General features: G+C 67.5%; 56 protein-coding genes, 3 tRNA genes and 1 pseudogene (1 of these 60 cut by a window edge). 35 read left to right on the top strand and 25 right to left on the bottom strand.

Translation table 11 applies throughout. The annotated features are described in order from the left end of the window. From F3H32_RS10445 to metG, 6 genes are all read right to left on the bottom strand, one after another. Nucleotides 1-222: the 5' end (the start) of a glycosyltransferase N-terminal domain-containing protein gene (locus tag F3H32_RS10445; protein ID WP_149765802.1), read on the bottom strand. Its footprint begins 1,011 nt before the window's first position; 222 of the gene's 1,233 nt are visible here — the first part of the coding sequence; it begins with the start codon at nucleotides 220-222; its stop codon lies beyond the left edge, outside the window. Nucleotides 223-235: 13 nt separating this feature from the next. Beyond that, nucleotides 236-481, bottom strand: coding sequence for a DUF4170 domain-containing protein (locus F3H32_RS10440; protein WP_115757011.1), 246 nt, complete (start codon nucleotides 479-481; stop codon nucleotides 236-238). Between the two features lie 373 nt (nucleotides 482-854). Continuing rightward, a tRNA-Leu gene (locus F3H32_RS10435) sits at nucleotides 855-940 on the bottom strand. 41 nt (nucleotides 941-981) lie between these two features. After that, complete coding sequence (gene rocF, locus F3H32_RS10430; RefSeq protein WP_149765801.1) at nucleotides 982-1,902, bottom strand: arginase; 921 nt, start codon at nucleotides 1,900-1,902, stop codon at nucleotides 982-984. A 123-nt stretch (nucleotides 1,903-2,025) separates the two neighbouring features. Further along, a complete protein-coding gene (locus F3H32_RS10425) occupies nucleotides 2,026-3,975 on the bottom strand; it encodes a TonB-dependent receptor plug domain-containing protein (protein ID WP_223191414.1) in 1,950 nt (649 codons plus the stop codon). A gap of 306 nt (nucleotides 3,976-4,281) precedes the next feature. Continuing rightward, on the bottom strand, nucleotides 4,282-6,000 hold the full coding sequence (metG, locus tag F3H32_RS10420) for a methionine--tRNA ligase (RefSeq protein WP_149765799.1): 1,719 nt from the start codon (nucleotides 5,998-6,000) through the stop codon (nucleotides 4,282-4,284). Nucleotides 6,001-6,162: 162 nt separating this feature from the next. On the opposite strand from metG, the gene F3H32_RS10415 reads away from it, so the two are divergent. Continuing rightward, nucleotides 6,163-6,876 (top strand): hypothetical protein, encoded by a 714-nt coding sequence (locus F3H32_RS10415; RefSeq protein ID WP_149765798.1) that lies wholly within the window; start codon nucleotides 6,163-6,165, stop codon nucleotides 6,874-6,876. On the opposite strand, the gene F3H32_RS10410 is transcribed toward F3H32_RS10415, so the two are convergent. Both F3H32_RS10410 and F3H32_RS10405 read right to left on the bottom strand, forming a co-directional pair. After that, nucleotides 6,815-7,258, bottom strand: coding sequence for an NUDIX hydrolase (locus F3H32_RS10410; protein ID WP_149765797.1), 444 nt, complete (start codon nucleotides 7,256-7,258; stop codon nucleotides 6,815-6,817). The genes F3H32_RS10415 and F3H32_RS10410 overlap by 62 nt on opposite strands. A 1-nt stretch (nucleotide 7,259) precedes the next feature. Further along, a complete protein-coding gene (locus F3H32_RS10405) occupies nucleotides 7,260-7,895 on the bottom strand; it encodes a GcrA family cell cycle regulator (RefSeq protein WP_149765796.1) in 636 nt (211 codons plus the stop codon). Between the two features lie 130 nt (nucleotides 7,896-8,025). Between F3H32_RS10405 and F3H32_RS10400 the strand changes: the two genes are divergently transcribed. The 7 genes from F3H32_RS10400 (at nucleotide 8,026) to cydB (ending at nucleotide 14,597) form a co-directional block, all read left to right on the top strand. Next, entirely contained in the window at nucleotides 8,026-8,847 is an 822-nt protein-coding gene (locus F3H32_RS10400; protein ID WP_149765795.1) for an ABC transporter permease, read from the top strand. Between the two features lie 172 nt (nucleotides 8,848-9,019). After that, nucleotides 9,020-10,192 carry an aspartate aminotransferase family protein gene (locus F3H32_RS10395; RefSeq protein WP_149765794.1) on the top strand — a complete coding sequence of 391 codons (1,173 nt, stop codon included), beginning with the start codon at nucleotides 9,020-9,022 and terminating at the stop codon, nucleotides 10,190-10,192. After that, nucleotides 10,185-10,370: a hypothetical protein gene (locus F3H32_RS10390; protein ID WP_149765793.1), complete on the top strand. Its 186-nt coding sequence runs from the start codon at nucleotides 10,185-10,187 to the stop codon at nucleotides 10,368-10,370. The genes F3H32_RS10395 and F3H32_RS10390 overlap by 8 nt, the downstream gene beginning before the upstream one ends. A gap of 98 nt (nucleotides 10,371-10,468) precedes the next feature. Continuing rightward, nucleotides 10,469-11,395 (top strand): ornithine carbamoyltransferase, encoded by a 927-nt coding sequence (gene argF, locus F3H32_RS10385; RefSeq protein WP_149765792.1) that lies wholly within the window; start codon nucleotides 10,469-10,471, stop codon nucleotides 11,393-11,395. Between the two features lie 133 nt (nucleotides 11,396-11,528). Beyond that, a complete protein-coding gene (locus F3H32_RS10380) occupies nucleotides 11,529-12,002 on the top strand; it encodes a pyridoxamine 5'-phosphate oxidase family protein (RefSeq protein WP_149765791.1) in 474 nt (157 codons plus the stop codon). Between the two features lie 187 nt (nucleotides 12,003-12,189). Continuing rightward, nucleotides 12,190-13,587 carry a cytochrome ubiquinol oxidase subunit I gene (locus tag F3H32_RS10375; RefSeq protein ID WP_149765790.1) on the top strand — a complete coding sequence of 466 codons (1,398 nt, stop codon included), beginning with the start codon at nucleotides 12,190-12,192 and terminating at the stop codon, nucleotides 13,585-13,587. 2 nt (nucleotides 13,588-13,589) lie between these two features. Then, nucleotides 13,590-14,597: a cytochrome d ubiquinol oxidase subunit II gene (gene cydB, locus F3H32_RS10370; RefSeq protein ID WP_149765789.1), complete on the top strand. Its 1,008-nt coding sequence runs from the start codon at nucleotides 13,590-13,592 to the stop codon at nucleotides 14,595-14,597. A 171-nt stretch (nucleotides 14,598-14,768) separates the two neighbouring features. Here the strand turns inward: cydB and F3H32_RS10365 are convergent. From F3H32_RS10365 to F3H32_RS10310, 12 genes are all read right to left on the bottom strand, one after another. Next, a tRNA-Phe gene (locus F3H32_RS10365) sits at nucleotides 14,769-14,844 on the bottom strand. Nucleotides 14,845-14,919: 75 nt separating this feature from the next. Continuing rightward, complete coding sequence (locus F3H32_RS10360) at nucleotides 14,920-15,069, bottom strand: DNA gyrase inhibitor YacG (protein WP_149765788.1); 150 nt, start codon at nucleotides 15,067-15,069, stop codon at nucleotides 14,920-14,922. Beyond that, complete coding sequence (locus F3H32_RS10355; protein WP_149765787.1) at nucleotides 15,066-16,127, bottom strand: ribonuclease E/G; 1,062 nt, start codon at nucleotides 16,125-16,127, stop codon at nucleotides 15,066-15,068. Before F3H32_RS10355 ends, F3H32_RS10360 begins: the two co-directional genes overlap by 4 nt. Next, entirely contained in the window at nucleotides 16,124-16,768 is a 645-nt protein-coding gene (locus F3H32_RS10350; protein ID WP_394349619.1) for a Maf family protein, read from the bottom strand. The genes F3H32_RS10355 and F3H32_RS10350 overlap by 4 nt, the downstream gene beginning before the upstream one ends. Before the next feature lie 25 nt (nucleotides 16,769-16,793). Then, nucleotides 16,794-17,012, bottom strand: a complete 219-nt coding sequence (infA, locus tag F3H32_RS10345) for a translation initiation factor IF-1 (protein ID WP_010397442.1) — start codon at nucleotides 17,010-17,012, stop codon at nucleotides 16,794-16,796. A 186-nt stretch (nucleotides 17,013-17,198) separates the two neighbouring features. After that, a complete protein-coding gene (locus tag F3H32_RS10340; RefSeq protein WP_149765786.1) occupies nucleotides 17,199-18,362 on the bottom strand; it encodes a FliM/FliN family flagellar motor C-terminal domain-containing protein in 1,164 nt (387 codons plus the stop codon). 151 nt (nucleotides 18,363-18,513) lie between these two features. Next, nucleotides 18,514-18,894 carry a response regulator transcription factor gene (locus tag F3H32_RS10335; protein WP_115756620.1) on the bottom strand — a complete coding sequence of 127 codons (381 nt, stop codon included), beginning with the start codon at nucleotides 18,892-18,894 and terminating at the stop codon, nucleotides 18,514-18,516. A 73-nt stretch (nucleotides 18,895-18,967) separates the two neighbouring features. Then, nucleotides 18,968-20,266 carry an XRE family transcriptional regulator gene (locus tag F3H32_RS10330; protein ID WP_149765785.1) on the bottom strand — a complete coding sequence of 433 codons (1,299 nt, stop codon included), beginning with the start codon at nucleotides 20,264-20,266 and terminating at the stop codon, nucleotides 18,968-18,970. A gap of 4 nt (nucleotides 20,267-20,270) precedes the next feature. After that, a complete protein-coding gene (locus tag F3H32_RS10325) occupies nucleotides 20,271-20,966 on the bottom strand; it encodes a response regulator transcription factor (RefSeq protein WP_149765784.1) in 696 nt (231 codons plus the stop codon). Then, nucleotides 20,963-22,360 carry a LapD/MoxY N-terminal periplasmic domain-containing protein gene (locus tag F3H32_RS10320; RefSeq protein WP_149765783.1) on the bottom strand — a complete coding sequence of 466 codons (1,398 nt, stop codon included), beginning with the start codon at nucleotides 22,358-22,360 and terminating at the stop codon, nucleotides 20,963-20,965. The genes F3H32_RS10325 and F3H32_RS10320 overlap by 4 nt, the downstream gene beginning before the upstream one ends. A gap of 142 nt (nucleotides 22,361-22,502) precedes the next feature. Continuing rightward, nucleotides 22,503-25,625, bottom strand: coding sequence for an efflux RND transporter permease subunit (locus F3H32_RS10315; RefSeq protein ID WP_149765782.1), 3,123 nt, complete (start codon nucleotides 25,623-25,625; stop codon nucleotides 22,503-22,505). 40 nt (nucleotides 25,626-25,665) lie between these two features. Continuing rightward, a complete protein-coding gene (locus tag F3H32_RS10310) occupies nucleotides 25,666-26,949 on the bottom strand; it encodes an efflux RND transporter periplasmic adaptor subunit (protein ID WP_149765781.1) in 1,284 nt (427 codons plus the stop codon). A gap of 244 nt (nucleotides 26,950-27,193) precedes the next feature. Here F3H32_RS10310 and F3H32_RS10305 point away from each other — a divergent pair. The 5 genes from F3H32_RS10305 (at nucleotide 27,194) to F3H32_RS10280 (ending at nucleotide 29,257) form a co-directional block, all read left to right on the top strand. Further along, nucleotides 27,194-27,267, top strand: a tRNA-Gly gene (locus F3H32_RS10305). 92 nt (nucleotides 27,268-27,359) lie between these two features. Then, nucleotides 27,360-27,821 carry a DUF6538 domain-containing protein gene (locus F3H32_RS10300; protein ID WP_149765780.1) on the top strand — a complete coding sequence of 154 codons (462 nt, stop codon included), beginning with the start codon at nucleotides 27,360-27,362 and terminating at the stop codon, nucleotides 27,819-27,821. Further along, entirely contained in the window at nucleotides 27,814-28,356 is a 543-nt protein-coding gene (locus tag F3H32_RS10290; protein WP_223191413.1) for an HK97 gp10 family phage protein, read from the top strand. Before F3H32_RS10300 ends, F3H32_RS10290 begins: the two co-directional genes overlap by 8 nt. A gap of 8 nt (nucleotides 28,357-28,364) precedes the next feature. After that, nucleotides 28,365-28,772: a tail completion protein gp17 gene (gene gp17, locus F3H32_RS10285; protein ID WP_188128642.1), complete on the top strand. Its 408-nt coding sequence runs from the start codon at nucleotides 28,365-28,367 to the stop codon at nucleotides 28,770-28,772. Further along, nucleotides 28,772-29,257 (top strand): head-tail adaptor protein, encoded by a 486-nt coding sequence (locus F3H32_RS10280; RefSeq protein WP_188128641.1) that lies wholly within the window; start codon nucleotides 28,772-28,774, stop codon nucleotides 29,255-29,257. Before gp17 ends, F3H32_RS10280 begins: the two co-directional genes overlap by 1 nt. A 191-nt stretch (nucleotides 29,258-29,448) precedes the next feature. On the opposite strand, the gene F3H32_RS10275 is transcribed toward F3H32_RS10280, so the two are convergent. Continuing rightward, complete coding sequence (locus F3H32_RS10275) at nucleotides 29,449-29,871, bottom strand: DUF1489 family protein (protein WP_149765837.1); 423 nt, start codon at nucleotides 29,869-29,871, stop codon at nucleotides 29,449-29,451. A gap of 22 nt (nucleotides 29,872-29,893) precedes the next feature. Here F3H32_RS10275 and F3H32_RS10270 point away from each other — a divergent pair, with 22 nt between their 5' ends. The 3 genes from F3H32_RS10270 to F3H32_RS10260 all read left to right on the top strand — a co-directional run bounded on the left by F3H32_RS10270 (nucleotide 29,894) and on the right by F3H32_RS10260 (nucleotide 32,463). After that, nucleotides 29,894-30,589 carry a carbonic anhydrase family protein gene (locus F3H32_RS10270; protein WP_316702063.1) on the top strand — a complete coding sequence of 232 codons (696 nt, stop codon included), beginning with the start codon at nucleotides 29,894-29,896 and terminating at the stop codon, nucleotides 30,587-30,589. A gap of 414 nt (nucleotides 30,590-31,003) precedes the next feature. Then, nucleotides 31,004-31,789 carry a hypothetical protein gene (locus tag F3H32_RS10265; RefSeq protein ID WP_223191412.1) on the top strand — a complete coding sequence of 262 codons (786 nt, stop codon included), beginning with the start codon at nucleotides 31,004-31,006 and terminating at the stop codon, nucleotides 31,787-31,789. Beyond that, nucleotides 31,789-32,463 (top strand): RES family NAD+ phosphorylase, encoded by a 675-nt coding sequence (locus tag F3H32_RS10260; RefSeq protein ID WP_149765776.1) that lies wholly within the window; start codon nucleotides 31,789-31,791, stop codon nucleotides 32,461-32,463. The genes F3H32_RS10265 and F3H32_RS10260 overlap by 1 nt, the downstream gene beginning before the upstream one ends. A gap of 87 nt (nucleotides 32,464-32,550) precedes the next feature. On the opposite strand, the gene F3H32_RS10255 is transcribed toward F3H32_RS10260, so the two are convergent. Further along, complete coding sequence (locus F3H32_RS10255; protein ID WP_149765775.1) at nucleotides 32,551-33,306, bottom strand: IclR family transcriptional regulator; 756 nt, start codon at nucleotides 33,304-33,306, stop codon at nucleotides 32,551-32,553. A gap of 107 nt (nucleotides 33,307-33,413) precedes the next feature. Between F3H32_RS10255 and F3H32_RS10250 the strand changes: the two genes are divergently transcribed. Genes F3H32_RS10250 through F3H32_RS10220 form a run of 7 tightly spaced genes read left to right on the top strand, consistent with a single transcriptional unit; the run spans nucleotide 33,414 to nucleotide 39,896 of the window. After that, nucleotides 33,414-34,406, top strand: coding sequence for a TRAP transporter substrate-binding protein (locus tag F3H32_RS10250; protein ID WP_149765774.1), 993 nt, complete (start codon nucleotides 33,414-33,416; stop codon nucleotides 34,404-34,406). A gap of 50 nt (nucleotides 34,407-34,456) precedes the next feature. Next, a complete protein-coding gene (locus tag F3H32_RS10245) occupies nucleotides 34,457-34,963 on the top strand; it encodes a TRAP transporter small permease (RefSeq protein WP_149765773.1) in 507 nt (168 codons plus the stop codon). Continuing rightward, nucleotides 34,960-36,243: a TRAP transporter large permease gene (locus tag F3H32_RS10240; protein ID WP_149765772.1), complete on the top strand. Its 1,284-nt coding sequence runs from the start codon at nucleotides 34,960-34,962 to the stop codon at nucleotides 36,241-36,243. Before F3H32_RS10245 ends, F3H32_RS10240 begins: the two co-directional genes overlap by 4 nt. Continuing rightward, nucleotides 36,240-37,319, top strand: coding sequence for a beta/alpha barrel domain-containing protein (locus tag F3H32_RS10235; RefSeq protein WP_149765771.1), 1,080 nt, complete (start codon nucleotides 36,240-36,242; stop codon nucleotides 37,317-37,319). The genes F3H32_RS10240 and F3H32_RS10235 overlap by 4 nt, the downstream gene beginning before the upstream one ends. After that, entirely contained in the window at nucleotides 37,316-38,215 is a 900-nt protein-coding gene (locus F3H32_RS10230; protein ID WP_149765770.1) for a DUF6282 family protein, read from the top strand. The genes F3H32_RS10235 and F3H32_RS10230 overlap by 4 nt, the downstream gene beginning before the upstream one ends. Further along, the gene (locus tag F3H32_RS10225) at nucleotides 38,212-38,964 is read left to right on the top strand and encodes an HpcH/HpaI aldolase family protein (RefSeq protein ID WP_149765769.1); all 753 of its coding nucleotides are present in this window, start codon (nucleotides 38,212-38,214) and stop codon (nucleotides 38,962-38,964) included. Before F3H32_RS10230 ends, F3H32_RS10225 begins: the two co-directional genes overlap by 4 nt. 29 nt (nucleotides 38,965-38,993) lie before the next feature. Then, nucleotides 38,994-39,896, top strand: a complete 903-nt coding sequence (locus F3H32_RS10220) for a cupin domain-containing protein (protein ID WP_149765768.1) — start codon at nucleotides 38,994-38,996, stop codon at nucleotides 39,894-39,896. Nucleotides 39,897-40,039: 143 nt separating this feature from the next. On the opposite strand, the gene F3H32_RS10215 is transcribed toward F3H32_RS10220, so the two are convergent. Continuing rightward, the gene (locus tag F3H32_RS10215; RefSeq protein ID WP_223191411.1) at nucleotides 40,040-40,513 is read right to left on the bottom strand and encodes a MarR family winged helix-turn-helix transcriptional regulator; all 474 of its coding nucleotides are present in this window, start codon (nucleotides 40,511-40,513) and stop codon (nucleotides 40,040-40,042) included. A gap of 149 nt (nucleotides 40,514-40,662) precedes the next feature. Here F3H32_RS10215 and F3H32_RS10210 point away from each other — a divergent pair, with 149 nt between their 5' ends. Next, nucleotides 40,663-42,564: an FAD-binding monooxygenase gene (locus F3H32_RS10210; RefSeq protein WP_149765766.1), complete on the top strand. Its 1,902-nt coding sequence runs from the start codon at nucleotides 40,663-40,665 to the stop codon at nucleotides 42,562-42,564. Nucleotides 42,565-42,582: 18 nt separating this feature from the next. Here F3H32_RS10210 and pcaQ read toward each other — a convergent pair whose 3' ends face one another. Then, nucleotides 42,583-43,539, bottom strand: coding sequence for a pca operon transcription factor PcaQ (gene pcaQ / locus F3H32_RS10205; RefSeq protein WP_149765765.1), 957 nt, complete (start codon nucleotides 43,537-43,539; stop codon nucleotides 42,583-42,585). Nucleotides 43,540-43,632: 93 nt separating this feature from the next. Here pcaQ and pobA point away from each other — a divergent pair, with 93 nt between their 5' ends. The 10 genes from pobA to F3H32_RS10155 are packed head-to-tail and all read left to right on the top strand — an operon-like array spanning nucleotide 43,633 to nucleotide 52,475. After that, nucleotides 43,633-44,802 (top strand): 4-hydroxybenzoate 3-monooxygenase, encoded by a 1,170-nt coding sequence (gene pobA / locus F3H32_RS10200; protein ID WP_149765764.1) that lies wholly within the window; start codon nucleotides 43,633-43,635, stop codon nucleotides 44,800-44,802. Then, nucleotides 44,802-45,590, top strand: coding sequence for a 3-oxoadipate enol-lactonase (gene pcaD / locus F3H32_RS10195; RefSeq protein WP_149765763.1), 789 nt, complete (start codon nucleotides 44,802-44,804; stop codon nucleotides 45,588-45,590). The genes pobA and pcaD overlap by 1 nt, the downstream gene beginning before the upstream one ends. Then, entirely contained in the window at nucleotides 45,583-46,002 is a 420-nt protein-coding gene (gene pcaC, locus F3H32_RS10190) for a 4-carboxymuconolactone decarboxylase (RefSeq protein ID WP_149765762.1), read from the top strand. The genes pcaD and pcaC overlap by 8 nt, the downstream gene beginning before the upstream one ends. Further along, nucleotides 45,999-46,721, top strand: a complete 723-nt coding sequence (gene pcaH, locus F3H32_RS10185) for a protocatechuate 3,4-dioxygenase subunit beta (protein WP_149765761.1) — start codon at nucleotides 45,999-46,001, stop codon at nucleotides 46,719-46,721. Before pcaC ends, pcaH begins: the two co-directional genes overlap by 4 nt. Then, nucleotides 46,721-47,431 carry a protocatechuate 3,4-dioxygenase subunit alpha gene (locus F3H32_RS10180; protein ID WP_149765760.1) on the top strand — a complete coding sequence of 237 codons (711 nt, stop codon included), beginning with the start codon at nucleotides 46,721-46,723 and terminating at the stop codon, nucleotides 47,429-47,431. The genes pcaH and F3H32_RS10180 overlap by 1 nt, the downstream gene beginning before the upstream one ends. Then, nucleotides 47,424-48,269, top strand: coding sequence for a BKACE family enzyme (locus tag F3H32_RS10175; protein ID WP_149765759.1), 846 nt, complete (start codon nucleotides 47,424-47,426; stop codon nucleotides 48,267-48,269). Before F3H32_RS10180 ends, F3H32_RS10175 begins: the two co-directional genes overlap by 8 nt. Beyond that, entirely contained in the window at nucleotides 48,269-49,597 is a 1,329-nt protein-coding gene (locus F3H32_RS10170; protein WP_188128640.1) for a lyase family protein, read from the top strand. Before F3H32_RS10175 ends, F3H32_RS10170 begins: the two co-directional genes overlap by 1 nt. After that, nucleotides 49,594-50,619: a TRAP transporter substrate-binding protein gene (locus F3H32_RS10165; protein WP_149765757.1), complete on the top strand. Its 1,026-nt coding sequence runs from the start codon at nucleotides 49,594-49,596 to the stop codon at nucleotides 50,617-50,619. Before F3H32_RS10170 ends, F3H32_RS10165 begins: the two co-directional genes overlap by 4 nt. An 18-nt stretch (nucleotides 50,620-50,637) precedes the next feature. Continuing rightward, nucleotides 50,638-51,159 (top strand): TRAP transporter small permease, encoded by a 522-nt coding sequence (locus F3H32_RS10160; RefSeq protein WP_149765756.1) that lies wholly within the window; start codon nucleotides 50,638-50,640, stop codon nucleotides 51,157-51,159. Beyond that, nucleotides 51,156-52,475, top strand: a complete 1,320-nt coding sequence (locus F3H32_RS10155; RefSeq protein WP_149765755.1) for a TRAP transporter large permease — start codon at nucleotides 51,156-51,158, stop codon at nucleotides 52,473-52,475. Before F3H32_RS10160 ends, F3H32_RS10155 begins: the two co-directional genes overlap by 4 nt. 132 nt (nucleotides 52,476-52,607) lie before the next feature. Here the strand turns inward: F3H32_RS10155 and F3H32_RS10150 are convergent, their stop codons facing one another. Beyond that, entirely contained in the window at nucleotides 52,608-53,708 is a 1,101-nt protein-coding gene (locus F3H32_RS10150) for a transglutaminase-like domain-containing protein (protein ID WP_149765754.1), read from the bottom strand. Between the two features lie 288 nt (nucleotides 53,709-53,996). On the opposite strand from F3H32_RS10150, the pseudogene F3H32_RS10145 reads away from it, so the two are divergent. Next, nucleotides 53,997-54,271, top strand: a pseudogene (locus F3H32_RS10145) (hypothetical protein); the annotation flags it as partial.

Below are 54,271 nucleotides of genomic sequence, written 5' to 3'. Positions count from 1 at the left end.
ACCCAGGAAGGCAAAGCGCAGCCCCGGCCGGCGCGCCACCAGCGCCGTGACCAGCGCGCCCGCCTGGGGCGGCTCTTCGCCGCGCTCGGACAGATGCAGCAGGATCAGCGGGCCGTCGCCGGGCGGCGCGGCCACCGGCCCGACCGGCCCGCCGGCCAGCGCCGCGGCGCGGCGCAGATGCAGCCAAAGCGCCAGGGATGCGGTCGGGCCCGAGGGGCGCATCGCCTGCGCGCGCCTAGCTGCCCAGTTCCTCGGTCGGGCTGACCTCGCGTTCTTCGTCGCGCAGCCGGTGCAGGTGGGCGATGAAATAGCGGGTATGGGCGCTGTCCACGGTGCGCTGCGCCTCGGCCTTCCAGGCGGCATGGGCCTGGGCATAGTTCGGGAAGATGCCGACGATATGGATGTCCTTGGTGTCGCGGAACTCGGTTCGGGTGGGGTCGATGAGTTCGCCGCCGAAAACAAGGTGAAGGCGCTGTGCCATCGGGTTCTCCTGGGGTTCGGATTCCGGCGCGACCCTAGCCGAGCCGGGCCGGTGAACCAAGACGGTTTGTTTAAAAACCCGGCTGGTTGGCGTTTGCGGCGCGGCGGCAGCCGGGGTAAGGAAGGGTGCCGGCAGGGGGGGGACATGTCGGAGGGCCCGAACGTGGTGGTAAGGGCCTTGCGATGGCAGGAACAGGCGAACCGGTGCGCCTTGCCGTTCCCTTCTTTGCGGATCGCGGGCGGCCGTCCCAGGATGGCCTGCCTGCGGTCTCGCATGCGCAGCCGTCACGCCGCGCCGGCCGCGCTTGGGCGATAATGGGCTGCTGGCAAGGCGCGGATGTTTCGCGCCATGGCCGGCCCTGGTCTTGCGATGATGGTGCGGGCGGCGGGACTTGAACCCGCACGGGCTTGCGCCCCAGGGAGTTTAAGTCCCATGCGTCTACCATTCCGCCACGCCCGCGCCGGAAATTGGCTAGCTGGCGGGCGGGGGAATGGCAAGTCCTAGAAGCTGCGCGTCGGGCGGTCGAAGACCTTGCGCCCCATCAACGAGCCGACAAGATCGACCATTAGCCGCGCGGTGCGCCCGCGTTCGTCCAGGAACGGGTTCAGCTCGACCAGATCCAGCGAGGTCATCAGCCCCGAATCGTGCAATAGCTCGCAGACCAGATGCGCCTCGCGGAATGTCGCGCCGCCGGGCACGGTGGTGCCGACGGCGGGCGCGATCGAGGGGTCCAGGAAGTCCACGTCCAGCGACACGTGCAGCAGCCCGTCATGCGCGCGCACGCGGTCCAGGAATTCGCGCAGCGGCGCGACGACGCCGCGTTCGTCCAGCACGCGCATGTCGTTGACCACGATGTCGGTTTCGCGCAGGGCGGCAAGTTCGGCCCCGTCCACGCTGCGAATGCCGAACATGCAGATGTTGCGGGCTGGGATCGGCGCGGGAAAGGGCGGAAAGGGATCGAAGCCCGGCCGCCCTGCCGCATAGGCCAGGGGCGTGCCGTGCAGATTGCCGGACTGGGTGGTCTGGACGGTGTGGAAATCGCTATGCGCGTCCAGCCACAGCACGAATTGCGGCCGGCCGAGCGCATGGGCATGGGCCGCCGCCGCGGCCAGGCTGCCAAGCGCCAGCGCATGATCGCCGCCCAGAAAGATCGGCATGCCCTGTTCCATGGCCGAGATGCCGGCCGCCCGGATCGCCTCGGCCCAGGCGATGGTTTCGGGCAGGTGATGCACGGCGGGGTTGGCGCAGGTCTGGCCGCGGCCGGGGGCGGGGGACAGGTCGCCGCGGTCCTCGACGCCATGGCCCAGCTCGGCGAGGGTCGAGGCGAGCCCGGCCACGCGATAGGCGGCCGGGCCCATCAGGCAACCCGCCCGCCGCTGCCCCTCGTCCACGGGGGTGCCGATCAGGATGCAATGGGTCATGGGCGTTCCCTTCTTGTCGGTCGGTCTTGGACGATCATGCGGTGTTACGTCCCGAGGTTCCACCCGTCGCCAGCAAAAAGGGCCGCCCTTGCGGACGGCCCTGACCCGGGTCCAAAGGACCGTTCAGAAGCGGGTGGTGATGCCCAGCGTAAACAGCCGGCCATTCTCCCGATACGAAACATCCGTTTCCGGCTGTCCGTTGAAAAGGTTGTCGATGCCGACATTCAAGGTGGCCGTATCGTTCAAATCATAGGCAGCCGCCACGTTGACCAGATAATAGGCCTTGCTGTTCTGGCCCGCCGGAACCGAAGCCTGCTCCTCGTCGCCGACGACAAGGCCGTCTTCGACAACGTAGCCGGCTTGCTTCCCGACATAGACAACTTCGCCCGACAAGTTCAGGCGGTCATTGGCCTGCCAGTCCAGGCCCGTGGTGATGTTCCACTTGGGTGTCGTGGCCATCGGATAGGCGGTGTCGAAGTCACCATACTTGAACTCGGACTTGGCGATATAGGTGCCCGAGGTGGTCCAGGTCAGGTCGTCCATGACCCGATAATCCAGACCGAACTCGATCCCGGCGGTCTTGCCGTAATCGAAGTTGTCCCGCTGGAACAGGGCCGGCTCGTCGCCCACCGCGGGGCGGATGCGGCGGGCGCTGATCATGTCCTCGACGTCGTTATAGAAGGCGGTGACTTCCCAGCTGCTGCGATCGCCCTGATAGTTTAGTCCGATCTCGTAGTTGTCAGAGGTTTCCGGCTGAAGATCGGGGTTGCCGACAATGGTGCAGGGGCCTTGGTAGGGTTTGCAACCGTTGCCGCGGGAGCCCATTTCGTAATTGGGATTCAGGTTGCGCAGGTCCGGCGCAACAAAAGCTTGGGAATAGCCACCTTTCAGCATCAGCCCGTTGCCGAAATCGTAGTTGGCATAGATGCGCGGCGTGACATGGGTGCCGAAGCGTTCGTGATGGTCGACACGAAGGCCGGTGGTCAGGCTTAGCGCATCGGTGGCCTGAAGGCGGCCTTCGGCATAGATTGCGGCCGTATTGACCGAACCCTCGATCAACGCATCGGACGTTTGCGGATCGCTCAGCTTTTCATGCGCGATCAGACCGCCGATGGTATAGTCCAGTTGCCGGCCGGTCAGGCTGGTCTGCGAGGTATAGCGGCTTTCCAGGGTGGTCGTGTCATAGTCGATGGCGTCGTTCCAGACCTCGTCCGTCGAGTTCCATGACTCGTTGGCCGAGGTTTCGTAGCGCAGGTAGCTGGACAGGTGCCCTTGGCCCAACTGCCATTCGTTGGTCAGGCCGAGGCTTTTCTTGGTCACTTCGTTGGCGTCATGCGCGCCGGCATCGCCAAGGTAGTCGTCGACGGAGGCTTGTGCTTCGGCACCCCATTCCATCCCGTCCCGCGGGATCCACGTCAGCCGCGCGCCTAGTGTTTTCGTGCGGGTGCCGTTGGAAGCATAAAGCGGAGTAATCACGTCTCCACGGCCCACGGAATACCCATAGGGCGCTTCCGGTGCCTCGATTTCCGCCAGCTTGGCCCAGGCCGACAGGTTGAGGTTTCCGCCCAGCGGACCAGAAACATAGCCCGAGATCGACCGGCTGTCGGCGGTGCTGTTTTCATCGGCAAAGGCGAAATCGGTGGTCAGAGAGCCCGACCACGTGTCGGTCGCCTTCTTGGTGATGATATTGATGACACCCCCCATGGCGTCCGAACCGTAAAGGGTGGACATGGGGCCGCGCACGACCTCGATTCGCTCGATCGCATCCAAAGGAACGATTTGCAGATCGCCCTGGTAATGGCGCGCAAAGGTGTTGCGGCTGCTAACCCGCTTGCCGTCGATCAGCGTCAGGGTGCGGTTCGAGGAAAGGCCGCGGAACGACACCTGCGAATTGCCGTCATTGCCGCGGGTCAAGTTGAGACCCGGAACCGTCCGCAGCACGTCTTGAAGATGGCGCGCACCTTTGGCCTGAATATCGCTTTGATCGATCACGGTAATAGAGGCGGGGGCGTCCTGGACAGAGGTCGCGATGGACGACGCCGAAGTGACGATGACGGTGTCAAGCTCGACCACGTCGGCGCCCTCTTGCGCCAAGGCCAGCGCCGGGGTGCAAAGCGCCGTCAGCGACAGCAGCGCGGCGCGAAGGTTGCGGCCGCGGCGCGCGCCGGCATGGTGGGGGGCGGGAAAGGACGGCATCGTCACCTCGCGATACAGGAAGGGATTTTTGCCTGGGCCGAAAGGACGAAAGGGCATCGCCGCGACCTGGGTAGCTGCCGGCGATTAACCAGCCGGCCGCCGGTGGCTCAAGGGATCATTTCCCGTGCCGGCCCACCTGTGGCGGCAATGCCACAGGCCCGTCCGACCCGCCAGGGGCGGCTATCAGTCGCGAATCCCCTGGAACCGCTGTTGCCATTCGTCGCGGCTTTCGTCGCTGATCTTGGCGAACAGCACCTCGGGCACGGTAAAGCCATGGCCGGGGGGCAGCGCCGCCAGGGCGGTGCGCACGTCCTGCGGCCAGGCGCGGTCCTGGGTCCGCATCGCATCCAGCATCGCATCCGCCGCAAAGGGGATGAAGGGCGCCGACAGCACCGCGTAAAGCCGGATCAGGTTCAGGCCCAGACGCACCTGCATCGCCGCCTTGTCGGGGTCGGTCTTGAAGGTGGACCAGGGCGCCGCCGCTTGCAGGTATTCGTTGCCCAGGACCCAGATCGCGCGCAGCTCGGCGGCCGATTTGCGGATCTCGACATGATCCATGAAGGCTTCATAGGCGCGGATGCGGGTGGTCAGCGCCTCGACCAGCGCCTCTTCCTCGGCGCCGTAGCTGCCGCCCTGGGGGATGGTTTCGCCGAATTTCGACCGGCAGAACTTGGTGATGCGGCTGACGAAATTGCCCAGAACATCGGCCAGGTCCTTGTTCACCGATTGCTGGAAATTCTCCCAGGTGAATTCGCTGTCGCCGGATTCGGGGGCGTGGGACAGCAGCCACCAGCGCCAGTAATCGGCGGGCAGGATCGACAGCGCCTGGTCCATGAACACGCCGCGCCCCTGGCTGGTCGAGAACTGGCCGCCGTCATAGGTCAGGTAGTTGAAGCTTTTGATGTAATCGACCAGCTTCCACGGCTCGCCCGAGCCAAGGATCGTGGCCGGAAAGGACAGGGTGTGGAAGGGCACGTTGTCCTTGCCCATGAACTGGGTATAGGTCACGTCCTCTGCCCCCTCGTCCAGCCGCCACCAGCGCCGCCAGGCGCTGTCGGGCAGGCCGGCCTTGTCGGCGCCCTCGGCGGTGGCGGCGATATATTCGATGGGGGCGTCGAACCAGACGTAGAAGACCTTGCCCTCCATCCCCGGCCAGGGCTTGTCGCCTTTCTTGACCGGGATGCCCCAGTCCAGGTCGCGGGTGATGCCGCGGTCCTGCAAGCCGTCGCCGTCATTGAGCCATTTCCTGGCGATCGAGGTGGTCAGGATCGGCCAGTCGGTCTTGCTGTCGATCCAGGCGGCGATCCGGTCCCTGAGCGCGCGCTGGCGCAGGTAAAGATGCTTGGTTGCCCGCACCTCCAGGTTGGTCGAGCCGGAAATGGCGCTGCGCGGCTCGATCAGGTCGGTCGGGTCAAGCTGCTTGGTGCAATTCTCGCATTGATCGCCGCGCGCCTTGTCATAGCCGCAATTGGGGCAGGTGCCTTCGATATAGCGGTCGGGCAGGAAGCGGCCGTCGTCGATGGAATAGACCTGCTTTTCCTCGACCTCGGTGATCCAGCCGTTCGCGTCCAGTTGGCCGGCGAAATGCTGGGTCAGGACATGGTTGCGTTCCGATGACGACCGCCCGAAATGGTCGAAGGACAGGCCGAAATTGCGTGCGATTTCCGCTTGGACGTCGTGCATCTGGGCGCAATAGACGGCGATGGGCTTGCCGGCCTTGGCGGCGGCCAGTTCGGCCGGGGTGCCGTGTTCGTCGGTGGCACAGATGAACATCACCTCGTGGCCGCGCTGGCGCAGATATCGGGCGTAAAGGTCCGCAGGAAGCTGCGAGCCGACAAGATTGCCGAGATGCTTGATCCCGTTGATATAGGGGATCGCCGAGGTGATGAGATGCCGCGCCATGATCGGCTCCTGTTGGGTTGCTGGCGTTTCTTTATCCAGCATGGAGGGCGAAGGCCAGCACCTCGGGCATTCGGCCCCGATCAGCCGCGCGTCCCAGGGCCGGGCAGTCATAAAACCGTCATCCTGCTTGCCAGGGCCGGGGCGGCGGGCAATGCTTGCGGCATGCTTCAAGACCGTATCCTTCAGCCCGCCTTTACCCTGGCCCTGATCCTTGGCGCGACGCTGCTGTTTCTTGGCGTCGATCTGGCGCTGAATGATTCGGTCGCCTCGGTCTTCGACGAAGGCCATGCGGTCGAACTGATGTCGCCGGTGCTGCTGTTTGCTGGCATCCTGCTGTGGTGCGGCTGCGGATGCGGGGAAAGCGACCGCCGGCAATGGCATGTCCCGCTGGTCCTGGCCCTGCTGGCGTTGCGGGAATTCGATCTGGACAAGCGGCTGACCTCGGAAGGGGTGCTGCAACTGCGGCTATATTCCGGCCCGGCACCGGCCTGGGAAAAGGCGGTGGGGCTGGCGGTGGTGGCGCTGATCCTGCTTTGCGCCTGGCGGCTTGCGACCGTGACCGCGCCCTGCTGGTGGCGGGGGCTGCGCCAGGGCCGGCCGGCCTGCTGGCTGGCCGGCGGATCGGTGCTGTTGATCGTCCTGGCCAAGACGCTGGACGGGCTGGGACGCAAGCTGGCGGCGCTGGGAATCGCGGCCGATCCGCGCCTTGTGACCGTGACCGGCCGGATCGAGGAACTGCTGGAACTGGCGGCCTATGTGATGCTGGTGCAGGCGCTGGTCTATACGGCCCGCCGAGGGCGCGGCGGTTGGCCGGTCAGCGTGCCGCCGCCTGCTGGGCCAGCGCCTTTCGGATCACCGCGGCCACACCGGCGCTAAGCGGCAACCGACCGTCCAGGATGTCGCCGACAGAAACCCAGCGGGCGTCCAGCGCGTCGTCGGCCGCCACCGGATCGCCCGCCACATGCTCGCACAGGACCGCGGCAAGCAGGAAATGGAACCGCAGCGCGCCGTCTGCGCCGCGCTCGATCACGTCGATATTGTCCAGATAGGCGCGGGGCAGGGCGGTCACGCCGGTTTCCTCGGCCAGTTCGCGGGCGGCGGCGTCCAGCGCCGTCTCTCCGGGTTCGACATGGCCGCCGGGAAAGCCCCAAAGCCCGGCATCGGGCGGGTTGCGGCGGCGCACCAGCAGCGCGCGCGCCGCATCGCCGCAGCCGTCCAGCGTGACGGCCAGCGCGGCGAGCCGGGGGAAATCGGGCATCTCAGCGACGGCGGTCGCGGCGCGAGCTCATCGGCTGGAAGGCCACGCCGACATGCGCCTCGCAATAGGGCTTGCCCGGCACCGAGGGCAGGCCGCAGAACCAGAACTTGTCGGTCGCCGGGTCGCCGATCGGCCATTTGCAGGTGCGTTCGGTCAGTTCCATCAGCGTCAGCTTGCGGGCGCGCTTTTCCACCTCGCGGACCGAGGCCAGCGCCTCGGGGCTGATCTCGTTGGCCGAGGGCTGCGGCGGCAGCGGCTGGCCGGCCGGCACGATGGGCCGGCGGTTGAAGCTGACGGGCTGCGGCGGCGCGGGCTCGGCCGCGGGCTGTTCGGGCGCGGGGGCCGCGGCCGCCGGCTTGGGCTCGGGCGCGGGCTTCGGCTCGGGCGCCGGGGCGGGCCGGGGTTCTGGCGCCGGCGCCGGCGCCGGTGCCGGGGACGGCGGGACGGGCTTGGCGGCGGGTTCGGGCGCGGGCTCGGCGGCGCCTTCTTCGGTCCGGTTGGACAGGCCCAGGCGGTGGACCTTGCCAATCACCGCGTTGCGGGTCACGCCGCCCAGCTCCTTGGCGATCTGGCTGGCCGACTGGCCTTCGGCCCACATGCGTTTCAACGTCTCGACGCGCTCGTCGGTCCAGGACATGGCTTGCCTTTCCTGCACCGGCGTGCAACCCGGTGCCTTCGTGCTAGTGGCTTCAATTCCGCAAGACCCGGCCTTAAATCCGGGGATAGCCAGACTTACCCATCCGAGCCCGCAAATTCAAGGAGCCCCGATGCAGCCGATCTCGAACCGTCCCGGATTCCGCCAGATGGGCGTGCGCCGCTTTGGCAAGGTGAACTGGCTGGGCCTTTACACGCTGAGCCGGCGCGAGATCATGCGGTTCATGAGCGTCTGGCAGCAGACCATCTTTGCGCCGCTGATGACTTCGGCGCTGTTCGTGATCGTCTTTGCGCTGGCGCTGGGGCGCAGCCGGAGCGAGGTGATGGGCCTGCCCTATCTGGCCTTTCTGGGCCCCGGCATCCTGATGATGACGGTGATCCAGAACGCGTTTGCCAACACCTCCTCCAGCATCATCTCGGCCAAGATGCAGGGCAATATCGTCGACACGCTGATGCCGCCCCTGTCGCCGGCCGAAATCATGGCCGGCTATCTGATCGGCGCGGTGGCGCGGGCGCTGATCGTGGCCGCGGCCATCGCGCTTGGCATGGCGCTAGTGATCGGGCAGGGGCTGGCGCATCCGCTTTGGGCGCTGGGATTCGTGGTGCTGGGCGCGCTTTTGATGGGCGGGCTGGGGCTGCTGGCCGGGATCGTGGCGCAGAAATTCGACCAGATGGCCGCGATCACCAATTTCATCGTGACGCCGCTGTCGTTCCTGTCGGGCACATTCTATTCGGTCGAGGCGCTGCCCGGTCCGTTCCGCATGCTGGCGCATTGGAACCCGATCTTCTATCTGATCGACGGCGCGCGCTATGGTTTTGCCGGGGTTTCGGATGCGCCGGCGCTGCGCGGGCTGCTGGTCTGCGGCCTGGCCGTGGCGCTGGTCCTGTTCACCGCCTGGCGCTGGCTGGCCACCGGCTATCGCATGAAAGCCTGAAAACTGCGTTGCACGGGGGCCGCTTCCGCGCTATGCGAACGGCATGATCGTTCGGACCGCCCATATCGCCCGTTCCCGACGTTGACGCCTTCGACGTCCGATCCCCCGTGCCTTTCCACCTTTTCGTCAGCCATGGTGCCGCCAAGCGGCCGTTCCCAGAGAGGGTAACTCCATGATTCCGCATGTCCTGCCGACCTATAACCGCGCGCCCATCGCCTTTGAGCGGGGCGAGGGCACCTGGGCCATCGCGACGGACGGGACGCGATACCTGGACCTGGGCGCGGGCATCGCCGTGAATGCGCTGGGTCACGCGAACCCCGACCTGGTCGCCACGCTGACCGAACAGGCCAAGCGGATCTGGCATGTCTCGAACCTGTATCAGATCCCCGAACAGGAAAGGCTGGCGGACCTTCTGGTCGAGCACACCTTCGCCGATACCGTATTCATCACCAATTCCGGCACCGAGGCGGCGGAACTGGCGATCAAGATGGTGCGCAAGTATTGGAGCGAGCAGGGCGATCCCGACCGCTACGAGATCCTGACCTTCGAGGGCGCCTTTCACGGCCGCTCGACCGGCGCCATCGCGGCGGCGGGGTCGGAAAAGATGGTCAAGGGCTTCGGCCCGCTGATGCCCGGTTTCCGCCAACTGCCCTGGGGCGACATGGCGGCGCTGAAGGCGGCGATTTCCGACCGCACCGCCGCCGTCATGCTGGAGCCGGTGCAGGGCGAAGGCGGCATCCGCCCGCTGCCCGATGCCGACCTGGCCGCGATCCGCGCGCTTTGCGACCAGACCGGCGCGCTTCTGGTGCTGGACGAGGTGCAATCGGGCATGGGCCGCACCGGCAGGCTGTTTGCGCATGAATATGCCGGCATCACCCCCGACATCATGATGATCGCCAAGGGTATCGGCAGCGGCTTCCCGCTGGGCGCGGTGGTCGCGACGGAAAAGGCGGCCGCGGCCATGGCGGCGGGCACGCATGGCTCGACCTATGGCGGCAACCCCTTGGCCTGCGCGGTGGGCGCCAAGGTGATGGAGATCATCGCCCGGCCCGAATTCCTGGCCGAGGTGAACCGCAAGGCCGCGCTGCTGCGCCAGAAGCTGGAGGGGCTGGTCGCAGCCCATCCCCAGGTGTTCGAAAGCGTGCGCGGCCAGGGGCTGATGCTGGGCCTGAAATGCAAGGTCGCGCCGGGCGAACTGGTCAATGCCGGCTACGGCGAGCATATCCTGACCGTGGCCGCGGCCGACAATACCCTGCGCCTGCTGCCGCCGCTGACCATCGGCGACGACGAGATAGCCGAGGCCGTCGCCCGGCTGGACCGCGCTGCCGGACGGCTGGATGGGTAAGCCGGGCTTGCGGCCGGTGGCGCGTGCGGCCCTGCCCCTGCCGGCAGGCTGGCCGCCCCTGCCCAGGCCGCAGCCGATCTGCGCCCAGGATGTCCTGGAACACGCGGGTTCGCGCCGCCAGGAACCGCGCATTGCCGAAGATGGAACGCTGGCGCCGGCGATGACCCGCCACCGATGAGGCTGTCTGTTTTTCCGCCGCTGCGCGCGGGGCGTTTGGTCTTGACCTTGCCCATGCAAAGCGGCTTGCTTGCCAGATCAATCCGAAAGCAGTTACAGATGAACAGTTTCCTCGATATCCACACCACCGACAAGGCAGATCTGCGCGGCATGATCGACTGCGCGCGCCGGATGAAGGACGCGCGCGACGGCCAGCCCAAGGGCGCGCCCGATGCCGAACAGCCGCTCAGAAACCGCATGGTGGCGCTGATCTTCGAAAAGCCCTCGACCCGGACCCGCGTCAGTTTCGACCTGGGCGTGCGGCAGATGGGCGGTCAGACCATGGTGCTGTCGGGCAAGGAAATGCAGCTTGGCCATGGCGAAACCATCGCCGATACCGCCCGCGTTTTGTCGCGCTATGTCGACCTGATCATGATCCGCACCTTTGAAGAGGCGACGCTTCTGGAAATGGCGGAACATGCCAGCGTCCCGGTGATCAACGGGCTGACGAACCGCACCCATCCCTGTCAGATCATGGCCGATGTGATGACCTTCGAGGAACATCGCGGCCCCATCGCCGGGCGCAAGGTGGTCTGGTCGGGCGACGGCAACAATGTCTGCTGCTCGCTGATCCATGCCGCCGGGCAGTTCGGCTATGACTTCACCTTTACCGGCCCGCCGACCCTGGACCCCGAGCGCGAGGCGCTGGATTTCGCCCGTGCCCAGGGCGTGCAGGCGCTGGTTGAACGCGATCCGGCCAAGGCGGTCGAGGGCGCGGACCTGGTCGTGACCGACACTTGGGTGTCCATGCACGACCCGCAATCGGCGCGCGAGCGGCGGCACAACCAGCTGCGTTCCTATCAGGTGAACGAGGCGCTGATGGCGCGCGCCAAGCCTGATGCGCTGTTCATGCATTGCCTGCCCGCGCATCGCGACGACGAGGTGACGAGCGCGGTGATGGACGGCCCGAACTCGGTCGTCTTCGACGAGGCGGAAAACCGGCTGCATGCGCAAAAGGCGATCATGCGCTGGTGCCTGGGGCTTTAGCGGCCGGCTTCGGCCCGGCCCCCGGCGGTCGTCGGCTTGCCCCGGCGCCGCCTTGGCATGGCGGTCCTGGCGGGGAACTTTCGCGGGCTCATCCGGTTGAGCCGCGACATTTCCCACAGGATCGGAGCATGACATGACCGAAGACCGCCGCAAGGAATTCTGGGACCGCCTGGAAGACATCCGTGCCGGGATGCTGGAGGTCGGGGGCGCGTTCCTGCCCATGTCCCACAATATCGAGCCCGAGGACGGCAATCTTTGGTTCATAACCGCCCGCGGCACGGCAATGGCGCAGGCCGCCGGCCAGCAGGCCGAGACGCGCTATATCGTCAGCGATAACAGCGAAAGCCTTTATGCCGAGATCAGGGGCCGGCTGGACGTCTCGCAGGACCGCCAGAAGCTGGACGAGGTGTGGAACGCCGTCGCCTCGACCTGGTTCGAAGAGGGCAAGGACGACCCCGACCTGGTGCTGGTCCGCATGACCCCCCGCTCGGCCGAGGTCTGGCTGGGCCCGGCCAGCGGCATGAGCTTTCTGTTCGAGATGGTGAAAGCCAAGGTCAAGGGCGACAAGCCGGATTACGGCGACCAGTTCTCGCTGAAGTTTTCCTAACCGCGGTCCGGCGGGCCTGCCGCGGGCAAGGTGCTGAACCTGCGCCCTCTGGGCCCGCCGTGGAACCGGATCGGCGTTCCCGCGGTTGCCTTGGCAATTCGTTGCTGCCGGCGCGCCGGCCTTATCCTTGGCGCGGCCGACGACGCCGGAAGCCGCCCCAAGCTGAATGCCGGGAAAGGGAAAGGCCATGTTGTCCGCCGAACTGCTGGCAAGATTGCAATTCGCGTTCACGGTGTCCTTCCATATCGTGTTCCCGGCGTTTTCGATCGGGCTGGCCAGCTATCTGGCGGTGCTGAACGGGCTTTGGCTGCTTAGGCGCGACCCGACCTATCTGGCGCTGTTCGAACATTGGAAAAAGATCTTCGCCGTCGCCTTTGCCATGGGCGTCGTTTCGGGGATCGTCATGTCCTATCAGTTCGGCACCAACTGGTCGGTGTTTTCCGACCGCGCCGGGCCGGTGATCGGACCCCTGATGGCCTATGAGGTGCTGACGGCGTTTTTCCTGGAGGCGGGGTTCCTGGGCATCATGCTGTTCGGACGCGAGCGCGTGGGCGACGGGCTGCACATGTTCGCGACCCTGATGGTCGCAGCGGGCACGCTGATCTCGGCCACCTGGATTCTTTCCGCCAACAGCTGGATGCACACGCCCGCCGGTTTCCGCATTGCCGAGAACGGGCAGTTCCAGCCGCAGGACTGGCTGCGCATCATCTTCAACCCCTCGTTTCCCTATCGGCTGGTGCATATGGTGCTGGCGGCCTATCTGACCACCGCGCTGGTGGTCGGGGCCGCGGCGGGCTGGCTGTTGCGGCGCGGCCGCGGCGATGCGGCGACGCGGCGCATGTTCTCGATGGCGATGGGGATGCTTGCGCTGGTGGCGCCCTTGCAGATCCTGGCGGGCGACCAGCACGGGTTGAACACGCTGGAACACCAGCCCGCCAAGGTCATGGCGATGGAGGGGCATTTCGACAGCCATCCCGACGGCGCGCCGCTGATCCTGTTCGGCTGGCCCGACCAGCAGGCCAAGACGGTGCATTGGCCGGTCCAGATCCCCAACCTGTCCAGCCTGATCCTGACCCATGACTGGACCGGGGCGCTGGACGGGCTCGACACGATCCCCGACCAGGACGAACCGCCGGTCCTGATCGTCTTCTGGTCGTTCCGGGTGATGGTGGCTCTGGGCTTTGCCATGCTGGGGCTGGCGATCTGGGGGCTGTGGGCACGCTGGCGGCGCCGACTTTACACCGCGCGCGGGCTGCATCTGGCGGCGTTCCTGATGGGGCCGGCGGGGTTCGCCGCCTTGCTGGCGGGCTGGATCACCACCGAGGTCGGCCGCCAGCCCTTTACCGTCTACGGGCTGATGCGAACCGCCGAAAGCCATTCGCCGCTGGATGCCGCCGCGGTCGGCGCCTCGCTTGCGGCTTTCGTCATCGTCTATTTCTTCATCTTCGGGGCGGGCATCTTTTATCTGCTGCGCATGATGTCGACGCCGCCCGGCACGGGTGCGCCGGCGCTGCGCGAAGGACCGATCCGCACCGCGGGCATCACCCCCGGCCCCGCCGAAACCCCGCGGCAGCACAGAGGATAGCCATGTTCGGACTGGATCTTTCCTTTATCTGGGCGGGGATCATCGCCTTTGCGGTGCTGGTCTATGTCATCCTGGACGGGTTTGACCTGGGGATCGGCATCCTGTTTCCCTTTGCCCATGACGAGGGCGAGCGCGACGTGATGATGAACTCGGTCGCGCCGGTCTGGGACGGCAACGAAACCTGGCTGGTGCTGGGCGGAGGCGGGCTGTTTGCGGTATTTCCCCTGGCCTATGCCGTCGTCATGCCGGCGCTTTATGCGCCCATCATCGTGATGCTGCTGGCGCTGATCTTTCGCGGCGTAGCCTTTGAATATCGCTGGCGCACCCGCCGCTGGAAGCGGGTCTGGGACTTCGGCTTTTTCGGCGGTTCGGTGGCGGCGGCACTGGCGCAGGGCGTCGCGCTGGGCGCGCTGGTCCAGGGCATCGCGGTCCAGGACCGCGCCTATGCGGGGGGCTGGTGGGACTGGCTGACCGCCTTTTCGCTGCTGACCGGCGTGGCGCTGCTGATCGGCTATGCCCTGCTGGGGGCGACCTGGCTGAACCTCAAGCTTCAGGGCCGCATCCAGCAGCATATGCGCGCCCTGGCCCGCCCGGCCGCACTGGCGACGCTGGCCATGTTGGGGCTGGTCAGCATCCTGACGCCCTTGCAGGATCCGACCTATGCCGCGCGCTGGTTCCGCTGGCCAAGCGCGCTCTATTCCGTCGCGGTGCCGGCCCTGGTGCTGGCGACCGCCTGGCGGCTGTGGCGCGGGCTTGCGCGGGGCGAGGAGCTGGCGCCGTTCCTGTGCGCGCTTGGGCTTTTCGTCTGGGCCTATATCGGCATCGGGATCAGCTTCTACCCGATGATCGTGCCCCCCTCGCTTGGCATTGCCGAGGCGGCAGCGCCGGATGACAGCCTGCGCTTTGCGCTGGTGGGCACGGCGGTGCTGATCCCGATCATCCTGGCCTATACCGCCTATGCCTATTGGGTGTTTCACGGCAAGATCCGCCCCGAGGAGGGCTATCACTGATGCGCTGGCTATGTCGCATCGGCTGGTTCGTGCTGCTGTGGTGCCTGGGGCCGGCGGTGCTGGCGGTTCTGGCGCTGCTGGTCCGGCCTTGAGGCGATTCGGGAAAACCGCCTGCCGCCGACAGGCACGACAAGATGCTTAGCCTTGCAGGTCGCCATTTCAGGGATTGGATGGTGCCCGGAGACGGATTTGAACCGCCGACACGCGGATTTTCAATCCGCTGCTCTACCAACTGAGCTATCCGGGCGCCGGAGCGTCTGCTTCGGACTGGCGTGTTGTTATGGCAGGGGCCGAGCCATGTCCAGAGTCAAAAACAAAATTTTCACTCGTCGCCTTGCTTGTCCTCGGCCGGCTCGGCGGGGATGCGATAGTCGCCGCGCAGCCAATGCGCCAGATCCACATCCGCACAGCGGCGTGAACAGAACGGGCGATAGCGTTCGGTGGCGGGCTTGCCGCAGATCGGGCATTTCATGCCATTCCCTCGGTCTGTGCCAGCCGCGCCAACGCGATGCGGTCGCGCTTGCGGCTGATCTCGTAAAGCCCCATCGCCGTCCAGCCGATCAGCACCGTCTCGGCCGATTCCGAACGGAATGCGGCGCGCAGCACCTGCTCCAGCGTCCCGCGGTCGCGCTTGGGCATGGGCGCGAAATCGACGACCACCTGGCCGCCCAGGCCGCGCAGGCGCAATTGCCGCGGCAGGTCGCGGCCCAGGGCGATATTGGCCTTGAGCCCGGCTGCCGGCGAATGATCGGCGCCGGTATTGACGTCGATGGCGACCAGCGCGCGCAACGGCTCGATCTCGGCCCAGGCGCCGCCACCCAGATCGACGTGGGGGTCCAGCAGGTCGAGAACCGCGGCCTCGGCCCCGCTGATCTCGAAGGCGTCGGGACGCTCCAGGACATCGTCAGGCGGCGGATCGGCCCAATCATACCAGGCCAGCTCGGCCGGTTCGGGCGCGTCCAGCAACAGTTCCGGCGCGCCCTCTCGATCCGACAGCACGGTTTGCGCCAGGTCCAGAAGCCGGGCCAGTTCGGCGGCGATTTCGTCATCCCCGGCCATGGCCGCCATGCTGCGAAAGACCAGGCCCGGTGGATCGGCCATGCCGGCCAGGGCGGCTTCGCCCAACCCCGCCAGCGCCTCGCGCAGCGCCGTATCGCGGATGCGGCGCGAGACGTTCACGCCGGGAATGCCGGGGGTCACGATCACATGCCGGCCGCGGAAATTCAGCCGAGAGGAAACCGGCACGGCCTTGCCCTCCTCGGCGCTGCCGCTGACCTGCACCAGCAGCGACTGCCCTTCGCGCAGGCCGGAGCGGTCGCGCAGGAAGCCGCGGGCGCCCTGGGGCAGGCGCAGGAAGACGCCGCCCTGGCCCTTGACCAGCCGGTCCACCTTGGCCCGGCAGATCGCGCCGGGGGCCAAGGGCGCCGCGCCGACCGGGTCGACGATCAAATCCTCAAGCCGGCCGTCCTGCATCAGCGCCGCGGCGTCGCGGCCGAACATCCGGCCCAGGACAATTTGACGGCCCTTCATGCTGCGTCCCCCCTGATGCCGATGGCGGCCAGCAAGACCGCGGTTTCGGCCAGCGGCAGGCCGACCACGCCGGTATAAGAGCCCTGCATCCACAGCGCGAAAGCCGCGGCACGGCCCTGGATGGCATAGCCGCCGGCCTTGCCCTGCCATTCGCCGGTGGCCAGATAGGCTTCGATTTCGGCCGCCGACAGCGGGCGAAAGCGGATCGTGGTTTCCACCAGTCTTTCGCGCAGCCGGCCGCCATGGGCCAGCGCGACCGCGGTCAGAACCCGGTGGCGGCGACCGGACAGCAGGCGCAGATACTGCGCCGCCTCGTGGCTGTCGGCGGGCTTGCCAAGGATGCGGCGCCCCGCAACCACCGCGGTGTCGGCACATAGCACCGCGTCGCGGCCATGGCCGGCCAGCGCCGCGGATTTCTCGCGCGCCATGCGGCGGACATAGGCGGGGGGGCTTTCGCCGCGATGCGGGGTCTCGTCGATTTCCGCCGCAAGGATCCGGTCGGGCCGGATGCCGATCTGGGCCAGAAGTTCTTGCCGACGCGGGCTGGCCGAGCCCAGGATCAGCGTCGGCCGGTCTTGCCCCGAAGGGCGGCCGAGGGCGGCCGGGCCGGGTGTCGCGTCGCCGGGCATCGCATGCGTCATGCCGGATGCCGGATCGGCGCCGGTCTTACTTGAAGCGGTAATTGATACGCCCCTTCGTGAGGTCATAGGTGTTCATTTCCACCTGAACCTTGTCGCCAGCGAGGACGCGGATGCGGTTCTTGCGCATCTTTCCTGCCATATGCGCGATGATCTCATGGCCGTTCTCTAGCTCGACCCGGAATGTCGCGTTCGGCAGGAGTTCCTTCACGACGCCGGGAAATTCGAGCATTTCTTCCTTGGCCATGTTCTCTCCTGTAGGGTGACCCGCGGCTGGGGCGGGCGCAAGCTACATGCGTCCAGCCGGGCGGTTTTTCAAGGGGAATCTGGACTTGCCGGGCCATTCTGCGGCCGGATATCGGCATGGGGGACGCTATTTGCGGGAAAAGTCGCCCGATTGCGGCAATCGCGGCCCGGTCCGGCATCGCGAAGCTTAGCCGGGCTTGGCCAAAGGCGGCATCGGCTGGGCCATGCGGAAGGCGTCGGGATCGTCCAGATCGGCCGGGGGCAGGTCCGCGCCGGCTGGCTGCGGCGGGTCCTGGTGCAGCGCCGTGCATCCCGCGCGCCAGCCATCCGCGCCCGGATCTGCCGCGGCGCCATGCTGGCCGGCATCGCGCAGGCGGATGGCGTGGAAGCCGTCCTTTTCGCCAAGCCGGCCGCGGGCCAGAAGCTGGCCTTGCGCCGTTTCCACCCAGGCTTCGTCCAGCACGGATTGCGGCAGCGGCAGCAGCGCGCCCGGCGTCAGCCCGCGCAACTGATGCAGGCTGAGCCGGCGCCGCGCCAGAATGCCGGTCAGCCGGATCGGCGCATCCTGCACCGCCGCGGCCAGGGATGCCGGGACCGCCGCCGCCGCCGGCATGGCGGCTTGCAGCGCCGGCAATTGCGGCTGGCCGTCCGCGGCCGGCGCGCGGCCCGTGCCGGTTTCCGCCGGCAGGGCGATCATCAGCTGTCCGTCGCGCTGCCCGCCGGTGCCCGTGCGCAGGTGAAAGCACAGCCGGGTCATTTCGCCATCTTCCAGCGTGACCGTTAGCGGGCGCGGATCGTCCATATAGGTGACATAGCGAAAGGCGCCGAAATCCGGGCAACCGGCCGCCGTCGCGCATTCGCGTCCCAGTTCCGCCAGCAAGGCATTCACGAAATCGGCCGAGATGGTGGCATCGGTGCGCGTGGGCCGGCGCGGCTGCGCGGGGCGCGATGTCACGCGGCCGATCGCCTGCATCTCGATCAGCGAGGCCAGAAGGCCCGGACAGATCGCCACCACGCCAAGCGCGTCGCGCCGGCCGCCGACCAGCGCAAGCAAGGCGCGTTCGGGCAAAAGCTCGGGCAGTTCGGCCAAGGTGATGGTGCTTCGTTCCAGCTTTTCGACAAAGACCGGCAGGTGAAGCTGATTTTCGGCCGCACGGGCCAGGGCCGTCGCCGCGGCGCGTTCCAGCCGGAATTCGGCCGCCTGGCGCGGCGAGGGGCCGGCCATGCTGCGCATGTGGTCGCGCTTTGCGATCCAGCGGCGCAGCACCCGGCCCGAGGCGGCCGCCGGCCCGTCCCGTTCCGTCCCGGCCTGTTCCGGTTCGCCCGGTCGTTGGCTTTCTGCGCTGTCCATGCTGTCCGAATCAAAGCTGCCTTTTGCGCAACATGGCACGGACTGGTTGCGAAAAGGTTTAACCTGCCGCATTTTCGACATTTTCGCCGCGGCCCGGCCGCGGCAGATCGCGACATGACCCGGTCCAGGAAAGCATGGCGCGGTCAGCCGGTCATTGTCCGGCCGCGCCCTGGCCCGCGTCCAGAAGCTCGCGCACCATGGCGCGCAGGTCGGCATTGGCAAAGGGCTTGGCCAGCGTCCTGTCGGCGCCCTGGGGCAGGTTCGCCATGCCGCGCGCGCTAAGCAGCAGCACCGGCAGCGCCCGCAGATCGGGATCGGCGCGCAGATCGGCCAATACCTCGGCACCGCTGCGGCCGGGCAGCATCACGTCCAAAATCACCATCCGCGGCGCCAGACCGCGGATGCGCTGAAGCGCGCCGCTGCCCTCGGGCCATTGCTCGCATCGCCAGCCTTCGCGCGACAGGATGAAACGAACCGCTTCGGCGATGCTGGGCTCGTCCTCGATCAGCAGCACATCGACGGTTGCGGTCACGCTCGGCACTCCTGCGGCTTTGTGCAGATCATGGCGGCGCAATGCGGTATTGTCAAAACCGGGTCCGGCTGCGTCACAGCGGACCCAGGATCGAGGGTTCGTGCCGGGCCGGGCAGGCGGGGCGCGGACAGATGCGGCAAGCCGGCCCCACCCCCAGCGCCGGGCGCGGATCGCGGCCGGGACAGGGGCGGATCAGCATCTGCGCCCGGCTGAGCGCCGGGCCGCCAAAGCCCATGGGCAGCAGCCGCTCGGCCACGGCCCAGGCGGAAAAGCGGTTGCCCGCCGGGGTCTCGATCAGCCGCGCCACCGGCAATTGCGGCTGGGCCAGCGCCTCGAACAGCGGCCAAAGCGCGCAGCCTTCGCCCGGCCGGGGCAGTTCGAACCCGGCGGCCATGTGGCGAAACAGCGTGGCGCCCGATCCGTCGCAGACCACCAGCCCCGCGACGGCCCAGGGGCCGGGGCGCAGCATGCCCAGCCGGCGCAGCACCAGGTCCAGCGGCCGGTCCAGCCTTGCGGCAAGGGCCGCCGGATCGTCGCCGCCCGCATCGCCTGCCTCGTCGCCGGCCTCATCGACCGCGGCAGCCAGCGTGTCGTCGGGCAGCGCCGCGCGGTCGCGCGCCTGGGCGGCCAGCACCGCCTGCGCCATGACCCGCGCCGCATCCGAGACCAGTTCCGCAGCCTCGCCGGGATCGGGCTGGCCGGCGGCGATCCAGGCCTCGACCTCTTCCTGGGGCGACATGGGCACGGCCTCGTCCTCGAAACTGTCGAGATAGGCGACCAGCGCTTGCGCGGTGCGCGACAGGCGCTGGCTGTCGCTGTCCAGATTGGCGTGGAAACGGTCGCGCCATTCGGCCTCGATCTCGGGGGTCTCGGCCAGGATGGACGCGGTCGAGCGCAGGGCGGTCACCGCCGATTGCACCTCGTGCAGCGTCGTCAGCAGATAGGGGTCGCGCGTCATGCGATCTGACAGCGCGACCAGCCGCCGCTCCAGCCCGTCGGCGCGGCGCGTGGCGGCGGCCAGCGCCCAGGCCCAGCCCGGAAAGCGGGCGGCAAATTCCGCGATCTGGTCCAGCTCGACGGGCGCCGCCTGTTCGGCGGCCCGTCCCGCGGCTTCGCGCAGGGCGCCGACCAGCGCCTCTTCGCGGTCCGAGGCAAGTTCGGCGGCGTCGATTTCCAGCGCCGCGGCCAGACGCAACAACAGCGCCGCGCCCACCGGGCGGCGGTTGTGTTCGATCAGGTTCAGATAGGCGGCCGAGATTTGGGCCCGCCCCGCCACCTCTGTCTGGCGCCGGCCCAGCGACAGGCGGCGCTCGCGGATGCGGGTGCCGATCAGCGGGCGGGCAAGGGGCGGGCGGGAAAAGGAACGTGACATCGGATCAGATCCCGTCGCGGGCCTCTTCCAGGTGGCGAATGGCCTTGACGACCAGATCGGCAAAGCTTTGCGCCGCCATCTTGTCCTTGAGCGTCTGGCTGACATTCGAGACGGTCTTGTAGCTGATGCCCTCGCGCGCGGCGATCTCGCGATAGCTCAGCCCGGCGGCGATGGCGCGCAGGATGTCCGTTTCGCGCGGGGTCAGGCGCGGGCGCGCCGGGCCGGCGCCGGGCCGGGCCATCAACGCGATCTTGCGCGCCAGGTCCGCGGGAACATAGTCGCCGCCCTGCGCCACCACGCGCAGCGCCTCGCAGATCTCTTCCGAGGGGGAATCCTTCATGATGATGCCGTTGCAGCCGGCTTGCAGCGCGCGGCGGGCGATGATCGGACTGCGATGCATGGTAAAGACCAGCACCGGCTGGGTGGCCCCGGCGGCGCGCAGCCGCTCGATCAGCCGGGCGCCGGCCAGCTTCGCCTCGCCCATGGTCAGGTCCATGACGATCACGTCCGGGGCCTGTCGCCGCCAGGCTCGCCAGCCCTGCAAGGGCGTGGCGGCGGCGGTGACCTGGCAATCCAGCCGCCCGCGGGTGATCCGCTCCCAGCCTTCGGCGACGACGGGATGGTCGTCCACGATCAGCACCCGCAAGCTGGGCACAGAGGCGGGCGCGGCATCAGGGGCAATCGGGGCGGCGGCTGTCATCGGTGCGGTTCCTTGCTCGGGCAGGGCAGGTGAAATTCGGTAACGGTCATCCCCGCTTCGCGCCGGGGGGCAAGATAGGTGCCGCCAAGCGCGCTGGCGCGGTCGCGCATGCCGGCCTGGCCCAGCCCGGCGCGGCCCGAGGGGGGCGGGCCGGCGCCGTCGTCGCCGACGCGCGCCACCAGCCCGTCATCCCGGCCCGCCACCGCGACGGTGATCCTGCGCGGGGCGGCGTGGCGCAGCGCGTTCAGCACGCTTTCCCGAACAAAGCGGTAAAGGGCGATGCGCCCGCCTTCGCCTGGTTCGGGCAGATCTGGCGGGCAATCCAGCGCGATATCCGCCTGGGGCGCCAGATCGGCGAATTCGATCAGCAGCTCTTGCAGCATCTCGGCCAGGCTTGCCCCTTCGGCCGGGGCAAGGCGCAGGTCGTCGATGGCGGCGCGGGCGCTTTGCCGGATCGCCTGGGCGTGGCGGCTGACGGCGGCCAGCGCTTCGGCCAACGCCGGGGGCTGGCCGGGGCCTGCGGCGCGGCCGGCCTGGTCCACCGCGGCCTGCAAGGCGAAAAGCCGCGGGCCTATCCCGTCATGCAGGTCGCTGGCGATGCGGGCGCGCTCGGCCTCGGCCAGGGTCAGCATCCGGTCTTGCAATTGGCGGTTGCGCAGCCGTTCCTGGGCCAGATGCGCGGCCAGGGCATTGACCCCATCGGTCAGCCGGGCCAGTTCCACCAGCCCGGACGCCGGTGCGCGCAGGTCCAGATCCCCGGCCCGCATCCGGTCCAGCGCCGCGCCCAGCAGTCCCAGCCGCCGCAGCACCAGCGCGGTGATGGCCATGGTCACGCCGATCGCCGCCAGCGCCATCGCAGCCAAAAGCGGCATAAGCCGGCGGAAATCCGACCATGCCTCGACGATCTCGTCGCGCGGATCGCTGCGGATCTCCAGCACGCCCAGCAGGTTGGGATATTGCGACACCGGGATCAGTTCGCGCAGGGTTTCGGGGCGGATCAGCGCCGCGAACCAGCCCGGCACCCCGTCCGAAGGCAGGCGCGGCGGCAGCGCCAGCGCGACCGGCTTGCCCGCGGCATCGCGCAACTCGGCCGACAGGTGGCGCTGCGCCTCGATCTCGGCGGCGATGCGCGCGGCTTCGGCCAGCATGTCGCGCCGCTCGAACGCGGTGGGCAGGTGCAGGGTGGCAAAGGCATTGGCCAGGCGAAAGGCCCCTTCGGTCTCGTCCCGGACCGAGTTGCGGGCATTCAGCACCAGCATCGAGGCGACGACGGCGCACATGGCAAGCCAGGCCAGCACCGAGCCGCCAAGCGCCAACTGCCGAAGGGCCAGGCCGTGCGCATGGCCGGACACGGGTCCGTGCCCGGTGGTCGCGATATGGCTGGTTGCGTCCATCTTTCTCCCTGCCGCGCCGGGCGGCGGCGCTGGCGGAAAGACTAGGGTGCGGAACGGGGCGGGGCAAGCGGCCTGCGCGCGGGCCGATGGGCCAAAGCAGCGCAGGGCTTTTCCGGCCCCTTGGCGTCGCGCGCGCCTCGGCTTAGGCGCGCGCGTCTGCGGGTTCGGCCGGTTCCGGCCTGCCAAGCGCCCGGCGCACCAGCACGAAGAACAGCGGCACGAACAGCACGCCCAGCACCGTGGCCGAGACCGTGCCGCCCAACACCGTGGCGCCGATGGTGTTGCGGCCATTCGCGCCGGCGCCGGCGGACAGCACCAAGGGCAGCACACCCAGCGAGAAGGCGACCGAGGTCATGATGATCGGCCGGAACCGCTGGCGCGCGGCCTCTGTCACGGCCTCGTAGAGCGGCTTGCCCTGGTCGGCCTGTTCGCGGGCGAACTCCACGATCAGGATGGCGTTCTTGCCGGTCAGGCCGATCACGGTCAGCAGGCCGACCTGGAAGAACACGCCATTGTCAAAGCCGCCCAGCCACGCCCCGACCAGCGCGCCCAGCACGCCGATGGGCATGGCCAGCATCACCGCGAACGGGATCGACCAGCTTTCGTAAAGCGCGGCCAGGCACAGGAAGACCACCGCCAGCGACAGGCCGTAAAGCAGCATGGTCTGGTTGCCGGCCTGCTGCTCTTCCAGCGACAAGCCGGTCCAGGCCACGTCAAACCCCGTGGGAAGCTGCGCCGCCAGTTCCTCGACCGCCGCCATGCCCTGCCCGGACGAGACGCCGGGGGCGGGGCTGCCCTGGATCTGCATGGCGGGCACGCCGTTATAGCGGTCCAGGCCCTGCGGCCCATAGCTCCAGCGGCCATCGGCGAAGTTCGCGAAAGGCACCAGCCCGCCAGAGCTGTTTCTGACCCGCCACTTGTCGATATGGGTGGGCACGGCGCGCGATTGCGGTTCGCCCTGGACATAGACCTTTTTGATCCGGCCGCGGTCGATGAAGTCGTTCACATAGGTTCCCGCCCAGGCGACGGAAAGCAGGCTGCCCACATCGGTGGCCGAGATGCCCATCGCGCCCGCCTTGCGCCAATCGACGTCAAGATTGTATTGCGCCGCGTCCTCCAGCCCGTTCGGCCGCGCCTGGGCGATGCGCCCATCCTGCCCGGCCATGCCCAGAAGCTGGTTGCGCGCGTCCAGCAATTGCTCATGCGTCTGGCCGCCGCGGGCTTGCAGGTAGAAGTCGAAGCCCGAGACGTTGCCAAGCTCGATCACCGAGGGCGGCACGATGGGAAAGACCATGGCGTCGCGAATGCCCATCAGCGCCGGGAATGCGCGCCCGGCGATGGCCTGCACCGATTGCTGGGCGTCGGGCCGCTCGTCCCAGTCCTTGAGCCGCAGGAAGGCCATGCCCATGTTCTGCCCCGATCCGCCGAAGCTGAAGCCCGAGACGCCGAAGAAGCTCTCGACATTTTCGGCTTCGTTTTCCGCGAAATAATGCTGGATCTGGTCGATCACCGCATCGGTGCGTTCCGAGGTGGCCCCGGTCGGACCCTGGATCAGCACGAACATGATGCCCTGGTCTTCGTCGGGCAGAAAGCCGGTGGGGGTGCGCAGGAACAGGAACACCATGGCCGCGCCGATCGCCAGATAGACCAGCATCATCCGCAGCGGCCGCCGGATCAGCCAGCTTACCGAATTGCCATAGCCGTGGACGGTGCGGTCGAAGCCGCGGTTGAACAGGCCGAAGAAGCCGCGGGTCTTGTGCCCATGCTCGTTCTTCAGCAGCGTGGCGCAAAGCGCCGGGGTCAGGGTCAGCGCCACCAGCACCGACAGGCCCATGGCCGAGGCGATGGTGATGGCGAACTGCTTGTAGATCACCCCGGTCGAGCCGCCGAAAAACGCCATGGGCACGAAGACCGCCGACAGCACCAGCGCGATGCCGATCAGCGCGCCGGTGATCTGGCCCATGGATTTGCGCGTCGCCTCGCGCGGGGACAGCCCCTCTTCCTCCATGATGCGCTCGACGTTTTCCACCACGACGATGGCGTCGTCGACAAGCAGGCCGATGGCCAGCACCATGGCCAGCATGGTCAGGGTGTTGATGGTGAATCCCAGCGCCGCCAGCACGCCAAAGGTGCCCAAAAGCACCACCGGCACCGCCAGGGTCGGGATCAGCGTCGCACGCCAGTTCTGCAAGAACAGCAGCATGACGAAGAACACCAGCACGATCGCCTCGACCAGGGTCTTGACCACCTCTTCGATAGAGATCAGCACGAAGGGCGAGGTGTCGAAGGGGATCACATATTCCATGCCCTCGGGGAAGAAGCGGGCGAACTCCTCCATCCGCGCCTTGACCCGGTCCGCGGTGTCCAGCGCGTTGGCGCCCGAGGACAGGCTGATCGCCATGCCCGAGGCCGGCTGGCCGTTATAGCGGGCGTTGGTCATGTAGTTCTCGGCGCCGATTTCGACGCGGGCCACGTCTTTCAGCAGGATCAGCCCGCCGTCCTGTTCGGCGCGCAGGACGATCTGCTCGAAATCCTCGGGGGTGGACAGCAGCGACTGCGCGGTGATGGTGGCGTTCAGCATCTGCCCCTGGGGCGCGGGCTGGCTGCCAAAGGAACCGGCCGAGATCTGCGCGTTTTCCGACGAGACCGCCGCAACCACGTCCGAAGGCGTCAACTCATAGGCGGCAAGCTTGGACGGGTCCAGCCAGATGCGCATCGCATATTGCGCGCCGAAGACCTGGACCGAGCCCACGCCCTCGACCCGCGAAAGGTCGTTGACCAGGTTCGAGATCAGGTAATCGGCCAGGTCCACCTGTTCATAGCGGTCGTCCGACGAGGTCAGGCCCACGACCATCAGGAAGCCCGAGGCGGATTTCTCGACCGTGATGCCCTGGCGCTGCACCGGCTCGGGCAAAAGCGCGGTGGCTTGCGCCAGCTTGTTCTGCACCTGCACCTGGGCGATGTCGGGATCGGTGCCGGTTTCAAAGGTCAGCGTCGTGTTCGAGGTGCCGGCGGAACTGGAACTGGAGGAAAAATAGCGCAGCCCGTCCAGCCCGGTCATCTGCTGTTCGATGACCTGGGTGACGGTATTGGCCACCGTATCGGCCGAGGCGCCGGGATAGGTCGCCCGGATCGTCACCGAGGGCGGCGCGATCTGCGGATATTGCGCCACCGGCAGCGATACGATCGATAAAAGCCCCAGGCCCATGATCAGGATCGAGATCACCCAGGCAAAGACCGGACGGTCGATAAAAAAGCGGGCCATGTGCGGTTCCTGTGCTTCTGTTCGCTCGCTGCGTCCGGGATCAGTTCGCCGGGGTTTCGGCGCCGGCCTGGGATTGGGCCGGGGATTGGGCTGCGGATTCGGCCTGGTCGCCCGTGCCTTGGGCGGCGGCAGGCTGGGCGCCGTCATTTGCCGGCTCGGGCGCGGCGGCCGGGCTTGGCTGCGCATCGGGGGCCGGGGTCTGGCGTTCCTCGGGGGCGACGGTCATGCCGGGGGCGATCTTCTGCACCCCCTCGACAATGATGCGGTCGCCGTCCGCCAGCCCCTCGCTGACGATCCAGTCGTTGCCGCTGTCCTGAAGGATGGCCAACTGGCGCTGTTCCACCACGTTGTCGGCGTTCACCACCAGGGCTATGGGCTGGCCGCGGCGGTCGCGGCTGACGCCTTCCTGCGGGGCAAGCAGGACGTTGCGGGCCGTGGTCTGCTGCACCACCGCCTGCACATACATGCCGGGCAGCAGGATGCGTTCGGGATTGGCGAAAGCCATGCGCAGCGTGACCACGCCGGTCGTTTCGTTCACATAGGGCTCGGCGGCGGTCAGCCGGCCCTCATGCGCGTATTCGGTGCCGTCGGCCAGGCGCAGCGTGACCTTTTGCGCCGGGCGCTCCTGGTCCTGCGCGGCCCTCTGGCGCTGGAAGCGGATGATCTCGGCCGCCGATTGCGTGACGTCCACATGCACCGGGTCAAGCTTGCGGATCACGGCCAAGGGGTTGGCCTGGCCTGCGGTCACAAGCGCGCCCTGGCTGGTCTGCGCCAGGCCGATCTCGCCGTCAAGCTCGGCCTGGATTGTGGTGCGCTCCAGCTCGATGCGGGCGGTCAGCAACTGCGCCTCGGCGACCTTGACCGCCGCCTCGGCGGAATCGCGGGCGGCGATGGCGTTCTCGGTCGTGCTTTCGCTGGCGACGCGGCGGTCGCGCAGCGCGCCCACGCGCTCGGCCTCGCGGCGCGCCGCCTCGGCCTGGGCGCGGGCCTGGGCCACGGCAGCCTCGGCCTGCGCGACGGCCGCCTCATAGGTGGTCGCATCAATGCGGAACAGCGGATCGCCGACCTGCACATGGCTGCCTTCGTCGAACAGCCGCTCGGTGACGATGCCGTTGACCTGCGGCCGCACTTCGGCCTCGGCCGAGGCGGTGACGCGGCCGGGCAGGGTGGTGGTCAGCGCCACATCCTGGGCATGAAGCGTCACCACGGTCACGGGCTGCGGCGGCATTTGCGCGGGATCCTGCGCCCAGGCGGGCATGCAGGAAAGCCCCGCCGCAAGCGGAAGGATCACGGAAATCGCCATGCGGCGCGATAGCGCGAACATCGTTTTGCTCCGGCATTTGCTGACGGGTGCATAACGAACAGTTTCGCACAGGATTATCAATCCCAAAACCGCCTTGCGCAGACCATTGCCGCGCCGTCCACGCGCCACGCGCGCCCGTCCCGCCGCCGCATGGGCGCCGCGGATGGCGGCCATGCGCCGGTTTCGGGCATCCGGCAAGCCATGAAGCGGGGCGTGCAGATTGATCTTGCGGCCCGCCGGACGAGGCGGTAATCAGGCGGGCGTCGCGGGTGTAGCTCAATGGTAGAGCCGCAGCTTCCCAAGCTGAAGACGAGGGTTCGATTCCCTTCACCCGCTCCAGCAAATCCCCAGCAAACACGATAAAAGCCTTGCATTGCTGGGCGTTGTGCCGCTTTTGGTTCCAAAGTTGGTGCCAGAATGGGGGTTCTGCGATGGCTGGTCAGGTCAGGCATTTGAAGGTCAAGGGCGGTCGATTCTATGCCCGAATTGCTGTCCCGGCGCATCTTCGCCAGATCATCGGAAAAACCGAACTGGTGACGCCGCTAGGTGGCGAACGTCGCGCTGCCATGAAGGCGCTGCCCGCTGCTGTGGCGACCCTACAGCGCCAGATCGCGACCGCCGAGGCATCCACAACCGGCAACCGGCAGGCCGATCCGCGCGACCCTATCACGACTGCCGACTATGGCCGCGCGGTCTGGCAACGCTACATGGCGGCGCTGGCCGAGGATGAGACGACGCGCGCCAACTATCCGACCGCCGATGCAATCGAGGCCGAACGGGACAAGGTGATGCAGCGGTTCCAGCGCGAAGGCATTGCCGAGGTGCTGCCGCTCGCCACCGCGATCCTTGCCGCCCGCTGGCTGGGCGCTGACGAGGTGCAGGCCGATGGCTGACCGGATCGAGGTAAAGGCCCAGCTTACCGCTACCGAGGCCGGCGAGATCACCGGCATTGCGTGGCCGTTCAGCACCCCTGACCGGGTAGGCGACGTGATCGAGAAAGGCGCTTTCGACCAGTTGGCAGCGATCAAGGATCGGGTTGCCGCCGAACTGCGCGCCGAACTGGTGAAGGCTGGTAATGTCGTCGCGGATGATGCGCGCGCCCTTGCAGAATCGTCCAGGCGCACGGGCAGCCTGATCGAGTCCATTCACGTCACCGGCCCCGGCGAGACGACCCCGCCCCATTCCACCGATGGCGGGCAGCGCACGGCAGGCCCGTTCGAGGTGCTGGTGACGGCAGGCGATACCGATGCCCGCCACGCGCATCTTGTTGAGGGCGGCACCGAGGAACGCCGCCACGAGGACGGCACCAGCACCGGGAAGATGCCTGCTGCGCCGTTTTTCAATCCAAGCTGGCGCCTGAACCGCCGCCGCCTTGAACAGCGTATCAATCGCCGGATGCGCAAAGCTTTCCGCGAGGCCAGCCAATGAGTCCCGACATGGAACTGCAACGCGCCGTCAAACTGGCGCTGGTCGCAACGCCGGCCATTGCCGAGCACGTCACGCCCGAGCGTATCCGGGCGGGTATTGCCCGGCCCGAGGATGCGCCGGTTATCATCATGGCACCTGCGCAGGTGGATATTCTCGGGCGCGCGTCTGGCGGGCAGGTGGTGGCCGAGGTTTCCATGAAGCTGCATGTCTGGACCGCTGCCGACCAGTCGGACATTGCGCACCAGATCACCAGCGCGGCCTTGCTGGCGCTGATGGATGCGCCCCGCGTGGATGGTGTGCAGGTGGATGAATGGGAGCGGCCGGCCATGGCCTGGGTGCCCGATCCCGATCCGGCCATGTCTTTCGCCCACGCGGTGATTGCGTTGCGCTGCATCCTGCGGTGGAGGGCCAGCTAATGCGCGCCGGCAAGCTACAGCACCGTATCCAGATCGAGCGCGCGCATGTGCTGGTTGATGACTATGGCATCGGGCGGGAAAGCTGGCTGCCGATCCTGACCACACGGGCCGAACTGAAAGAGGCCAGCACCACCGAGTTCCTGACCGGGCCGGGCGAGATGGATAACCGCAAAGCCGTGTTCCTGATCCGCTATCCGCAGGTAGAGATCACCACCGCCGACCGGCTGGTGATGGACGGCAAGGCTTACAATATCGTCGGGCTGGCCGAGATCGGGCGCATCGGTGCCATTGGCGGCGCGCTTGACATTGACCGCGCTGCGGTCCTAGATGCGCAACTGCGCCGACTAGAGGAAGAAGAACAGCGTGGCATCCCCGAGGCCAACCGCGCCCGCCAGAAGCGCAGCCTGCAAGCGCGCAAGCGCCGGCTGGTTAAGACCGCGAACGACTATGGCCTTTGGCTGGACGACGACCAGCAAGCCACCTGATCCGCAGCACCCATGACGACCAAAAGCCCCGGCACGACCGGGGCTTTCTCATGGCATGACGTAACGTCAATTGGTGCCAGAAATCTGACCGAAAAACAGTGCCAGACCCTTAAATAACTTATTGAAATACAACAAGTATCTCAAAGTTCGATTCCCTTCACCCGCTCCAACCCTCCGCAAACGCGTCCGGTTCAGCGCAGGCCCATCTCGGCCAGGGCGCGGGCGATTTCGGGTGGCAGGCTGGGTTCGTCCCCGCGGCCCGCAGGCAGATCGGGGGGGGCTTCGCTGCCCGGCAGGTAGCGCCAGCCCTGAAAGGGACGGCGCGGCACGGCGGCGACACGCACCAGCGTCGGGTCGAGCATCAGCGCGCAGCGGCGAATGCCGTCCTCGCCCTGCACCTCATGCAGGTCCAGGATGCGCTGGCGGGCCTGCATCACCCCCTTGAACACCCAGTAGATCGAGCCGCCGTCCAGCAGTTCCGCCATGCGCTTGGGCCACATGCGGGTGACATGGCGGGCCGGGCCGCCGCCGAAGCGGTGCTTCTGCCAGGCGCCAAGCTCGGCCGGGTCGTCGCAACCGACGCAAAGCTTCATCAGGTTCAGGGACGCGGTCATGCGCCAGATATAGCCCGCGGCGATGCGGGCGCAATGGGCCTGTCCGCATGGGGGCCATGACCGCAGCGCCGCGGCCATGCAGGCACGACCGGGGCAACCCGCCTGCGTCCTGCCGACAAAAGACCGGCAGGCCGACATGACCCCCGCCGATGTCATCGCCGCGCTGAAAGCGGGCAATGCCCGCTTTGCCGCGGGGATGGTGCAGAATTGCGACCTGAACGCGATGGTGCGCGAAACCTCGCAAGGGCAGTATCCGATTGCCGCGGTCGTCAGCTGCATCGACAGCCGCGTGCCGCCGGAACTGGTCTTCGACCAGAAGATCGGCGACCTGTTCACCGCGCGCATCGCCGGAAACTACGTGAACACCGACATCATCGGCAGCCTTGAATTTGCCTGCAAGGTTTCCGGCTCCAAGGCCATCGTCGTGCTGGGCCACAGTTCCTGCGGCGCGGTCAAGGGCGCCATCGACAAGGTCGAACTGGGCAATCTGACCCATGTGCTGCAAATGATCGAACCGGCCATAATGCAGGTCGCCCCGGCCAATCGCACCTCGAAGGACAAGGCGCTGGTGCAGCGGGTGGCCGAAAAGAATACCGAACTGACCGTGGCCAAGATCCTTGCGGAAAGCCCGATCCTGAAGGAAATGGCGGATGCGGGCGAAATCGCGGTGATGGCGGCGATGCATGATATCGCCACGGGGGAAATCCGCTTCCTGTAGGCGAAAGGGCCGGGGCGCCAGGGCGGCTGAAAGCGCCGCGCCTGGCCCTGGGGGGAACCGCACGGCCGCCCTTGGACTGCCGCTGGTCCCGAAACGCCGCACGGGGGGCATCGAGACGGGTTCCTGCGGATAGCGCTCGGGCGCCGGCCTGCCGGCGCGCTGGAACAGCAGCGCGCCTTCGCCGGCTTGCGCAAAGGCGGCCCCAACTCGGCGACAAGGCGGTCCATGCCGGGATGCATTCCGGGCCAGAGCCACGAAGGGTCCAGGTCGAACCCGCCGGCAGCCCGTCCGCCCCGGTCGTCAGGATGCGCCCGTGCGCCGCGCCCGCCGTGATCGGATGGGCAGGCTTGCATTTTTCGATATATTCGCTATATAAAGCGATATCGCTATCGAAACTATGGGGCCGGGATCGTCATGGCGCATGCTGCTCGCACGGAACATCGTCAACAGCCGTCCAGGGTGCGGACCGATCCGCACAGGCAACGTCCTCTTTATGCGTCCGATGACATCGCCGCATCCGCTTTTACTGCGGGCTCTGTCCATGTCGACGTTTCCGTCGGTGCCGCTTCGGCGGATATCGACCAGTGGTATAGCGCAGTCGAAGCCCGGACCGCCCCGGCTTCGGCGCGGCCCGGATCGGAAAAAGCCGCGGGAAAGGCGTCGGGCATGCTGCGGGAAGCCATGAAAGCGGCCTTTGCCGAGGTGTTCAGCAACCGCTTTTCCAGCGAGATCGACAAGGTGGTCGACGCCTATCGCGTGATGCTGCGCGAAAGCCTGGCAAAGGGCGACGATACCGAGTTGCAGGCGGCGCTGAACCGTGCGCGGCTTCAGGAAAAGATCCTGGCCGGCACCGTGATGGTCGATCAGGCGCAGGCATGCGAACTGCTGGGGCTGTCGGCGGCGAACCCCTCTGCCACGATGAAGCGCAAAGAGGACAAGCGCGAGATCCTGCGGTTCACGGTCGATGGCCGCGCCGCCTATCCGCTGTTCCAGTTCGACGTCGAGCGCCGCCGCATTCACCCGGCGATGGCAAGGCTGATCGCGCTCAAGCCCCAGGGGTGGAGCGGTTTTCGCCTGCTGCACTGGCTGACGCGGCCACATCTGGACTTCGGGGCGGCGCCTGCCGAGCGGCTTGGTGCCGAGGGTGACGCCGTAATCGCGGCATTCGAGCGGGAGATCGTGCCAGCGGAGCATGGCTGATGCGGTTCGATCTGACGATTCCCGACCCGTCCGCCATGCGGGTCGGGAAGGAAGCCTATGTCACGCTTGACCCCGGCACCCGGCTTCACCGCATCCATCCCGCCGCTTATGACGCCGGCCAATTCAATCCGACCGCGTCGGGCAATGCGCGCTTCTCTCCGATCCGGGATGCCGAGGGGGAGGTTATCCCGACCATCTATGCGGCGCAGACATTTGCCTGTGCGACTTGCGAAATCATCCTGCGCTGCCCCGACACCCCGCCGGTTGATCCCAGGACCGGGCTGCCGACCTTTCAGATTGTCTACCCCGCCGACTTCAAGGCTTACAGCCACAGCATCGTCAGGACTACTGCGGCCATGCGCCTGGTCGATCTGACCAATGCCGGCCAGCGCAAGATAGGCGTCAACCACAACGTCCTGCTGGCCGGCCCGCGCAGCACCTATCCGGCAACGCGGGCCTGGGCCAAGCGCATCCATGCCGCATGCCCGACGGCGCAGGGGCTTTATTACAGCTCGCTCCAGTTCGGGCCGGATTTTGCGGTCCTGCTGTTTGGCGACAGGGTGGGAAAGAACGCGCTGGAGCCCGTATCGACGCGCGCGGTGGCCGATGCTCCCTGCCATGCGGAAATTCGCGCCATCGCTGCAAGCCTGTCGATCGACTACGAGGACGTTTGACGGTCGCGTGCGAAGGACCGATGCCGGACTTTTCCTGGGCCGGGGCGCAAACCCGGCCCCCCTGCTGCCCAAGCCGCCAGGCGTCGCCTATTGACTGACGCGCAGCCCGATCTCGCGGGTCAGGGCGAACAGGGCCTTGAGTTGCGACGGGGTGGGGACGGCGCCCAGGTGCTGGATCGACGCGATCAGGCCGATGCTGCCAAGAAGCTGGTTCTGCGACCCCAGGATCGGCGCGGCGATGGCGTTGATGCCCAGCAGGGATTCTTCCGGCGCCGTCGCATAGCCGGCCGCCCGGATGCCGTCGAGTTGCGCCGCCAGGGCCGTTTTGCTGGTAAGGCTTTTCGGCGTGACCTGCGGCAGCGTGTCGGGCAGGGTGCCCAGCAGGTCGGGCGAACCGAAGGCCAGGAACACCTTTCCCTGGGCCGAGGAATGCAGGCTCAATTCGCTGCCGGGACGGACGCCGATCTCGATCGGCTGGTTGCTGCTGACCGTCGCCAGGATGACGGCCGAGCGCGGCGCGGGGATGCTGAGGACAACCGCCATGCCCAATTCGTCGCGGGTGGCGCGCATCAGCGGCAGGGCCAGTTCGGCCAAGCTGGCGCCGGCGGGGGCCTGTTGCGCCATCAGCCATAGTTTCGGCCCCAGCGCATAATGCGACGTCACCGGATCCTGCACGATCATCCCATGTTCGATCAGGGTGCGCAGATGCTTGAAGGCCGCCCCCTTGGCAATGCCGACATCGGTGGAAATCTGTGTCACCCCCACGGGCGAATCGGCAAAGGCGATACGCTCCAGGATGCGCAGGCAGGTGTCGGCGGCCCGGACGGTCTCGGCCTTTTCCAATGGCTTTCCCTCTGAATTTGCTCCTCCTCTGTGTGTTGACGCCTTTGCTCGCTCGTGTCAATATGAGAACATAGTTCTCGTATAGAGAACAACGGAGGAGAGAAAACATGACAAAGACCGCTGCCCTCGTCCTGATGGGAAGCCTGCTTTCGACCGCTGCCTGGGCTGATCCCGTCACCCTGCGCCTGGGTCATGCCGTGTTCGAGCAGCACCCGATCCACGACACCGCCCTGCGCTTTCAGGAAGCGGTCGAGCGGCTGTCGGATGGCGACATCAAGATCGAGATCTTCCCGTCGCGCCAGCTTGGCGACGTAAAGGAATTGATGGAGGGCGTGCAGTTCGGCACCGTCGACATGACGGTGAACTCGACCTCGGCATATTCCACGCTGGAGCCGTCGATCGACGCCTTCCAACTGCCGGGTCTGATCCACGATTATGAAAGCTTCGCCGCCATGGCGAAAACGCCCGAGGCGCGGGCGATCATGGACCGGCTGGAAAATCACATGATGGTCGCCCTGGGGGTCTATGACGGCGGGCAGCGCCATTTCCTGACCGTCGGCGCGCCGGTCGAAAGCCTGGCCGACATGCATCACAAGAAGACCCGCGTCGCGCCCAACCGGATGTTCCTGGATGCGTGGCAGGCCGTGGGCGTGAACCCCACGCCGATGGCCTATGGCGAGGTCTATTCGGCGCTGGAAACCGGCACGCTGGATGCGGTCGAGATCAACCTGACCTCGATCGAAAGCGAGAAATATTATGAAATCGCCAAGGGCGTCACGCTGACCGGCCATTATTTCTGGCCCAGCTTCCTGCTGGTCAACCAGATGAAATTCAATTCGCTGACCCCCCAGCAGCAAGAGATCATGCGCCAGGCCGCCGAAGAGATCGTCGAGCCGCAGGTGATGGCGGTCAAGGAACTGGACGAGCAGATCAAGGCCCATCTGGCCGAACTGGACATCCCGGTCGTGACCCCTTCGGACGCGTTCCGGGCCGAATTGCAAGCCGCCTTCGCCCCGGTGGTCCAGAAATACGAGGCCGCCGACCCGCTGATCGCCGACTTCACGGCCGCGGCGAAAAAGCTGGCCCCGGCGGCGCAATAACCGGCGGGCGCAGTTCGGCGCCCATTGCCGCGTTCTAAACGGAGAAACCCATGCCCAAGCTCTGGCGCGCCTATGTCGCGGCCGTGGAAGCATTCTGCTTTGCCGGGATCGGCGCGATCCTGGTGATCGGCACCATGCAGGTCGTCTGGCGCTACGTCTTCAACAGCTCGCTGTTCTGGTCCGAGGAAGCGATGCGCTATCTGATGATCTGGATCGTGATGATCGGTGCCGGGCTCAGCTATTCCCGCGGCCAGTTCCTGGGCATGCGGCTGGCGGTGGACCGCCTGCCGGCCGGCCTGCGGCGTGTCGCCAATCTGGTCTCGGCCGCTCTCATGCTGGTCTTTCTGGCGGCGATCCTGTGGTTCGGCACCAGGTTCGCCTGGATGACGCGGTTGCAGACCGCGACGGCGCTGGGCTTTTCGCTGTTCTGGGTCCATGTCGCGATCACCGTCGGCGCCGCGCTTCTGGCGCTGCATGTCGCGCTGAACGAGCTCTTCGGCATCGCGCGGGAAGAAAAGCCCGATGAGCACCCGATGGGCGCGGAGGAGGCGCTGTGATCTGGCTTGGCTCGATTTTCGCCCTGACGCTGGCCCTGGGCATGCCGATCGCCTTCGTGCTGGGCATCAGCGCGCTGGGTTACTTTTATTTCACCGGCCAGACGCAATTCCTGATCGTGCTGCCGCAGCGGATGCTGGCCGGGATGGACATGTTCGTTCTGCTGGCCATCCCGCTTTTCGTGCTGGCGGGCGCGATCATGGATGTGGGCGGGCTGACCCGGCGCCTGATCGGCTTTGCAAATTCGGTCGTCGGCCGGTTCCGCGGCGGCTTGTCGTTGACGGCGGTCTGGGGCTGCTTCCTGTTCGGCGGCGTCAGCGGATCGGCGGCGGCGGATGCGGCGGCCATCGGCACGGTGATGGTGCCGGACATGAAGCGGCAGGGCTATGACGTGGATTATTCGGCGGCGCTGATCGCGGTTTCGTCGCTGATGGCGCCGCTGGTGCCGCCCTCGATCGCGATGATCATCTATGGCGCGCTGTCGGGCACCTCGATCTCGCAACTGCTGGTCGCGGGGCTGGCGCCGGGCTTCATGCTGGCGGTGTTCCTGTCGGCCTATGCCGTCTGGATCGCGCATCGCCGCGGCTATCCCAAGGCGGCCAGGCAGTCGCTCTCCTCGATCCTTCGGGGCTGCTGGCAGTCCATCCCGGTGATGCTGCTGCCGGTCATCATCGTCGTCGGCATCCGCGGCGGCATCTTTACCGCGACCGAGGCGGCGGCGGTCGCCGCGATCTATGCGCTGGTCATCGCCACCGTCGTCTATCGCGCGATGAACTGGAAATTCCTCAAGGAGGCCTTCGTCGCCACGGCGATCATCACCTCGGCGATCTATTTCCTGGTCGCGGTGGCCAATGTCGCCGGCTTCATCTTCGCCATCGAGCAATTGCCGCAAAAGACCGTCGCCCTGCTGACCGGGGTCTCGGACAACAGATACGTGATCCTGCTGATGGTGAACCTGATCCTGCTGTTCCTGGGCATGTTCCTGGACACGATCGGGGTGCTGATCCTGACGGTGCCGGCACTGATGGCCATCGGCAACCTTCTGGGGCTGGAGCCGGTGCATCTGGGGGTCATGGTGGTCTTCAACGTGCTGGTCGGCTTCGTCACCCCGCCGGTCGGGCTGTGCCTGTTCGTCATCGCCGGCGTGACCGGCCGGCCGATGGAGCGGATCGCCTACAGCGCCCTGCCGATGATCGGGATCGCGCTGTTCGTGCTGGCGCTGATCACCGTCTTTCCCGAAATCTCGCTGTTCCTGCCGCGGGTGCTGGGGGTGGCGGGATGACGGATCTTTCCGTGCAGGTCGGCCGGACCCGGCTGAAGAACCCCGTCATCGCCGCATCGGGCGAGCATCTGATCGAGGATGCCGGCATCCTGTCGGCCGTCGCGGCCGGGGCAGGGGCGGTGGTGATGAAGTCCAGCAACGATTCGGCCGCGGCGCAGCGCCAACTGTTGCAAGCCGAATATGCCGCGCTGGATGCGCATTGGAACCGGGTCGGCTGGGGGCCTGGCGCGCCGCGCGACGCGACGGTGCTGACGCGCTCGGGGTTGACGCCGCTTGGCTTCGAGGAATGGCTGGACCAGGCGCGGCGGATGGATGCGGCGGCGCGCAAGGCGGATTGCGTCCTGGTCGCCTCGGTCGTCATGGCGGGGATCGAGGACGCCGTCCGCCGCGCCCGCGCCGTCGAGGACGCCGGCCTGCGCGTCTTCGAGTTCAACATCGGCACCCCCTATGCCAGCCAGGCCGCCAGGGGCGCGGTCAGCACCGAGCTTTCGCCCGCGCGCGTGGCGGAACTGGTCGGGCAGGTGACATCGGCGGTGTCGATCCCGGTCTGGGTCAAGCTTTCGGGCCAAAGCGAGCGGGTTCCCGACCTGGTCGCCGCAGCCACCGGCGCCGGGGCGGATAGCGCGGTGATTGCCGGGCGGGCGCTGGGGCTGGTGCCGGATCTGGAGACCATGCAGCCGATGCTGGGCACCAGTTGCGGCATCGGCGGCTTCTGGAACCTGCCGCTGACCTGCCACTGGCTGGCGACGACCCACGCCAGGCTGGGCCCGGACCGGGCGCTGATCGGCATCAACGGCGCCTGTTCGGGCCATGACGTGGCGCGGATGATGCTGGCGGGCGCCTCGGCGGTGGGGCTTTCCTCGGCCGTCATGCTGCGCGGCTGGGACGTCATCCGCGATGCCGTCGCCGATCTGGAAGCCTATTGCGCCGGCAAGGGCGCAAGCGCCCGCGACCTGGTCGGGCGCGCGGCCGATGCGCGCCGCAGCTTTGCCGAAATGCCGGTCCTCGATCAGGTCTGGCGCAACCATGTTCCCGCGCCGCTGGCGCCGGGCGAAACAGTCAGGAGAAACAGATGACTGCCGAACAAAGCCGCATTGACGACCTGATGAAGGGCGCGGTCGATCTGCATGTCCATTCCGGCCCCTCGCTGCATCCGCGCAAGCTGGACCATATCGCCGCCCTGCGCGAGGCCGACCGGGCCGGCATGGCCGCGGTGCTGCTCAAGGACCATTACTATCCGACCATGCCGCTGGCGACGCTGATCAACCAGAACATGGGCTTCAAGACCAGGGCCATCGGCTCGATCGTGCTGAACAATCCGCTGGGCGGGCTGAACCCTTCGGCCGTGGATTACGCGCTGAAGCAGGGCGCCCGCGTGGTCTGGATGGCGACCGCCCATGCCCGGAACCACATGGAGCACGAGGCCCAGAAACCCGGCTTCAAGTTCCCGCAGAACAGCAAGAAGACCGTGGCCCCCATTCCGCTGACCCTGACCGACGAAAGCGGCGCGGTTCGCGACGAGGTCAAGCATATCCTCGACCTGATCGCCGAGGCCGATGCGGTCGTGTCGGGCGGCCACCATCACGCCCGCGAATTGCTGTCTTTTTATGAAGAGGCCAAGGCGCGGGGCGTGAAGCGTCTGTTCCTGAACCACCCGACCTATGTGAACGATTGCAGCCTTCAGGATGTCGCGCATCTGGTCGGCATGGGGGTCAAGATGGAGCATTCGGTCTGCATGTTCATCCCCTCGACTTTCCAGCTTTTCGACGCAGATCACCTGCGCGCGGTGATCGAGGCGGCGGGCGTCGACAACACCTTCTTCGGCACCGATCTGGGCCAGACCGGCAACCCGAACCCGGTCGAGGGCATGCGCCAGATGATCGCCATGCTGATCAAGCTGGGCCATGACGACGACGACATCCGCAAGATGACCTCGACCGTCGGGGCCGAACTGGTCGGGCTGGAAGCATGAGGGGGCTGAAGGCACGGATCAACGCCGGCGAGACCGTCATCGGCAGCTTCGTCAAGACGCCCGCGCCGCATGTCGTCGAGATCCTGGGCCTTGCCGGGCTGGATTTCGCGGTGCCCGACCAGGAACATGCGCCGCTGGATCTGGGCGCGATGGACCAGCTTGCGCTGGCGTCGCGCGCGGCGGGGCTGCCTTTGGTCGCGCGCTGCTGGGGGCAGTCGCCGGCGCGCATCTCGCCGCTGCTGGACCTGGGCTGCGCGGGGGTGATGGTGCCCCATGTCGCGGATCGCGGCACGGCCGAGGCGGTCATGGCCGCGGTCAAGTTCGGCCGGGGTTCGCGCGGCCTGTCGCCTTCGCCGCGCGCGGGGCGTTACGGCACCCTTGCCGCCCCGGACTATACCGCGAAAAGCGACGCCGAAACCGTGGTGATGCTGCAAATCGAGGACAAGGAGGCGCTGGAGCGGCTGGACGAGATCGCCGCCGTGCCGGATATCGACGTGCTGTTCGTCGGACCTGCCGATCTGTCGCAATCGCTGGGCTGCGGCTTCCCCTCGGCCGAGCTTGACGCGGCGATCATCCGCGTGATCGCGGCCGCCCGGCGCGCAGGTGTCGCCGCGGGCCTGTTCGTCGGCGACGAAAGCCAGATCGCCCCCTGGCGCGAACGTGGCGTCAGCGTCTTCGTCTGCGGCTCGGACCAGGGGCTGCTGATGAAGGGCGCGCGCCGGATCATCGAGGCGGGCCGCGCTTGCTGAGCCCGCGCTGACAGGAAAGGATTTTCGCGATGTATAAAGACAAGGACCCCCGCGCGGCCCTGTTCGCCGCGGCCTCGGCCCCGCCCCGCACCGGGCTGATCGCCGAGGAACAGCTTGCCGAGTTCGACAAGACCCCGCCGCAGGAAGATAGCGATGGCCGCAAGGTCTGGTATCAGCGCGGCTGCAATTTCGTGCTGGCCTATGCCGAGGCGCAGCCGGGCGCGAGCTTTGCCCGCGCCGGCCAGCCCGACGAATATGTGCTGCTGCTGCCCGATCGCCCCGCCCTGGTCGAGGCGAATGGCGACAGCCGCGAGGTTGCCGGCAATTCCATCGTCTTCGTGCCGCCGGGCGACAGCCGGGTGACGCTGCCCGAAGGGGGCAGGCTGGTGCGGCTGTTCACGGCCGCGGCCGCCGATCTGGTCGCGCTGTGCCCCAATGCCGATGCCTATGCGGCCGGCCGCAGCCATATCCCGCCCTTCCAGCCCTGGCCCGAACCCGCCGGCGGCTTGCGCATCCGCGCCTATGACCTGGACGTGAAGCCGCAAGAGGGGCGCTTTGGCCGCATTTTCCGCTGCACCACCTTCATGGTGAATTTCCTGGACGTGCAGCAGGGACCGCGCGATCCAAGGAAGCTTTCACCCCATCACCACGACGATTTCGAGCAGTGTTCCTTGGCGCTTGCCGGCAGCTTTACCCATCACCTGCGCTGGCCCTGGACGGTGGATCGCAGCGACTGGCGCGAGGACCGGCATATCGCCGTCGGCGCGCCGTCCTCGCTGGTGATCCCGCCGCCGGTCATCCATACCACCGAAGCCAGCGGCGCGGGCGAGAATGCGCTGGTGGACATCTTCTGCCCGCCGCGGCTGGATTTCTCGATGCAGCAGGGCTGGGTGCTGAACGATGCCGATTATCCGGTGATCCCGCAGGGCTGAAGCCGGCGGCTCCAACGGGCAGGGCGGGGCGGCCCGTTCGGCCTTCGGGCCTTCGGCAGGCCTGCGGCCAAGCCCTCGCCACGGGCCTTTCGCGGATCGACACTAGGCGGCCTGCCGGAATCCGCTGCCTGCCGACCCGCAGATCAATCCTCTGCGCGCGCCCCCGTCCGCAGGGGCGCGCGGCTGTATTCGTTGCCGGCCTCGGTCGCCTTGCGCAGCAGCGCGACGAATGCCTCGGCCTCGGCCGGGGTCAGGCCGGCCAGCGTGCGCTGCTGCACCTCGGCGATGGCCGGGGCAAGCTGCGCCAGCGTGTTCTGCCCCGCCGCGGTCAGTTCCAGCACCCTTGCGCGGCGGTCCTGCGCGCTGACGCTGCGCGACAGCAGCCCCTTGCCCTCCAGCCGGTCGACCACCCCGCCGATGGTGACGCGGTCATGCGCGATCAGCCCGGCCAGCGTGGCCTGATCCACCCCCGGATGTTCGGCCAGGGCCGCCAGCGCCGCGAATTGCACCGGCGTCAGGTCCACCCCCGCCTCGTCCATCCGGGCGGCGAAGATCGCGGTCGAGATCTGGTTCAGGCGCCGGACCAGATGGCCCGGCAGATCGTAAAGCGTCGTCATGGCACCGGCTCGCTTGCGTTCGCCGCAGGCTAGGCAAGCCCGCGCAGGATGACAAGTGTGCTTATCATATTGACTAGCATACTGATGGTTAGTATACGTCTTTATTATCGGACCCCGCGGCATCGGGGCGTATCCTGAGGGAGGATAGAATGCAGTTTCACCTTGACGGCTTTCGGCCTGGCGACCCGACCCATCATCCGGCCGCGCAGGTGGATGCGGCCGGGAACGACGGGGACGTCGATGTGCTGATCGTCGGCAGCGGCCCGGCCGGGCTGACCCTGGCGGCGCAACTGGCCATGTTTCCCGCGATCCGCACCCGCATCGTGGAACAGAAGCCGGGGCCGCTGGAACTGGGTCAGGCCGACGGCATCGCCTGCCGCACGATGGAGATGTTCAACGCCTTCGGCTTTGCCGACCGGGTGATGAAGGAAGCCTATTGGGTGAACGAAGTCACCTTCTGGAAGCCGCAGGACGGCGATGGCCCGATCATGCGCCACGGCCGCATCCGCGACACCGAAGACGGGCTTTCGGAATTTCCCCATGTCATCCTGAACCAGGCGCGGGTGCATGACTTCTATCTTGAGGCGATGCGTCACGCGCCGACTCGGCTGCAACCGGATTACGGGCTGCAACTGGCCGGCCTGACCATCCCCGACGACCCCGCGCAGCCGGTCCAGGCGCGGCTGCGCCCGGTGGGGGCCCAGGACGATGCCCGCGACCAGATCGTCCGCGCCCGCTATGTCGTCGGCTGCGACGGCGCCCGCAGCCAGGTCCGCCGCCAGATCGGGCGGGAGTTGCGCGGCGAGGCGGCGAACCAGGCCTGGGGCGTGATGGACGTGCTGGCCTATACCGATTTTCCCGACATCCGGCTGAAATCCGCGATCCATTCCGCGCAGGAAGGCAATATCCTGATCATCCCGCGCGAAGGCGGCTATCTGGTCCGGCTCTATATCGAACTGGACAAGCTGGCCGAGGACGAGCGCGTCGCCTCGAAGAACATCACCCAGGACAAGCTGATCGCCGCCGCGCAGCGGATCCTGCACCCCTATGTGCTGGAGGTGAAAGAGGTCGCCTGGTGGTCCGTCTATGAAATCGGCCAGCGGCTGACCGACCGCTTCGACGACCTGCCCGACGATGCCCCGGCCTCGCGCATGCCGCGGGTGTTCATCGCGGGCGACGCCTGCCACACCCACAGCCCCAAGGCGGGGCAGGGCATGAACGTCTCGATGCAGGACAGCTTCAACCTGGGCTGGAAACTGGCGGCGGTGCTGCGCGGACAGGCCGATGCCGGCTTGCTGCGCAGCTATTCGGCCGAGCGGCAGGGCGTCGCGCAAGAACTGATCGACTTTGACCGCGAATTCGCCCGGATGTTCAGCGCCCGTCCCAAGACCGCCCAGGATGACGGCGAAGGCGTCGATCCGGCCGAGTTCCAGCGCTATTTCGTCCAGCACGGCCGCTTTACCGCCGGCACGGCGACGCGCTATCGCCGCTCGGAGCTGACAGGGCCGGACACGCATCAGCATCTGGCGGCCGGGTTCCCGGTCGGGATGCGCTTTCACTCGGCGCCGGTGGTGCGGCTGGCCGATGCCCGGCCCATGCATCTGGGCCATGTCGCCCAGGCCGACGGGCGCTGGCGGATCTATCTGTTCGCCGATGCGCAGGGGCTGGCGCCCGGCTCGGGGCTGGTGCGGCTTTGCGAGCGGTTGGAGCGCGAGGGCTCGGCCCTGCGCCGCCACACCCCGGCGGGCGCGGATCCCGATGCGGTCTTCGACATCCGCGCGGTCTTGCAGCAGTCCCACCAGTCGCTGTCGATGGACGAGCTGCCGGGGCTGCTATGGCCGCGCAAGGGCCGCCACGGGCTGCGCGATTATGAAAAGGCGTTCTGCGCCGATCCGGCCGCGGGCGACATCTTCGATCTGCGCGGCATCGACCGCAAGCGGGGCTGCATGGTGGTGGTGCGCCCCGACCAATATGTCGCCCAGGTCCTGCCGCTGGAGGACGACGCGGCGCTGGGGGAATATTTCGCGGGCGTGCTGCGGGCGGCGGGCTAGGTTCCGGCCGCCTGCGTCCTAGCCGCGGGCCGGGCCGGCCCCAGCCGCCCCCGTCCCTGGTCCCGGCCCGAAGCCCTGGGCGATGACCCGCATCACCGCCTGGCGGAACAATAGCTGCGCATTGGTTTCGGGCTGGCTGGCGCGGGTCATCAGCCCGACCGGACCCTGCGTCAGCGTGGTGTCCAGCGGCAGCCGCACCAGCCGGCCCTCGGCGATCTCGCGCGCCACCACCCCGGTCGAAATGAACCACACCGCATTGCCCTGGCGGGTGAAGACGCGGCCAAAGGCGTCCGACACGGTCTCGATCCGGCGGGCCGGGCGCAAGATGCCATGCGCGATCAGCAGCCTTTCCACAAAGGGGTGGATCGCCGCGGTCTGGGTCGGATAGATCACAGGGAAATCCCCGATCCGGCTTAGGTCGGGGTCGGACAGGATCGGATGGCCCGGCCGGACCACCACCGCCACATCCTCCAGGTAAAGCTGGGTGAAACTTAGTCCCTGCATGGTTTCGGGCGCGCCCAGCCGCCCGATCACCACGTCAAGATCGTCCGAACGCAGCAGCCCCATCAGGTGCCCGTGCCCGCCATCGGCGATGGACAGCCGCAGATGCGGCGCGGCCTGCTGCAACTCTGCCACCACCTCGGGCATCAGCCGCGCCGAGACCGAGGGCAAGGATCCCACCCGCAGGGACAGCTCGGCCGCCTGCGCCTCGGCGGAAATGCCCGCCAGCCCCTGCGACAGCGCCGACAGCGCGTTCAGCGCATAGCCGTGGAAGAATTCCCCCTGCGCGGTCAGCGCCACGCCGCGGCGGCTGCGGGTCATCAGGCTTGCGCCGACGATTTCCTCCAATTCGGCCATGGTGCGCGAAATCGCCGGCTGGGTCAGATACAGCGCCTCGGCCGCGCGCTTGAGATTGCCCTGGCGGACGATCTCGACAAAGGCCTGCACATGTCTCAGCCGAATCCTGCGGTCCAATACTTGCCTTTTTTGATAATTATAAAACTCAATTACTCATTTTACTTGCGGTGCGCGGCAGGTCAAGTTCAGTGGCAGCAAGGGGGGACCGTCATGCGTAGTCAGGTCGTTATCATCGGTGGCGGGCCGTCCGGGCTGCTTCTGGGCCAGCTTCTGCACCGCCAGGGCATCGAGGCCGTGGTGCTGGAGCGCAAGACCCGCGACTATGTGCTGGGCCGCATCCGCGCCGGGGTGCTGGAAACCGGCCTTGTGCGCCTGATGGAGGAAGCGGGCGTGGCCGACCGCCTGCACCGCGAGGGCTATGTCCACGACGGCACCCAGATCGCCTGGGACGGCGGCATGTTCCATATCGACTTCAAGAAGCTGACCGGCACGCCGGTGGTCGTCTACGGCCAGACCGAGGTGACGCGCGATCTTTACGACGCGCGCGAAGCCGCGGGTGCGCGCACCGTCTTCGAGGTCGAGGATGTCGTGATCCACGATGCCGACGGCGACCGCCCCTATGTGACCTATACAAGCGCCGGGCAGGGCCATCGCATCGACTGCGATTTCGTCGCCGGCTGCGACGGGTTCCACGGCATCAGCCGCCAGACCATTCCGCTGGATGTCCGGCGCGAATACGAAAAGACCTATCCCTTCGGCTGGCTGGGCATCCTGTCGGAAACGCCCCCGGTCCACGAGGAACTGATCTACGCCAATTCCGACCGCGGCTTTGCGCTGTGTTCGATGCGCAATGCCAACCTGTCGCGCTATTACATCCAATGCGCGCTGTCGGACCATACCAGCGACTGGACAGATGCCGCCTTCTGGGACGAATTGCGCCGCCGCCTGCCTGCGGATGTGGCCGACCGGCTGGTCACGGGTCCGTCGATCGAGAAATCCATCGCGCCGCTGCGGTCCTTCGTGACCGAGCCGATGCGCTGGGGCCGGCTGTTTCTGTGCGGCGACGCCGCCCATATCGTGCCGCCGACCGGCGCCAAGGGGTTGAATACGGCGGCCAGCGACGTGCAATACCTGTATAACGGGCTGGTACAATATTACCGGGACAAGGACAGTGAGGGCATCGACCGCTATTCCGAAAAGGCGTTGCTGCGCGTCTGGAAGTCCGAACGCTTCAGTTGGTGGTTCAGCGGCCTGCTGCACCGCTATCCGCACCAAAGCCCCTTCGACCTGAAGATGCAAAAGGCCGATATCGCCTTTTTGCGCGACAACGAATCGCAACAGCGCGCATTCGCGGAAAACTATGTGGGGCTGCCTTACTGATGCGGACGATCCAGGCAAATGGCGCGGATCTGCATGTCGCGGTGTCGGGACCGGAAACCGGGCCGGCGGTGGTCTTTGCGAACTCGCTGGGCACCGATCTGCGGGTCTGGGACGGGCTGATCCCGCATCTGGCGCCGGGCCTGCGGCTGGTGCGCTATGACAAGCGCGGCCATGGCCTGTCCCAGGAAGCCCCCGGCCCCTACGGCATCGAGACGCTGGCCGACGACGCGGCGGCGCTGATCGCGGCGCTGGATCTGGGGCGGGCGGTCTTCGTCGGCCTGTCCATCGGCGGGCTGATCGGGCTGTCGCTGGCCGCCCGCCATCCGGGCCTGCTGGCGGGGCTGGTGGTGTCGAACTCGGCCGCCCGGATCGGCGATGCGGCGATGTGGAACGCCCGCATCCAGGCGATCCGCGACGGCGGGCTGGCCAGCATCGCGGCGCCGACGATGGAGCGCTGGTTTTCGCCCGCCTTCCGGGCGGCGGGACGCGATGCGCCCTGGCGCCGGATGCTCGCCCGCCAGCCGCAGGGCGGCTATGTCGCCTGCTGCCAGGCAATCGCCGGGGCCGATCTGACCGATGCGGCCCGCGCGCTGGACCTGCCGGTGCAGGTGATCGCGGGCGGGCTTGACGGCTCGACGCCCCCGGACCTGGTGCGGGCCACCGCCGGGCTGATCCCCGGCGCGGGCTTCGACCTGATCGCGGATGCCGGGCATATTCCCTGCGTGGAGGCGCCGGCCGCCCATGCGGCCATTCTCAACCGTTTCTTCAAGGACATCGGCCATGCCTGACCGCCCCGTCCCCGACGCCCTGGTCCAGGACCGCCACAAGACCGGCATGAGAACCCGCCGCGAGGTGCTGGGCGATGCGCATGTGGACCGCGCAGAGGCGCAGACCTCGGATCTCGACCAGCCGTTCCAGGACCTGATCACCGTTTCGGCCTGGGGCACGGTCTGGGCCTCGGACGCCATCAGCCGGCGCGAGCGTTCCATGCTGACGCTGGCGCTGCTGGCGGCGACCGGCAATTGGGAGGAGATCCCCATGCATATCCGCGCCACCGCCCGCACCGGCGCCAGCCAGCGCGACGTGGTCGAGGCGTTCCAGCATGTCGCGATCTATTGCGGCGTGCCCAGGGCCAACCACGCGCTGAAACTGGCCAAGCAGACCTTTGCCGAGATGGAAGAGGAGGAGGAGAGCCGATGACCCCTGCCGAATATTACCAGCGCGACCGACGCATCCACCCGCCGGCGCTGACCCCCGACTACAAGACCTCGGTCGCGCGCAGCCCGCGCTTCAGCCTGATCAGCCTGCAAGGCTCGATGTCGGAAATCACCGGCCCGACCTTTGGCCATGGCGACATCAGCCCGATCGACAACGACCTGATCAAGAATTACGTGCATGGCGGCGACCCGATCGGCGAGCGCATCATCGTCCACGGCCGGGTGCTGGACGAGAACGCCCGCCCCGTGCCGAACACGCTGGTCGAGGTGTGGCAGGCCAATGCCGGCGGCCGCTATCGCCACAAGAAGGACAGCTACCTGGCGCCCATCGACCCGAATTTCGGCGGCTGCGGGCGCACCATCACCGATGCGGACGGCTATTATTTCTTTCGCACCATCAAGCCCGGCGCCTATCCCTGGCGCAACTGGGTCAACAACTGGCGGCCGGCGCATATCCATGTCTCGGTCTTCGGCCATGCCTTTTGCCAGCGGCTGATCACCCAGCTTTATTTCGAGGGCGACCCGCTGATCCCGCTCTGCCCCATCGTGCAGACCGTCCCGGACGCCCAGGCCATCGACCGACTGACCGCCAAGCTGGACATGAACGCGGGTGTGCCGCTGGACAGCATCGCCTATCGTTTCGACATCGTGCTGCGCGGGCGCCGCTCGACCATGTTCGAGAACCGGCTGGAGGGGAACTGATGACACCTGTCGATGCACGGGCCAACCGCCCGCAATACCTGCCGGAAAGCGCGTCGCAGACCGCCGGCCCCTATGTCCATATCGGGCTGGCGCCGGGGGCGGCGGGCTTTCAGATCTTCGACCGGGAACTCGGCTGGGACATCGCCGGGCCGAATGCCGCAGGCGAACGCATCCGGGTCGAGGGGCTGGTGATCGACGGCACCGGCAGCCCGGTCAAGGACGTGCTGATCGAGATCTGGCAGGCCAATGCCGCCGGCCTTTACGCCCATCCCGAGGCGGGCGGCGCGGTCGAAGACGGCTTTCGCGGCTGGGGCCGGGTCATCACCGATTTCGAGACCGGCGAATGGGGTTTCGACACCGTCAAGCCCGGCCCGGTCCGGGCGCGGGGCCGCATGGCATCGGGCGTCGCCCAGCGGGTGCGCGACAGCCATCCCGACTGGCAGGGCCGCGCGGCCGAGGACAACGTGCCGATGGCGCCGCACCTGAACCTGTGGATCGTCGCCCGCGGCATCAATATCGGCCTGAACACAAGGATGTATTTCGACGACGAGGCCGCGGCCAACGCCACCGATCCGGTGCTGAACCTGATCGAATGGGAACGCCGCCGCGCCACGCTGATCGCCAGGCGCACGGTCCGCGACGGCAAGCCGGTCTATCGCTTCGACATCCGCCTGCAGGGCGAGGATGAAACGGTGTTCTTCGATGTCTGATCCGGCCGGCAAACCCTGCATCATCTGCGTCGCCATCACTGGCAGCCTGCCGACCAAGGAAAACAACCCGGCGGTCCCGATCACCATCGCCGAACAGGTCGAATCGACGCATGAGGCGTTCGAGGCGGGCGCCAGCATCGCCCATTGCCATGTCCGCGACGACCAGGGGCGCCCGACCAGCGACCCCGACCGCTTCGCCGCGCTGAAAGAGGGGCTGGAGAAACACTGCCCCGGCATGATCGTCCAGCTTTCGACCGGCGGGCGGTCGGGGGCGGGGCAGGCGCGGGGGGGCATGCTGCCTCTGCGCCCCGACATGGCCTCGCTGTCCGTGGGCTCGAACAACTTTCCGACGCGGGTCTATGAAAACCCGCCGGACCTGGTGGACTGGCTGGCGGCCGAGATGCTGGAATACGGCATCAAGCCGGAAATCGAGGCGTTCGACCTGTCCCATATCCTTCAGGCCAAGAAGATGGCCGACGACGGCCGGCTGGCCGGCACCCCCTATGTGCAGTTCGTGATGGGGGTGAAAAACGCCATGCCCGCCGACCGCGATGTCTTCGACTATTACATCCATACGGTAAGGCGGCTGTTCGGCGATGACGCGCCCTGGTGCGCCGCCGGCATCGGGCCCAGCCAGATCGTGCTGAACGAATGGGCGATTTCCTCGGGCGGGCACGTGCGCACGGGGCTTGAGGACAACGTGCGGCTGGACCGCGAGCGGCTGGCGCCCTCGAACGCGGCGCTGGTGGCCCGCGCGGTCGATCTGTGCAGGAAATACGACCGCCCCGTCGCGACATGGCGGCAGGCGCGGCAGATCCTTGGGCTGCGGATGGTCTGATGGCGGCGGGTACCCTGTTCGGACAGCTTTACGGCGATGGCGAGATGGCGGCGATCCTGTCGGATCGCGCAGCCATCGCGGCCATGCTGCGGGTCGAGGCTGCATTGGCCCGCGCCCAGGCCGGCCTGGGGGTGATCCCGGCCGCGGCGGCCGAGACGATTGCGCAGGCGGCAGGGGTTCTGGAACCCGACCCGGCAGAGCTTGCCGCGGCAGTGGCGCAGGCCGGCATTACCGCGCAGCCGGTTATCGCGGCGCTGAAATCCGCGGCGGGGGATGCCGCGGCCTTCGTCCATTACGGCGCCACCTCGCAGGACGTCGTGGACACGGCGCTGGCGCTGCAACTGCTGGCGGCGCTGGACCTGCTGGGCGGGCGGCTGGAGCGTCTGGCGGCGCTGCTGGCGCAGAAGGCCGCAGCTCACGCCGAGCTGCCGATCCCGGCGCGCACCCGCCACCAGATTGCCGCGCCTACCACCTTGGGCGCCAAGATCGCGGTCTGGCAGGGGATGGCCGCGCGCAACCGGCAACGGCTGGATCAGTTGCGGCCGCGGCTGCTGCTGGTCTCGCTGCACGGGGCGGCGGGGACCGAGGCCGCGCTGGCCGGTCACGGCCCGGCGCTGCGCAAGGCCATGGCGGCGGCGCTGGGGCTGGGGGTGCCCGACGGGCCCTGGCACGCGGCCCGCGACGGTATCGCGGAACTGGCGGGCTGGCTGTCGCTGGTCACGGGCGGGCTTGGCAAGATGGGTCTGGACCTGGTGCAGCTTGGCCAAAGCGAGATCGCCGAACTGGCGGCGGGGTCGGGGGGCGGTTCGTCCACCATGCCGCAAAAGCAGAACCCCGTCGCGGCCGAGGCGCTGGCGACGCTGGCGCGGCTGAATGCCGGCGATCTGGCCGGGATGCACCAGGCGCTGGTCCATGCGCAGGAACGCGACGGCATCGCGCTGGGGCTGGAATGGAACCTGCTGCCGGGAATGCTGGAACGCGCGGCCGCAGCGCTGCGCATTGGCTGCGATCTGGCCGAGACGCTGGCCCCGCGCCCCCAGGGCATCGCCGCCACCTTCGCCGCCGACCGCGGGCGGATGGCGGCCGAGGCCGCGGGCTTTCTGCTGGCCGAAACCATGCCCCGCGCCCAGGCTCTGCGGATCGTGGCGCAGGCGCTGGCGCAGGTTGCCGCGGGCGCGTCCCCCACGCTGGTCGATGCGCTGGCGCAACTGGCCCCCGGCCGCGACTGGGCCAAGGCGCTGCGGCCCGAAAACCTGACCGGCGCCGCGCCCGACCAGGCGCGCGCCGCATGCGACCGAACTGAACAATGCAACGGGAGGAAACCATGAAAACCCTGATCCTGTCCGCCATCGCCTCGCTTTCGCTGGGCGGCGCGGCATTCGCCGCCGATGTGACGCTGCGCGTCCATCACTTCCTGTCGGCCGATGCGCCGATGCAAACCGAAATCCTGACCCCCTGGGAAAAGGCCATCGAGGAACAGTCGGGCGGCCGTATCGACGTGCAGCTATTCCCGTCGATGCAACTGGGCGGCAAGCCGCCGCAGCTTTTCGACCAGGCGCGCGACGGCATCGTGGATATCTCGTGGACGCTTTTGGGCTACACCCCCGGCCGTTTCCCCGTGGCCGAGGTGTTCGAGCTGCCCTTCATGTCCGGCACCGCCGTCCAGACCACCGCCGCGCTGCAAGAATTCCAGGCGAAATACCTGGGCGACGAGATGGCGCAGGTCAAACCGCTGCTGCTGCATGCGCCGGCCGGCTACAAGTTCCATATGCGCGGCGGCCCGATCACCTCGCTGGCCGACCTCAAGGGCAAGAAGATCCGCGCCCCCTCGCGCGCGATGACCGACGCGCTGAACGCGCTGGGGGCGACCGCGGTGGGCATGCCCGTGCCCGAGGTCGCGCAGGCCCTGACCACCGGCGTGATCGACGGCGCTCAGATCCCGTGGGAGGTCGTGGGCTCGCTGCGGGTCAACGAGATCACCGACGCCCATAGCGAAATCGGGGTCGAGAACGGCGGCATTTCCACCGCGGTCATGGCGCTGGTGATGAACCGGGCGAAATACGACAGCCTGCCCGACGACCTGAAAAAGGTCATCGACGACAATTCCGGCGCCAGTCTGGCGGTCCTGGCCGGCGAGGCCCTGGACCGGGTCGAGGCCGAGGAGCGCCAGAAAGCCCTGGATGCGGGCGCGCAGATCAACGTGATCCCGTCCGAGCAGATGGAGGAATGGCGCAGCGCCGTGCAGCCGGTCGTGGACGGCTGGGTCAAGGCCATGGACGGCCGCGGCCTGGACGGTCAGGCGATGCTGGACGACGCGCGCGCCATGCTGGCCGCCGCCGGCGCCGAGTAAAGGAAGGACGAGGGCGACATGACCGAAGCCGAACCCCTGACCGAACAGCCCCATCCGGTGCCGGTGCCCGGCTGGCTTGTCACCCTCTGCCGCTGGTTTGCCGCGCTGGGGGGTGCGGCGCTGCTGGCAATGATGCTGATGACCGTGACCAGCGTCACGCTGCGCACATTGCTGGGCTGGCCGATCCCCGGTGATTTCGAACTGGTCGAGGTGCTTTCGGCCATCACCATCTTCTGCTTCCTGCCCTGGTGCCAGGTCATCGGCGGCAATGTGCTGGTGGATTTCTTCACCATGAAGGCCGGTCCGCGCACCAACCACGCGCTAGAATCGTTGGGCGACCTGGTCTATCTGGCGATCGGGGCGCTGCTGACCTGGCGGCTGTGGCACGGGGCGGTGGATTTCTACAGCTATGGGGAACAGACCATGGTGCTGCGCATCCCGATCTGGTGGGGCTTCATCATCGCCATGCCGGCGATGGCGCTGCTGATCGTGACCACCTTCTTCACCTTGATCGGCCATATCGGAAAGGCGCGCGCATGACCGGGATCGCCGCCGGGCTGACGGGTTTCGGGGTGCTGCTGGCGCTGATGGCCATTCGCATTCCGATTGCGGTGGCGATGCTGGCGACCGGCATCGTCGGATATGGGCTGGTCAATGGCTGGATGCCGCTGCTGGCCTTTCTCAAGACCAATACCTATTACCAGTTCTCGACCTATTCGCTGTCGGTGATCCCGCTTTTCGTGCTGATGGGCGAATTCGCCACCCATGCCGGGATGAGCCGGGCGCTTTACCGCGCCGCCGCGGCCTTCATGGGGCATCTGCGCGGCGGGCTGGCCATGGCCTCGATCGGGGGCTGCGCGGCCTTTGGCGCGATCTGCGGATCGTCCCTGGCCACCGCCGCCACCATGGGCCAGGTCGCCCTGCCCGAGATGCGGCGCTATAATTACTCGGGCGCGCTGGCGACCGGGGCGCTGGCCGCCGGCGGCACCATGGGCATCCTGATCCCGCCCTCGGTGATCCTGGTGCTTTATGCGCTGATGACCGAACAAAGCATCGCCAAGATGTTCGTCGCCGCCATGGTGCCCGGCGTGGTCGCGGCGCTTGGCTATATGCTGGCGGTCGCCATCTTCGTGCGCCGCCAGCCCCAGGCGGGCCCGGCCGGACCCCGCGCCAGTTGGGCCGAGCGGCTGGCCTCGCTGAAGGAAACCTGGTCGATCATCCTGATCTTTGCGCTGGTGATCGTCGGCATGTATCGCGGCTGGTTCACCCCCACCGAGGCCGCGGCGGTCGGCGCCTTCGGGGCCTTCGTGCTGGCGGTGCTGCATGGCGGGCTGCGGCTCAAGGGGCTGATCGAATGCCTGCAAGGCACGGCCCGGACCTCGGCCATGATCTTCCTGATCATGCTGGGCGCCGAGATGTTCAACGCCTTCCTTTCCGCCACGCAGACGCCCATGCTTGCCTCGCAGATGATCGTCGAGGCGGGGCTGTCGCCGATGATGGTTCTGGTCGCGATCCTGCTTTTGTATCTGGCGATGGGCTGCGTGATGGATTCCATGTCCATGCTGCTGCTGACCATCCCGATCTTCTATCCGATCATCGCCGGGCTGGATTTCGGCATGGGCCGCGAGGAGACGCTGATCTGGTTCGGCATCCTGGCGGTGGTGGTGGTCGAGGTGGGGCTGATCACCCCTCCGGTCGGGATGAACGTCTTTGTCATCAACGCCATGGCCAAGGACGTGCCGATGTGGGAAAGCTTCAAGGGGGTGATGCCCTTCCTGATCTCGGACCTGCTGCGCATCGTGTTGCTGGTCGCGTTTCCGGCGATCACCCTGGGGCTGGTCCGGGCGCTGGGATAGGTCCGCCCCCGCGGCCGTTCCGTCCGCCCCATGCCGCGCCGTTGCGACAGGCGGCGCGGCGAAACCGAAAGGGCCCCGTCGCGGCCCCTTGGGCAGGCATCCGGGACCGGAATGCCCGCCCGCGGGGGCTGCTCAGACCTCTTGCGCGGTCATCTCATAGGAAAACGCCTTGGCGTCCAACTCGTTCAGCCGGCCCTGGGCGTTCAGGCCCTGCGGATACATCAGGAAGGGCAGGGCGCCGTCCACGCCGGGCAGGGCCACGTCGCTGGCGGTGTTATAGGCCAGCCAATTGCCTTCCCAATTGCCGAAAAGCGCCGCGTTGACCGGCGCGACCAGCGGATCGGCCGGGTCCTTGATCCAGCGGTCGGTCTCGGCCCGCATCACCTTCAGCACGTCCGCCGGGTCCATCGCCACCCAGCCATGGCCCGCCAGCCAGACCTCGGCCCGGCAATGCTGCGCGCCGGTCACGTCCGGGCTGTTCGCGCCCAACTGCTTGTAGCCGAAGGCCGAGGGCGCCACCCGCACGCCGTAGATGTCGCGCGCCGGCACGCCCGAGGCCCGCGCCAGCCCCACGAAAAGCCCGTTCAGGTCGGCGCATTTGCCGCCAAGGCCGGCGCTGGTCAGCGTGGCCTGGATGTCGCCCGGTCCGCAGCCGGGCGTGTCCAGGTTGCGATAGCAATGGTTGACGATCCAGGCATAGATCGCGGCGATCTTCTCGCGGTCGCTGGTGGCGCCTTTGGTGATCGCGCGCGCGCGTTCCAGCACCACGCCGTCCAGCGGCTTGAGGTTGGAACCTTTCAGCGCCGCTTCCAGCACCGCCGGATCCTCTTGCACGTCCGAGGTGCGGTTCCAGTCCGCCACACGGTTGCGGGTCTGGATGCGGCTGACCAGTTCGACCGTGGGCTCGGGGGTCGAAGGGTCGAAGCGCGCGTGCAGCATCCGCGCCCCGCTGGCCGGATCGGTGACGATGGCGGCTTCGCTGGCATTGCCGGTGAAGCTGTGATCCAGGCTGCGCTGGTATTCCGTCTCGACCGCCGGCACCGGCAGCCAGACCTGCGTCGCGCCCTGGGCCGCAAGCCGGACCTGGCTGCGCAGTTCGAAGCTGCGCCAGCCGCTGGCCGCCGGGGCGAAGCCGCGCGGCTCGGGCGCTGCCCGCAGCAGGCCGGGCAGGGCGGGCATCGCGGCGGCCGCCAGGCCGAGTTTCAGCAGGTTGCGTCGGTTGGTGCGGGTCATGATGTCCTCCGGTTTTCTCGGGTCTATGCTGCGATGATACGGGAACACTGCGCGGTAATCGTAACGTCAGGCATCGAACGAAGTCGCATCGGGCTGGACCGCGCCGCCGTTGCCGGGCGGGGCGTTTCGACAGGATACCCGCCCGCCAGCAGAACGAAAGGTATTTCGTTATCCACCGCCGCCGAGCCCCCTGACCGCCACCATTGCCCGTTGCACGCTTCATTCCAGCAACGTTTTGGGCCGTGGCGGATAATGGCGCGGCCGATTGGGATGATGAAAGGGGAACCCATGCCGAACAAAGCCACAGTCCGGGGCGTTCTTTTGGACGCCACGCTTGCGCCGGTCGCCTTTGGCAAGATCGTCGCGACGCTTCACGGCTCGGATGTCTTCGACGGGGGCGTGCGGGTGGTGACGCAAAAGGTCGAGGCGACGACCGGCGCGCAGGGGGAATGGTCGCTGGAGCTGATCGTGAACGGCGAGGGCGAGGCGGGCACCACCACCTGGACCGTCGAGGGCTATAACCAATATGTCGTCAAGGTGTTCGAGGCCAAGGCGCTGTTCCT

This window comes from Paracoccus thiocyanatus (assembly GCF_900156255.1).
GTDB classification, from domain to species: Bacteria; Pseudomonadota; Alphaproteobacteria; order Rhodobacterales; family Rhodobacteraceae; genus Paracoccus; species Paracoccus thiocyanatus.
The sequence above is the reverse complement of the archived record's forward strand: the minus strand, read 5'-3'. Positions and strand labels throughout refer to the sequence as shown.

Coding starts and splice junctions, on each gene's coding strand:
- F3H32_RS10440 (WP_115757011.1), bottom strand. CDS start 481: ATGGCACAGCGCCTTCACCTTGTTTTCGGCGGCGAACTCATCGACCCC.
- rocF (WP_149765801.1), bottom strand. CDS start 1,902: ATGACCCATTGCATCCTGATCGGCACCCCCGTGGACGAGGGGCAGCGG.
- metG (WP_149765799.1), bottom strand. CDS start 6,000: ATGGCGCGGCATCTCATCACCTCGGCGATCCCCTATATCAACGGGATC.
- F3H32_RS10415 (WP_149765798.1), top strand. CDS start 6,163: ATGCTTCAAGACCGTATCCTTCAGCCCGCCTTTACCCTGGCCCTGATC.
- F3H32_RS10410 (WP_149765797.1), bottom strand. CDS start 7,258: ATGCCCGATTTCCCCCGGCTCGCCGCGCTGGCCGTCACGCTGGACGGC.
- F3H32_RS10405 (WP_149765796.1), bottom strand. CDS start 7,895: ATGTCCTGGACCGACGAGCGCGTCGAGACGTTGAAACGCATGTGGGCC.
- F3H32_RS10400 (WP_149765795.1), top strand. CDS start 8,026: ATGCAGCCGATCTCGAACCGTCCCGGATTCCGCCAGATGGGCGTGCGC.
- F3H32_RS10395 (WP_149765794.1), top strand. CDS start 9,020: ATGATTCCGCATGTCCTGCCGACCTATAACCGCGCGCCCATCGCCTTT.
- F3H32_RS10390 (WP_149765793.1), top strand. CDS start 10,185: ATGGGTAAGCCGGGCTTGCGGCCGGTGGCGCGTGCGGCCCTGCCCCTG.
- argF (WP_149765792.1), top strand. CDS start 10,469: ATGAACAGTTTCCTCGATATCCACACCACCGACAAGGCAGATCTGCGC.
- F3H32_RS10380 (WP_149765791.1), top strand. CDS start 11,529: ATGACCGAAGACCGCCGCAAGGAATTCTGGGACCGCCTGGAAGACATC.
- F3H32_RS10375 (WP_149765790.1), top strand. CDS start 12,190: ATGTTGTCCGCCGAACTGCTGGCAAGATTGCAATTCGCGTTCACGGTG.
- cydB (WP_149765789.1), top strand. CDS start 13,590: ATGTTCGGACTGGATCTTTCCTTTATCTGGGCGGGGATCATCGCCTTT.
- F3H32_RS10360 (WP_149765788.1), bottom strand. CDS start 15,069: ATGAAATGCCCGATCTGCGGCAAGCCCGCCACCGAACGCTATCGCCCG.
- F3H32_RS10355 (WP_149765787.1), bottom strand. CDS start 16,127: ATGAAGGGCCGTCAAATTGTCCTGGGCCGGATGTTCGGCCGCGACGCC.
- F3H32_RS10350 (WP_394349619.1), bottom strand. CDS start 16,768: ATGACGCATGCGATGCCCGGCGACGCGACACCCGGCCCGGCCGCCCTC.
- infA (WP_010397442.1), bottom strand. CDS start 17,012: ATGGCCAAGGAAGAAATGCTCGAATTTCCCGGCGTCGTGAAGGAACTC.
- F3H32_RS10340 (WP_149765786.1), bottom strand. CDS start 18,362: ATGGACAGCGCAGAAAGCCAACGACCGGGCGAACCGGAACAGGCCGGG.
- F3H32_RS10330 (WP_149765785.1), bottom strand. CDS start 20,266: ATGTCACGTTCCTTTTCCCGCCCGCCCCTTGCCCGCCCGCTGATCGGC.
- F3H32_RS10325 (WP_149765784.1), bottom strand. CDS start 20,966: ATGACAGCCGCCGCCCCGATTGCCCCTGATGCCGCGCCCGCCTCTGTG.
- F3H32_RS10320 (WP_149765783.1), bottom strand. CDS start 22,360: ATGGACGCAACCAGCCATATCGCGACCACCGGGCACGGACCCGTGTCC.
- F3H32_RS10315 (WP_149765782.1), bottom strand. CDS start 25,625: ATGGCCCGCTTTTTTATCGACCGTCCGGTCTTTGCCTGGGTGATCTCG.
- F3H32_RS10310 (WP_149765781.1), bottom strand. CDS start 26,949: ATGTTCGCGCTATCGCGCCGCATGGCGATTTCCGTGATCCTTCCGCTT.
- F3H32_RS10300 (WP_149765780.1), top strand. CDS start 27,360: ATGGCTGGTCAGGTCAGGCATTTGAAGGTCAAGGGCGGTCGATTCTAT.
- F3H32_RS10290 (WP_223191413.1), top strand. CDS start 27,814: ATGGCTGACCGGATCGAGGTAAAGGCCCAGCTTACCGCTACCGAGGCC.
- gp17 (WP_188128642.1), top strand. CDS start 28,365: ATGGAACTGCAACGCGCCGTCAAACTGGCGCTGGTCGCAACGCCGGCC.
- F3H32_RS10280 (WP_188128641.1), top strand. CDS start 28,772: ATGCGCGCCGGCAAGCTACAGCACCGTATCCAGATCGAGCGCGCGCAT.
- F3H32_RS10275 (WP_149765837.1), bottom strand. CDS start 29,871: ATGACCGCGTCCCTGAACCTGATGAAGCTTTGCGTCGGTTGCGACGAC.
- F3H32_RS10270 (WP_316702063.1), top strand. CDS start 29,894: ATGCGGGCGCAATGGGCCTGTCCGCATGGGGGCCATGACCGCAGCGCC.
- F3H32_RS10265 (WP_223191412.1), top strand. CDS start 31,004: ATGGCGCATGCTGCTCGCACGGAACATCGTCAACAGCCGTCCAGGGTG.
- F3H32_RS10260 (WP_149765776.1), top strand. CDS start 31,789: ATGCGGTTCGATCTGACGATTCCCGACCCGTCCGCCATGCGGGTCGGG.
- F3H32_RS10250 (WP_149765774.1), top strand. CDS start 33,414: ATGACAAAGACCGCTGCCCTCGTCCTGATGGGAAGCCTGCTTTCGACC.
- F3H32_RS10245 (WP_149765773.1), top strand. CDS start 34,457: ATGCCCAAGCTCTGGCGCGCCTATGTCGCGGCCGTGGAAGCATTCTGC.
- F3H32_RS10235 (WP_149765771.1), top strand. CDS start 36,240: ATGACGGATCTTTCCGTGCAGGTCGGCCGGACCCGGCTGAAGAACCCC.
- F3H32_RS10230 (WP_149765770.1), top strand. CDS start 37,316: ATGACTGCCGAACAAAGCCGCATTGACGACCTGATGAAGGGCGCGGTC.
- F3H32_RS10225 (WP_149765769.1), top strand. CDS start 38,212: ATGAGGGGGCTGAAGGCACGGATCAACGCCGGCGAGACCGTCATCGGC.
- F3H32_RS10220 (WP_149765768.1), top strand. CDS start 38,994: ATGTATAAAGACAAGGACCCCCGCGCGGCCCTGTTCGCCGCGGCCTCG.
- F3H32_RS10215 (WP_223191411.1), bottom strand. CDS start 40,513: ATGACGACGCTTTACGATCTGCCGGGCCATCTGGTCCGGCGCCTGAAC.
- F3H32_RS10210 (WP_149765766.1), top strand. CDS start 40,663: ATGCAGTTTCACCTTGACGGCTTTCGGCCTGGCGACCCGACCCATCAT.
- pobA (WP_149765764.1), top strand. CDS start 43,633: ATGCGTAGTCAGGTCGTTATCATCGGTGGCGGGCCGTCCGGGCTGCTT.
- pcaD (WP_149765763.1), top strand. CDS start 44,802: ATGCGGACGATCCAGGCAAATGGCGCGGATCTGCATGTCGCGGTGTCG.
- pcaC (WP_149765762.1), top strand. CDS start 45,583: ATGCCTGACCGCCCCGTCCCCGACGCCCTGGTCCAGGACCGCCACAAG.
- pcaH (WP_149765761.1), top strand. CDS start 45,999: ATGACCCCTGCCGAATATTACCAGCGCGACCGACGCATCCACCCGCCG.
- F3H32_RS10180 (WP_149765760.1), top strand. CDS start 46,721: ATGACACCTGTCGATGCACGGGCCAACCGCCCGCAATACCTGCCGGAA.
- F3H32_RS10175 (WP_149765759.1), top strand. CDS start 47,424: ATGTCTGATCCGGCCGGCAAACCCTGCATCATCTGCGTCGCCATCACT.
- F3H32_RS10170 (WP_188128640.1), top strand. CDS start 48,269: ATGGCGGCGGGTACCCTGTTCGGACAGCTTTACGGCGATGGCGAGATG.
- F3H32_RS10165 (WP_149765757.1), top strand. CDS start 49,594: ATGAAAACCCTGATCCTGTCCGCCATCGCCTCGCTTTCGCTGGGCGGC.
- F3H32_RS10160 (WP_149765756.1), top strand. CDS start 50,638: ATGACCGAAGCCGAACCCCTGACCGAACAGCCCCATCCGGTGCCGGTG.
- F3H32_RS10155 (WP_149765755.1), top strand. CDS start 51,156: ATGACCGGGATCGCCGCCGGGCTGACGGGTTTCGGGGTGCTGCTGGCG.
- F3H32_RS10150 (WP_149765754.1), bottom strand. CDS start 53,708: ATGACCCGCACCAACCGACGCAACCTGCTGAAACTCGGCCTGGCGGCC.